This is a genomic window from Intrasporangium flavum (assembly GCF_001956915.1).
Lineage (GTDB): Bacteria > Actinomycetota > Actinomycetes > Actinomycetales > Dermatophilaceae > Monashia > Monashia flava.
The window spans coordinates 57,672-114,022 of record NZ_MLJO01000021.1 but is presented as its reverse complement, the minus strand read 5'-3'; the positions used below and the strand labels follow the sequence as shown (position 1 = coordinate 114,022).

Sequence of the window (56,351 nt, the reverse complement as noted above, 5' to 3'; positions counted from 1 at the left end):
GGGGTCGGTGCGCGGCGGCAGCCCTCCGGTATGTGAAATGACGTATCCGGCGCCGACGCGCGCGGCGACGTGGACGAGGTCGGGGTCGTGGCCGGCCCACGTGTCGTTGACGAGGTCGACCGCACCCGCGGCCTCCCGCGCCACCTCCGAGCGCCACGTGTCGAGGCTGAGGACGGCCGACGGGTGGGCCTCGCGGACCCACTGGAGGAAGGGCACGACGCGTCGGATCTCCTCGTCGGCGTCGACGACCTCGCCCTCCTGGCCGGCCCGCACGCCGCCGACGTCGACGATGTCGGCGCCGAGCTCGAGGGCCGCGTCGACGGCGGCCTTGGCCGAGTCGAGGTCGTCGTGCCGGTTGCCGCTGAAGAAGGAGTCGCGGGTGCGGTTGACGATCGCCATGACGGCCGGGGCGGACGCGTCGAACCGCCTGCCGCGCAGGACGAGCGGGGTCGGTCGGGGCAGGTCGAGGGGGGCCAGCCGGGCGAGGATCTCGGCGGTCTCGGGCGTCGGATCCGGGCTCTGGTGTCGCGTCACACTTGCGTATCTCACGCACATCCTGACCGGTCAACCCTTGGTCGAACCATGGTTGTCGAACTGTTACCATTGTCCTGCAGACGTCGTCCGCCCTCCCGGCACCGCTCCCGTCCGGGCGGGCGGATGGTCTGCCGGTCCCGACCGTCCCGCAACGACGGTCGACCACCCGGGCCCCGGACGAGGGATCGGTCGGGGCTCACCACCCAAGGAAACTGAATACCGAGATGTCGCACTTCGTGTCGTTCTTCGCGGCGCTGAACCGCCCGTCCCGCCGCCAGCCGGTCGGGCAGTACAAGGCACACACCACCTATGAGGAGATGCTCGGTCTCCTCTGAGGGTGCCAGGCATCGATCCGCTCGCGGATCAGCATGAGAACAAAGGGACTCCGGCTCGCCGGAGGCCCTTTTTCCATGTCCGGGCCCGGAGTTGCCGCAGTGGTGCGCGAACGCCTCCGGCCCACCGGGCGGACGGCTGGTGGTGACGGTTGGGAGGGATCGCGCCGGGTGCGGCATGATGGGGGCCCGGCGTCGACTCGGCGCCGCTGGAGGGTTCGCATAGTGGCCGAGTGCAGGCGCCTTGAAAGCGCCCGAGGGAAACCTCCGTGGGTTCAAATCCCACACCCTCCGCCAGCAGCCGCCCGCCGCGCAGCAGCACCTGTCAGCTGCGACGGTGGGCGCCTCAGCCCGGTTCGCCGTCGACCGAGGCGCGCGCCCTCTCGAGGTCCTCGGGGGTGTCGACGTCTCGGGCCGGCCCGGCCGGCACCGGCACGGCGACGTGCGGCACGGTGAGCAGCGTCCGGGCCGGCCGCCCGTGCGGCTCGGGCGGGAGGACCGCCCGCAGCGCGTCCGTCCGGTAGGCGGCGAGGAGGGCGTTGTCCCGGCCGTCGACGCGGGCCACCGCCCCCCCGACGTCGGCGCCCGACGCGTCGAGCGCGGCGACGAGCGTCTCCAGCGCAGGGGCGGCGAACGGCATGTCCCCCGCCACGACGGCGACGAGGTCGCTCTCCGCCGCTGGCACCGCAGCCGCGATGCCCGCGAGCGGCCCTCCGCCGGAAGGCTCCTCGCGGACCCACACCGCATCCGGGCGAGCCGTCGGACGGACCGGCCCGACGAGGACGACGGGCCACCGGGCCGGCAGCTCCGCCAGGAGCCGGTCGAGGACGGTCGAGGCGCCGAGCGGTGCGGCGAGCTTGTCGGCGCCGAAGCGGCGCGAGGTCCCGCCGGCGAGCACGACGACGGTGACGCGTCGGTCGACGCCGACCTCGTCGCGCTCGTCGGGCTGCAGTTCGCTCACCGGGCCAGTGTCGCAGCCGGGCACGGCGGCTCAGGGACGCCGGCTCAGATGTAGATGGCCGGGTCGACCCACTGGTTGGTGGCGTCGCGCTTCGGGAAGCGCAGCACGGCCGGGATGCCGGTGGCGACGGCCCCGGCCGGGACGTCCTTGACGACGACCGAGTTGGCGCCGACCTGAACGTCGTCGCCGACGAGCACCGGGCCGAGCACGCGGGCGCCGGCGCCGATCGTCACGCGGTTGCCGACGGTCGGGTGGCGCTTGACGTGCTCGAGCGAGCGGCCGCCGAGGGTGACCCCGTGGTAGAGCATGACGTCGTCGCCGACCTCGGCGGTCTCGCCGATGACGACGCCCATGCCGTGGTCGATGAAGAAGCGTCGGCCGATGCGCGCGGCCGGGTGGATCTCGACGCCCGTGACCGAGCGGGTCACCGTGGCGAGCACGCGCGCCGGGAGCCGGCCCGCCGGGTGCTTCCACAGCTCGTGCAGGCCGCGGTGCGCCCAGATCGCGTGCAGGCCGGGCGAGGTCAGCACGACCTCGAGGCGGGTCGACGCCGCGGGGTCGCGGGCCAGCGCGCCGTCGACGTCCTCACGGGCGCGCTCGACGACGCGACGCACCCAGCCCAGCGGGCCACCCGGCCGGGCGCCGACGGGTCCCGACACGTCGACGGCGTCGACGGCGTCGGCGCTGTCGACGCGTCCGTCCGCTGCGTGCGGGACGGCAGGGGGCGCATGGCGCACGTCACGGACGATCGACAGCGCGGGCTCGGCCGCGCGACGGGACGAGCCCATCGCGTCGTCCGCGTCCCTGGTGGCTGCGGTGCTCATGTGACCGACTCCTCGAGGACCTGTGGCCCTCAGTCGACGAGGCCCTCGAAGAGGACGGTGGACAGGTAGCGCTCGCCGAACGAGGGGACGATGACGACGATCGTCTTGCCCTCGTTCTCGGGGCGCTGGGCGACCTGCGCGGCGGCGGCGATGGCGGCGCCCGAGCTGATGCCGACGAGCAGGCCCTCCTCGGTGGCGGCCCGACGCGCGTACTTGACCGCGGTGTCGGCGTTGATGTCGATGACCTCGTCGTAGACGGAGGTGTCGAGGATCTCGGGCACGAAGTTGGCACCGATGCCCTGGATCTTGTGGGGGCCGGGCTGGCCGCCGTTGAGGATGGCCGACTCCTCGGGCTCGACGGCGATGATTGTGACGTCCGGCTTGCGCGACTTGAGCACCTGGCCGACGCCGGTGATGGTGCCACCCGTGCCGATGCCTGCCACGACGATGTCGACCTCGCCGTCGGTGTCCTTCCAGATCTCCTCCGCGGTGGTCTTGCGGTGGATCTCGGGGTTGGCCTCGTTGGCGAACTGGCGGGCCAGGACGCCACCGCGCTCGGCGGCGATCTCGTCGGCCTTGGCCACGGCGCCCTTCATCCCGGTGGCGGGGTCGGTGAGGACGAGCTCGGCGCCGAAGGCGCGCAGCAGCGCGCGGCGCTCCTTGCTCATCGACTCGGGCATCGTCAGGACGACCGTGTAGCCGCGAGCGGCACCGACCATGGCCAGGGCGATGCCGGTGTTGCCCGAGGTGGCCTCGACGATGGTGCCGCCGGGCTTCAGCTCACCGCTGGCCTCGGCGGCGTCGACGATGGAGACGCCGATGCGGTCCTTGACGGAGCTGGCCGGGTTGTAGAACTCGAGCTTGGCCGCCACGGTGGCCGGAGCGCCGTCGGTGACCCGGTTGAGCCGGACGAGCGGGGTGTTCCCGATCAGCTTGGTGACGTCGTCGTGGATCGGCATGCGTGTGGCCCCTTCGGCAGTCGGCGTGGTGGTGCGGCTGTTCGGCTCGGTCGTCGGTGACAACCGGACCCTCGTTATGCATATTCCAACATCTCGTTATCGCTTGCCAAGCCGTCCGCTCAGGATCCGGTCGCGACCGGCAGCCAGGACGTGCCACGGACCCGGTCGAAACCGGGACGAGCGTCACGTCGAGGCGACCGTCACATTCACTAAGCGCTTGCTAACTCGTCAGTAGACTCCCCCGCATGAGTCCGCTCCAGATCGTCGCCGCCGTCGTGTGCCTGGGCGTCACCGCCGTCGCGGTGGCCCTGCTCGTCAAGACGGTCAACCGCTTCCTCGCGACGTTCCGGCTCGGCCAGCCCGAGGACCGCGGCGACGCCAAGGGAGCCCGCACCCGCACGCTGTTCCGCGAGTTCCTCGGCCACACGAGGATGTCGCGCCTGCCCGTCGTGGCGGCGGCGCACTGGTTCACGATGGTCAGCTTCGGCGTCCTCTTCTTCACGCTGCTGAACGCCTTCGGCCAGCTCTTCAAGCCGGACTTCGCGCTGCCGCTCATCGGTCACTTCTTCCTCTACGAGTGGGTCACCGAGTTCTTCGCGTGGACCGGGCTCATCGGCATCGTCGTGCTCATGGCGATCCGCCAGAAGAACCACCCCCGCTCGGCCGCCGGCGAGCACGGCCGGCGCAGCCGGTTCTTCGGCTCGACCTTCTGGCAGGCCTACTACGTCGAGCTGACGATCCTCGGCGTCACGCTGTGCATCCTCACGCTGCGCGGCCTCGAGTACGCCCTCGAGTTCAAGGGCGGCACCACCGGCACGACCGCCGTCGGCGACGCCAACGCGCTGCACTACCCGCTGACGGGGTGGCTCGGGAAGCTGTTCACGGGCGCGAGCGTCGACACCCTCGAGAACGCCATCGTCGTCGTTGCCGCGGTCAAGATCCTCATCAGCTTCGCCTGGATGATCACCATCGCGCTCAACCCGACGATGGGCGTCGCCTGGCACCGCTTCCTCGCCTTCTTCAACATCTTCTTCAAGCGGCACGCCGACGGCCGCACCAGCCTCGGCGAGCTCCAGCCGATCAGGGTCGGCGGCGAGGTGCTCGACTTCGAGAAGGTCGAGGACCTCGACGAGGACGCCGCCCTGGGCGTCGGCAAGGTCGAGGACTTCACGTGGAAGGGCCTGCTCGACTTCACGACGTGCACCGAGTGCGGCCGCTGCCAGAGCCAGTGCCCGGCGTGGAACACCGACAAGCCCCTCTCCCCCAAGCTGCTCGTCATGACGCTGCGCGACCACGCGCACGCCAAGGCGCCGTGGCTGCTGGCCTCCGAGGAGGTCCGCTCCGGCGGCATCGAGAAGGCCGTCGAGGACGGCGTCGTGCCGGCGTCCGCCCAGGGCGCGGTCGGCGCTGAGCAGCTCGTCGGCGAGACCGGCTACGACATCACGAACCCGCTCGGGGCCTACAACCCGCACGGGCCCGACGCCGTCATCGACGAGGACGTGCTCTGGTCGTGCACGACGTGCGGCGCGTGCGTCGAGCAGTGCCCCGTCGACATCGAGCACGTCGACGCCATCGTCGACATGCGCCGGTACAAGAACCTCATCGAGTCGGCCTTCCCCGCCGAGCTCAACAACCTCTTCAAGAACCTCGAGAAGAACTCCAACCCGTGGGGCCTCGCCCCGCGGCTGCGGATGGACTGGGCCAAGGACCTCCCCTTCGAGGTCAAGCAGGTCGGCCAGGACGTCGAGGACCTCTCCGAGGTCGAGTACCTCTTCTGGGTCGGCTGCGCCGGCGCCTACGAGGACCGCGCCAAGAAGACGACGCGCGCCGTGGCCGAGCTGCTGCACACCGCCGGCGTCGAGTTCGCGGTGCTCGGTGACGGCGAAGCCTGCACCGGCGACTCCGCCCGCCGCGCCGGCAACGAGTTCCTCTTCCAGATGCTGGCCCAGCAGAACGTCGAGGTGCTCAACGAGGTCGGCGCGACGAAGATCGTCGTCACCTGCGCGCACTGCTTCAACACCATCAAGAACGAGTACCCGCAGCTCGGCGGGCAGTACGAGGTGCTGCACCACACGCAGCTGCTCAACCGCCTCGTCCGCGAGAAGCGCCTGACGCCGGTGGCCCGCCCCGGCGAGACGGAGGAGGCCCAGCAGACAGGTGCCGCGTCGACCGGTGCCAAGGTCACCTACCACGACCCGTGCTACCTCGGCCGGCACAACGGCGTCTACGCCCCGCCGCGCGAGCTCATCGGCGCGCTGCCCGGCGTCGAGTACGCCGAGATGCCCCGCAGCCGCGAGACCTCGTTCTGCTGCGGCGCCGGCGGCGCGCGGATGTGGATGGAGGAGAAGCTCGGCACGCGGATCAACGGCAACCGCACCGAGGAGGCCCTCGCCACCGGCGCCGACCGCATCGCCATCGGCTGCCCGTTCTGCAAGGTCATGCTCAGCGACGGCCTCAACGCCGCCAAGCAGGACGGCAACGCCCGCGAGGAGGTCGAGGTCGTCGACGTCGCCCAGATGCTGCTCGCGGCGGTCCGCCGCGGCGACGGCGGCGGCGAGCCCGAGGCGATCGAGGAGCCGCAGCCCGAGCCCGACCCGGAGCCGGCGCCCACCGCCTGAGCCTTCGGCACCCTGCGAAACGGCCCCCTCCCGCACCGGGAGGGGGCCGTTCTCGTTCAGCGGACCCGACGCGTCGGCGCGCCGGGGACCGGGTGGGGGTCAGAGGATGCCGCGCGCCTGGAAGGCCTTCGTCACGGCGGTCGCAGCCGAGGACCCGTAGAGCCGCTGGGCGGCGGCGACGGTGTCGAGCGCGGCGGCCCGGAAGGTCGTGTCGGGGGCGAAGGCGAACTGCGCCTCGACGATGAGGGTCGAGGCCTTCGTGTCGCCGAGCGCGGTGCGGATGTCCCACAGGGCCCGCGACCAGATCTCGCCGTCGGCGTGCACCTCGCCGACGACGTCGGCCGGGTAGGTCTTCGTGCCGTCGAGGCGGCGCAGGCAGTGCGGGACGGTTCGCGTGTAGGACACGGAGTCCCAGTCGGCGACGCAGGCCTCGGGGGTCTTGGTCGGTGTGCCGGCGCGCCAGCTCGTGACGACGACGGCGAGGTAGTCGCCGAAGGCCTCGCCGATGGCCCCGGACTCGAGCGTCGTGCCGAAGCCGGGCACCTGCCCGTCCTGGACCGAGTGGCCGTACTCGTGCACGACGACCTCGGCGTCCTCGGCGTCGTCGACGCCGCCCTTGCCGACGGTGATGTTCGCCTTGTTGTCGCGGAAGAACGAGTTGTCGCCGCCGTACTGGTCGACGCGCAGCTCGATCTGGCGCTGGTTGACGGGCCGCAGCGCCCCGCCGAAGCCGAGGTGCTGGAGGTACTCCTGGGCGGTGGTCACCCAGTAGTAGCCCATGACCTGCTCGAACTGGTCGGCGTCGCGGTGGTACGCCGGGAAGGCGCCGTTGACCGACCTGGCGGCCGAGCCGGTCGAGCTCTTGACCCGCACGTACTGGCCGGTGAGCGTGCCCGACCCGTCGAGGTGGGTCAGCGTGACCCGGTGGTAGGCCGCGGCCAGGGCCGCGTAGTCGGCGTCCTTGGCGTCGGTGAGGGACTCGTTGCCGAGGTCCTGCACGGGGTTGGGCGAGAAGACCGTGCCGGCGGCCGTGTGGTCCCACGGGCTCGACCCGGCGGCCGGTGCGGCGGTGGCGGCGACGGCCAGCGTGGCCGCGACGGCGACCGCCGCGGCGAGGTTTCGGTGTGCCATTCCGACACTCTCCACCCGCCGGCCCCGGCGGTGGCGGGAACGGAGGTCACGACTTCGACATCCGCGACGTCGACGCACACCCGGGCGACGACATAGGACGACATAGGGTGACGCGGGTGACCACTTCCCAGAGGCCCGATGCCACCGGCCCCGCTGACGTCGCGCGCGACCTCGCACCCACCGGAGTGCTCAGGGCGTCGATCAACCTCGGCAACCCCGTTCTGGCACAGGGCAGCCCAGACGCCCCACGCGGCGTCACCGTCGACCTGGCCCGGGAGGTGGCCGCGCGGCTCGGGGTCCCGCTCGAGCTGCTGTGCTTCGACGCGGCCCGGCTCTCCTTCGAGGCAATGGCCGACGGACGCGCCGACCTCTGCTTCCTCGCCGTCGACCCGGCCCGCGCCACCGAGGTGGCCTTCACGGCGCCGTACGTCGTCATCGAGGGCGTCTACGTCGTCCCCCACGACTCGCCGGTGCGCGTCGCCGACGACGTGGACCGGCCCGGTGTCCGCGTCGGGGTCAAGGCCGGCTCGGCCTACGACCTGCACCTGTCGCGCACCCTCGCCCACGCCGAGGTGGTGCGCGGGGCCGAGGGCGTCGAGGTCTTCGCCGCCGACGGGCTCGAGGCCGGCGCCGGGATCCGCGAGCCGGCGACGGCGTGGGTCGCGAGCCATCCCGGCACCCGCCTCGTCGAGGACGCCTTCATGCAGATCCGTCAGGCGGTCGGCACCCCGGCGGGGCGCAGCGACGCGGCCCGGCGCTTCCTCCACGACCTCGTCGACGAGCTCAAGGCCGACGGGTTCGTCGCCGCGTCGCTCGCCCGGTCGGGCCAGACGGCCGCAGTGGCCCCGCCCGCCTGAGCCACCGGGAGCCTTGTGGCTCAGTCGCGCCCGTCGACGAGCAGCGTCGGTCGGTCGATGCCGAGGGCCACGCTCTCGGCGTCGGTGAACAACCGCGAGCGGATGAGGAACCGCACGCCCTCAGGTGCCTCGACGCTGAAGCCGCTACCGCGTCCGCGCACGACGTCGACCGTCAGGTGGGTGTGCTTCCAGTAGGCGTACTGAGCGGTCGACATCCAGAACGCCACAGGCGCGTCGAGCCCGTCGACGGCCAGGTCGCCCAGGTGGATGTCGGCCTCGCTCGTGATGAAGTCGCCGACGGGGAAGCACATGGGCGAGCTGCCGTCGCAGCAGCCGCCGGACTGGTGGAACATCAACGGACCGTGGATCCCGGTGAGGCGGCGAAGGAGATCCGCCGCCTCACCGGTGAGGTCGACCCGGGTTGGGGAAGCCGAGGGCTCACCGGGTGCGACCGTCTCGGGGGGCATGGGCACGCAGTCCTTCCGGTCGTCGTGCCGGCCCGTCAGAAGAAGCCGAGCGGGTCGGGCGAGTAGGAGACGAGGAGGTTCTTCGTCTGCTGGTAGTGGTCGAGCATCATCTTGTGGTTCTCGCGGCCGATGCCCGACTGCTTGTAGCCACCGAAGGCGGCGTGCGCCGGGTACTGGTGGTAGCAGTTGGTCCACACGCGACCGGCCTTGATGCCGCGGCCCATCCGGTAGGCGCGCGAGCCGTCGCGGGTCCAGACGCCGGCACCGAGCCCGTAGAGGGTGTCGTTGGCGATCGACAGCGCGGCGGCCTCGTCCTCGAAGCTCGTCAGCGAGACCACCGGGCCGAAGATCTCCTCCTGGAAGATCCGCATCGAGTTGTCGCCCTCGAAGACGGTCGGCGCGACGTAGTAGCCCTCGGCGAGGTCGCCGTCGAGCACGTTGCGGCCGCCGCCGGTGAGGACCTTGGCGCCCTCCTGCCGGCCGATGTCGAGGTAGGACAGGATCTTCTCGAGCTGGTCGTTGCTCGCCTGGGCGCCCATCGTCGTCTCGGTGTCGAGCGGGTTGCCCTGCTTGATCTTCTCGACCCGGGCCACGGCGTCGGGCACGAAGTCGCTGTAGATCGAGCGCTGCACGAGCGCGCGCGACGGGCAGGTGCAGACCTCGCCCTGGTTGAGCGCGAACATCGTGAAGCCCTCGAGTGCCTTGTCGTAGAAGGCGTCCCGCTCCTGGGCGACGTCCTCGAAGAAGACGTTCGGGCTCTTGCCGCCCAGCTCGAGGGTGACCGGGATGATGTTCTGCGACGCGTACTGCATGATGAGCCGGCCGGTCGTCGTCTCGCCCGTGAAGGCGATCTTGGCGATGCGGGGGGAGGAGGCGAGCGGCTTGCCGGCCTCGACGCCGAAGCCGTTGACGACGTTGACGACGCCCGGGGGCAGCAGGTCGCCGATGAGCTCGACGACCTTGAGGATCGACCACGGCGTCTGCTCGGCCGGCTTGAGCACGACGGCGTTGCCGGCCGCTAGAGCGGGCGCGAGCTTCCACACGGCCATGAGGATCGGGAAGTTCCACGGGATGATCTGACCGACGACGCCGAGCGGCTCGTGGAAGTGGTAGGCGACGGTGTTCTCGTCGATCTCCGAGCTCGAGCCCTCCTGTCCCCGAAGGACACCCGCGAAGTAGCGGAAGTGGTCGACGGCGAGGGGCAGGTCGGCGGCGAGGGTCTCGCGGACCGCCTTGCCGTTCTCCCACGTCTCGGCCACGGCGAGCATCTCGAGGTTCTCCTCGAGGCGGTCGGCGATCCGGTTGAGGATGAGCGAGCGCTCGCCGAGGCTCGTGCGGCCCCAGGCCGGCGCGGCGGCGTGGGCGGCGTCGAGGGCCGACTCGATGTCCTCCTCGGTGCCGCGGGCGATCTCGCAGAACGGCTTGCCGTTGACCGGCGAGACGTTCTCGAACCAGAGGCCCTTCTTCGGGTCGACCCAGTTGCCACCGATGAAGTGGCCGTACCGGTCCTGGAGCGAGACGAGCGAGTCGGCCGATCCGGGCGGGGCGTAGGTGGTCATGTCGTTCTCCCAACGTCCTTGGTGGTGTCCCCGAAGCGGGGTTGGCAGGACGCTAGGCAACGCAACGTTGCAACCACGTTGCGTCGTGGGAGGGACGACGGGTCAGGGGGCGCCGAGCTCGCGGTCGAGGCGGTTCAGCTGGTTCTGCACGAGCGGCAGCAGCGGTGACGACGGACCGAGCAGGGCCGCTTGGGCCTGCCACATCTCGTAGTCGTCGGCGCCGGTCGCCGACCGGGTCCACGCCGACATGAGGTCGGGCCGCCCGCTCGTGAGGACGGCACGGCGGACGTCACCCCCGACGCTCTCGCGCAGCCGCACGACGCCCGGCGCCGCCGAGCGCGGCAGCAGCGGCCCGCGGTAGGCCCGCATCGCACTGGCGACGTCGCCGGCCGCGAGGTGCGCCTCGACGCCGAGCCAGTCGCCCGAGAGCTCGGCCACGAGCCGGTAGGGCCGCGAGGCGAGCAGGTCCTCCCCCAGCAGCGCCCGGAGCCGACCCATCTCGACCCGGAGCGTCGAGGCGCTGCTGTCCTCCTCGTAGAGCAGCACCGCGAGCTCGTCGCCGGACAGGCCGCGCGGCGCCGAGGCGAGCAGGAGCAGGATCTCGCTGTGCCGCGGGCTGAGCCGGAGCGTCCGGCGGTGGCCGCGTCCGTCGTCGACGGTGAGCAGCGCGTCGTTGCGCCCGAGCGCCTCGAGGAGCACGCCGAGACCACCGTGCGCGGTCGGCTGGGCCGACGCGTGCCGGGCGCTGACGAGCAGCTCGCGGGCCAGCTCGGACTCGGCCATCCGGGCCGCGGCCCGGACCATGGCCATCGTCTGCGGCGCGACGATGTCGTCGCCGCCGGTGATGTCGAGGACCCCGAGGACGCTCTGGTCGCTCGGGTCGTGGATCGTCGTCGCCGCACAGCTCCAGCGCTGGACCGACCGGCGGAAGTGCTCGGCGCCGATGACGTTGACCGGGCGGTCGAGACGCAGAGCCACGCCCGGGGCATTGGTGCCGGCGAGCCGCTCGTCCCAGTTGCTGCCCTCGACGAACCCGATGCTCTCGGTGCGGCGCAACGTGCTCGGTGACCCGCACACCCAGAGCAGCTGGCCCGCGGCGTCGGCCACCGCCATGACGGCGTCGCAGTCACGCGCCGCCTGGCCCAGGACGTCGTCGAGCAGCGGAAAGACGCGGGCCAGCGGGTGAGCCTCGCGGTGGTCGCGCAGCGCGTCGGCCGGCAGCGTGATCGGCGCGTCGACGGTGTCGACGTGCACGCCCGCGGCAGCCGAGCGCACCCAGGAGTCGGCCACGTGGGCGCGGACGCCCGCGCCCTCGGCGTCGTCCCCGTTGCCACCGTCGGCCATGGCCCGATTGTGCACACGGATCGGCCCGCCGGACAGGGCTCGTCCGCAGAACGGGGTGGCGAGGCTTGACGAAAGGGTGGTCAACGCGCCGGATCAGGCGCACCATGAAGAGGTCCGCCCGAAGAATCGTCAGGAGCCAGCCGAGGAGCGACCATGTCACGACGAGCCGCATTCGTGCCCGACGGGGTGCCCGTACTGTCCCGTGGCCGGCACCGGAACCCCCGCAAGGGCGCCTGCTTCATGGAGATGGCCTCGTTCCTGGCCGGCGAGCGGTGGAGCGACCACCCGGCCTGCACCCATCCGGTGCTCGCCACGCTCGCCCGCTGCGTCAACGACATGCTCGACGAGCCCAACCGCCAGCGCCTCGTGACGATGGTGCCCGAGGTCGTCGGCCTCAACCCGAGCGACCCCCGCGCGACGACGGCGATCGTGCTCAGCACGGCGCGCGCCGCCCTGCCCGTGTCGGCCGAGGAGCGCCAGAACGCCATGGCCATCGCGATCCTCAACGCCGAGGGCATCCTGGCCGAGCAGGACGGCCGCGAGCCCGGACGCCTCTCCGCCGCCTCCCGGGCCGCCCTCACCACGGCGCCCGCCGCCGAACGCTGGGCCCGGATCACCCTGGCACGCATGGGCTTCAACTCCGCGGCCCTGCGCCCCTCGAACGCGGCACGCATCGTGGCGCTCGGCGTCGACGGCGTGGCCCGCGCCTGCATCGACGACCCGGAGGACCGCCTCGTGCAGATGCTGCGCAACGGCATCGACGCAGCCAAGGCCTTCGTGCCCGTCCCGACGCCGACGGTCGCCGTCCCGTGGACCCCACCGGCCGCGGCACCACGCCCGGTCACCCGGCCGGCACCGGCCCCGACGCAGGACCGGACGGCCACCCGCTCCTGAGGTCGGACCCGCAGACACGACGCGGCCGCGTCCCCGAGGTGGGGACGCGGCCGCGTCGTGCTGTGCGGGTGCCGCGTGCGTGACCCGGCGGGGTCAGCGGGTCTCGCGGAAGTCGACGTGCTCCCGGGCGACCGGGTCGAACTTGCGGAGCACGAGCCGGTCGGGGTTCGTGCGGCGGTTCTTGCGCGTCACGTAGCTGTACCCGGTGCCCGCCGTCGACCGCAGGGTGACGACGGGGCGAAGGTCGGTGTGCTTGGCCAAGGGGACTGCTCCTCTGCTCTCTCGGGCGGGTGGTCACCCACCGTTGATGAGAACCGTTCTCGCCCCGGCGTCATTCCCGACGGACGCCGGTCAGCCGAGGCCGGCCTGCTTGAGGAAGTCCGCGGCGACCTGGTCGGCGTCCTTCTTGTCGATGACGACCTGCTTGACGAGCCCGGCCAGCGTCGAGGTGTCGAGCTTGGCCGACACCGCGTTGAGGGCCGAGGAGACGGTGTCGTTGACCTTGGACTTCGTGATGAGCGGGACGACGTTCTGGGCCGCGAAGAACGACTTGGGGTCATCGAGCACGACGAACCCGTTCGCCGGGATGTTCGGGTCGGTCGTGAAGAGGTTGGCCGCCTGGACCTGGCCGTTCTTCAGCGCCTGGACCGTGAGGGGGCCACCGGCGTCGAGCGGCTTGAACTCCTTGAAGGTCAGGCCGTAGACCTTCTTGAGGCCGGGCACGCCGGACTCGCGGGTCTTCCACTCCGGCGGGCCGCCGAGCACGAGGTCCTTGGCCACCGGCCCGAGGTCGGCGATCGTCTTGAGGTTGTACTTCGTCGCGGTGTCCTTGGTGACGACGACGGCGTCCTTGTCCTCGGCCGCCGACTTCTCGAGCACCTGCAGCCCGGTCGGGAGCGCGGCCTTGAGCTCGTCGTAGACCGCCTGCGAGTCGGACGCCTTGGCCGACTTGTTGAAGTACTGGTCGAGGACACCGGTGTACTCGGGGACGAGGTCGATCGAGCCGTCCTGCAGGGCCGGGATGTAGGTCTCGCGGCTGCCGATGTTCGGCTTCGTGTCGACGGTGACGCCCTTGGCCTTGAGGGCCCCGGCGTAGATGTCCATGAGCAGCTCGGACTCCGGGAAGTTCGCCGACCCGACGACGATGGTGCCGCTGGGGGCCTTCGAACCCGCGCCGGTGGGCTGGTCGAGGGGGCTGCCTCCACTGCTCGACCCGCAAGCCGCGAGGCCGGCCAGAGCCAGGGCGGAGACCGCCGTGAGGATGGTCTTGCTGTGCGTCATGCTCTTCTCTTTCCTGTGGGCGCTGGGCCTGGGGATCAGCTGACGGTGCCGACCGTCGTGGTCGTGCTGGTGGGTGACTCGGTGGTGGGGTGCGGGCCGGGCTGCGTCGTGGTCTCTGGTTCGGTCCCTGCCGTCGTACCCGCCCCGGGCCGGCCGCGGCTGGTGCGGAACCGTCCGGTGATGCCGCGTGAGACGGCGAAGCGCTGGACGACGGCGGCGACGAGGTCGATGACGAGGGCCAGGGCGGCGACGAGGACGGCACCGGAGGCCATCTGGGGGTAGTCGCGGACCGCCAGACCATCGATGAGGAAACGACCGAGGCCGCCGAGCCCGACCGTCGCCGCGATGGTCGCGGTGGCCACGACCTGGAGCAGTGCCGAGCGCAGTCCCGAGAAGATCAGTGGGAGCGCACACGGCACCTCAACCTTGAACAGCACCTGCCAGCCCCGCATTCCCATGCCACGCGCCGCGTCGCGGGCCGCGGGGTCGACCTCGTCGATGCCGGCGTAGGTGCCCGCGAGGATCGGCGGGATCGCCAGCACGACGAGCACGATGAGGCTCGGCAGCAGGAACGCGAGGTCGCCGGTGAGGTTCGGCCCGAGCCACAGCACGATGAAGAAGAGCAGGCCGAGGGTCGGGATGGCGCGGGCGAACCCCGAGATGTTGACGACGGCGAACTTGCCGCGTCCGGTGTGGCCCACCCACATGCCGGCCGGGATCGCGATGACCGCCGCGATGCCGGTGGCGAGGAACACGTACTGCAGGTGCTCGAGGAGCCGCTGGACGATGTCGTCGCGGTTGGCGGGGTCGGTGAGCCAAGCGAGGATGTCGTTGATCATGACGCGGCCCTCGCTCGGGTCCAGGGCGTGAGCAACCGGGTGACGACGACGATGATGACGTCGAAGAGCAGCGCCAGCACGCCGCACGCGATGATGCCCGTGACGATGGGGGCGAAGAAGGCGCGGTTGAAGCCGTCGGTGAACAGCGACCCCAGCTGCTCGACGCCGATGATGGCCGCGACGCTGACGATGCTGACGTTGCTGACGGCGGCCACGCGCAGGCCCGCCGAGATGACGGGCACGGCCAGCGGCAGCTCGACGCCGAGGAGCCGGCGGACGGGACGGTAGCCCATGGCGTTGGCCGAGAGCCGCACGTCGTCGGGGATCGCGCCGAGGCCGTCGGCGACCGTGCGGACGAGCAGCGCGACGGTGTAGACGGTCATGGCCACGAGGACGTTGACAGGATCGAGGATCCTCGTGTGCAGGATGCCGGGGAGCAGGATGAACACGGCCAGCGAGGGCAGCGTGTAGAGCAGCCCGGTGCCGACGATGAGCGGCGGGTAGGCCCACGAGAACCGACGCGCCAGCCACCCCAGCGGGAGCGCGACGAGCAGGCCGAGCACGAGCGGGACGCCGGCGAGGTAGGCGTGGATGACGAACAGGCGCCACACGTCGTCGAGGTGCGAGGTGAACCAGTCCATCAGCGGGCCTTCGGCTCCGTGGCGATGGGGTCACCGGGTCCCCCGGATTCGGCGGACTCGGCGGGCTGGGCGGGCTCGGCGGACTCGGCGGACTCGGCGGGCTCGCCGGAGGACTCGTGACGCTCGGCGTCGGCGGCGGCCCGCTCGCGAGCCGCGCTCGCCTCGATGGGCGCGATGAGGTCGCGGGCCCGGACCGTGCCGACGAAGACCCCGTCGGGCCCGACGATGACGCCACGCCCCGACGGCGCCGACAGTGCGGCGTCGAGGGCCTGCCGCAGTGGGCCGTCGGTGGAGGCCACGGTGCCGCCCCGGTGGAGCGCGTCGCGCGAGACCGAACCGTCGACGCGGTCCGGCTCGACCCACCCGACAGGGCGGTCGTCGTCGTCGAGGACGAGGACCCAGCGGTCGTCGGTGACCGCTCGCAGCTCGTCGACCGTCGCGCCGAGGCGGACCGTCGGCTCGGCGCTCGTCGGGAAGGGCGCCGTGCGGAAGCCGAGCGTGCGGTAACCACGATCGCGCCCGACGAAGTCGGCCACGAAGTCGTCGACGGGCTGCGACAGCAGCTCCTCGGGCGCGGCGAGCTGGGCGAGCCGGCCACCGACGCGCAGGACCGCCACCTGGTCGCCGAGCTTGATGGCCTCGTCGATGTCGTGGGTGACGAAGACGATCGTCTTGCCGATCTCGCTCTGCAGGCGCAGGAACTCCTCCTGCAGCTGCTCGCGGACGATGGGGTCGACGGCGCTGAACGGCTCGTCCATGAGCATGACCGGCGGGTCGGCCGCGAGGGCGCGGGCGACGCCGACGCGCTGCTGCTGCCCGCCGGACAGCTGCGAGGGGTAGCGCTTGGCGAACGACTGCGGCAGCCCGACACGGTCCATGAGCTCGAGCGCGCGGCTCGTCGCCTTGGCCTTGTCCCACCCGAGCAGCAGCGGGACGGTCGTGATGTTCGCGAGGATCGTGCGGTGCGGGAACAGCCCGGCGTGCTGGATGACGTAGCCGATCCCGCGGCGCAGCTCGGCGGCGTCGATGGTGGAGGTGTCGCGGTCGTCGATGAGGATGCGGCCGCCCGTCGGCTCGATCATCCGGTTGATCATCCGCAGCGAGGTGGTCTTGCCGCACCCGGACGGCCCGACGAGCACCGTGATCTTGCCGGTGGGCGCCGTCAGGCTGAGTGCGTCGACGGCGAGGGTGCCGTCGGGGTACTCCTTGGTCACTGACTCGAACCGGATCATCGGCTCGTCACCTCATTCGTGTGGTGGGTCGGGAACAGGGTTCGCGCGATCGTCCGAGCCTCCGCGGCGACGGCCTCGCCGACGTCACGACTTCGTTTCTGGTCCAGACGATACGAGGGTCCGACGACATTGATGGCTCCGGCGATGCCGCCGAGCCACGCGATGGGGGCCGCGATGGCCGTGACGTCCTCCTCGACCTTCGAGCGGACCACGACATACCCACATTCAGGGGTCCGGCCCTGCAGGGCCGCGCCGATGGCCGTGCGGTCGACCGGGACCGTGCGCCCGACCCAGCCCGCGTGGCGGATCGAGAAGGTGCCCTCGGCCATCGCGATGTAGACGGCCTCGTCGGGCCGGCCCGCGATGCCGAGGTAGGCCGACTCGCCGCACTCGACGCTGAGCCGGCGCAGCGCCGGCTCAGCGACCTTGACCATCTGGTTGCGTCCGAGCGCGACCGCGCCGAACCGGAAGGCCAGGGACCCGGGGTGGAAGTCGCCGCCCTCGTCGCGGCTGACGAAGTCGAGGACCTCGAGGGTGCGCAGGAGGCGCAGGGCCGTCGTCGGGGAGAGCCCGACGGCCTTGGCGCACTCCGACAGGCTCGTCGGAGCCGCCTCGCAGACGTGCGCGAGCAGGCCGAGCGCGCGCTCGACGGAGCGGGTCCCGGCGGCGCCGGGGGCCGAGGCCCCGCGTCCGGCACCGGCCGAGGGGTGGCCTGCCGTGCGGACGGAGGTCCGGACGGCGGTGGGGCGAGTGGGTCGTGTCATGCGTGACACCTCGTCGTGCGATCGGGAGGGGCCGTGCCACATTTCATTTGGTGGCACGCCTTTGCTGCACAGTGGCAGTCTGGCACACTGCGAAGTCAGAGCAACACCCTCTCGAACGAGGAATCTCACGCCGGGACGCGAGACGCCGGACGCCGTGGCACCGCCACACAGCGACCCCGCGACGCCGCGACACCGGACCCGAGACCCCCGAGGACCTGGGAAGCCGAGGACCGCGCATGACCATCACCCTGACGGGACAGCAGCTCACGGTCGCCGACGTCGAGGCCCTCGGCCGCCGCGTCGACTTCGCCGTCGACGCCGACGCGGCCGCGGGCGTCGGCCGTGCCGCACGGGCCGCGCAGGCCGTGGCGGCGGTCCGGCCCGTGTACGGCAGGACCTCCGGCGTGGGCGCCAACCGCGACCGGATCAGCGCCTCACCGCGACCCGGACGCGCCCTGCTGCGCAGCCACAGCGCGGGGTGGGGCGAGCCGTTCCCCGAGGCCACCGTGCGCAGCGCCCTCGCGATCCGCGTCAACCAGCTCCTCGCCGGGGCGTCCGGCGCGAGCAGCACCCTGCTCGACGCGCTCGTCGACACGGTCCGTGCAGACGACGGGCAGCTGCCCGTCGTGCACCGGCGGGGCGCCATCGGCACCGGCGACCTCACCGCCCTGGCCGAGGTCGGCCTGACGCTGCTCGGCGAGCGCCCCCGGGGCGACGGCACGCTCGGCTCCCCGGCGCACCTCGACGACGCCGACGCGCTCCCCCTCATGTCGAGCAGCGCCTTCACCCTCGCCGAGGCCGCCCTCGGCTGCGCCGAGCTCGCGCGGCTCGCCGAGGTGGCCATGGCCGTGTGCGCGCTGTCGTTCGTCGCGCTGCGCGGCAACCCCGAGGCGTTCGGGCCGGCCGTCGCCAGCGTCACCCCGTTCCCCGGTGCCGTCACGGCGGCCGCCACGGTCATGAGGCTGGTGCGTGCCGACATGGTCGAGCCCGCGCAGATCCAGGACTTCTTCGGGCTGCGCACCTTTCCGCAGGTGCACGGGCCCTTCCTCGACCAGCTCGACGACCTGCGCCACGTGGTCGAGGCGCTCGTCAACACCGGCGGCGAGAATCCTGCTGTCCTGCAAGCAGATCCGCCCACCGTCGCCCACCACGGCGGCTTCCACCAGGCCTACCTCGCGCTCGCGGTCGACGCCTCCCTGCTCGCCCTCGTGGGCTCCGCCCACACGATCGCCTCCCGCATCTCCCACCTGCTCACCGACCCGGCGAGCGGGCTCCCCCGGTTCCTCGCCGGGCCTGAGGCGGGGTCCTCCGGGCTGCTCATCCTCGAGTACGGCGCGGCGTCGGCCATGGCCCTGATCCGCGAGGCCGCGTCGGCGGCACGCTCGATCCAGTGGGTGTCGGTCTCGGCCGGCGTCGAGGACGGCGCGAGCCACGCCTCGGTGTCCACGGCGCGCCTCGCCGAGGCCGCCGACGCCTACCGCCAGCTCATCGCGCTGGAGCTCGTCGCCGCGGTCCGCGCGGTCGGGCTGAGCGGGCGCCCGGTGTCCGGCGAGCTGGCCGGGCTGATGGACCGGTGCGCGCACCTCATCGCCGAGGTCGACGACCACGACCTCGCACCGAGCGTCGCGGCCGCCGTCGACGTCGTCGGCCACTGGGTCGCCGCGACGCCGCTGCCCTTCCCCTGAGAACGCGGCGGATCTGGCCCGAGCACCGCGCCAACTCCGCCACGGCGCACGTCGCGCGGCGGATCAGGCCTGAGCACCACGCCAACTCCGCCACGGCGCACGTCCCGCGCCGGACGCGTCGGGGCTCAGATGTCGATGACGACGCCCCCGGAGTGGACGATCTGGGCCACGACGGCCCCCTCGGGTCCGGTCGGCGGCTCCTCGGCGTGGCCGAGCTCGGCGGCGAAGGTGGCCGCCACCACGCCGGTGACGAGACGGGTCCAGAGCGGCCAGCGCACGAGCATCGCGTGGTCGCCGCGCTCGACGCGCACGAGCGAGGCGTCGAGCCCGTCGGCCTGCATCCGCTCGACGAGGGAGCGCGACCGGCTCAGTCCGCAGATGATGTCGCGGTCGCCGTGGATGAGGACAGTGCGCTGCGCGGCTCCCGGCGCCGGGTCACCCGGCTCGATCCACGGCGCGAGGCCGATGACGAGACGGACGTCGGGCTCGCTGCCGACGTGCAGGGCGGTGCGACCACCCATCGAGTGGCCGACGACCCCGATCGGCACGCCGGGGTAGGCCTCGCGCAGCTCGCGCAGGGCCCACTCCGTGTCGAGCACCGGCATCGCGTCGGCGCCGTTCCAGCCCCGCACCCGGAACCGGAGCCGGGCCACGGCCACCGGGCCGGGGACGCGGGTGGCCAGGGCCCGGGCGAACGGCACGAGGCGCGCTACGTTGTGCGACCACGGCCGGTTCGGCTCGAAGCCGTCGATGGCGCCGCCGTGCAGGACGAGCACGACGACCCGCGCGTCCGCCGGACGCGCGTGCCACACGAGCGTCGCGAGCGGGAGGCCGTCCTCGGTGGGCGGGGCGTCGACGCGGGCCGGGCCCTCGAGCGTCGCGCTCACACCTGCGTCCGGTGGAAGTTCTGGAACGACCGGCTCGCGGTGGGGCCGCGCTGGCCCTGGTAGTGCGAGCCGTACTTGCCTGAGCCGTAAGGGTTCTCGCTCGGGCTGCTGAGCCGGAAGAAGCACAGCTGGCCGATCTTCATGCCCGGATAGAGCATGATCGGCAGCGTCGCGACGTTCGACAGCTCGAGCGTGACGTGGCCGGAGAACCCGGGGTCGACGAAGCCGGCCGTCGCGTGGGTCAGCAGGCCGAGCCGGCCGAGGGAGCTCTTGCCCTCGACGCGCGCCGCGAGGTCGTCGGGCAGGGTGACGGTCTCGAGCGTCGAGCCGAGGACGAACTCGCCCGGGTGCAGGACGAAACCCTCCTCCTCGGGGCCCACCTCGACGAGGCGCGTCAGCTCGGGCTGCTCGGCCGCCGGGTCGATGTAGGGGTACTTGTGGTTGTCGAAGAGCCGGAAGAACTTGTCGAGCCGGACGTCGACGCTCGACGGCTGGACCATGTTCTCGTCCCACGGGTCGAGCACGACGCGACCGGCGTCGACCTCGGCCCGGATGTCCTTGTCGGAGAGCAGCACGGGTCGAGGCTACCGTGCGGGCCCCGGTCGGTCCGGGCGCCGCTCACCCCCGCGCGGCGGCATCACCACCTACCGTTGGGTCATGACGGAGCAGTCAGGGGGCGAGGTCGAGCAGACCCGCGAGTTCACGGTCCAGTTCCAGCGGCTCATCCGGCGGATGCTCGAGGACCTGCCCGACGACAGTGGGGGCGACGCGCTCGAACCGGTCCTCACCGAGCACCTCGGCGTCCCGTCCGCCGGGCTGCCGGTCGTCAGCGAGCCGGTCCCGCACCACCGGGCCGTCGACGCCGACCTCGCGCTCGAGGCCGTCGCCGGGGACGACGCGCACGCCAGGGTCATCGGCCTCTCCGGCGACATGCGCCACCACCTGACGCTCGGCGACATCCTCCAGCACGGCCCGCGCGGGCCGGTCCGGGTGGGGCAGGTGGACTACGACCGGCTCGACACCGGCCCGGCCGCCGACCAGGTGCGCCAGGTCATCACGTCGGGCATCTGGCTGCTGCGCTTCGAGGGCCGCCCTGCCGCCGTCCGCGTCCAGGGCAGCGCGCCCCAGTACGGGCGGCAGGAGGGACGCCTCGAGGTGCTCGCGCCCGACCGCGACGCCGCCGACGCCCTCGTGACCCGACTCCGCGAACTCATGGACGAGCTGAGCGTGCTGCGCGGCAAGGTCGTCACCCTCGTCGACGAGCCGTTCGGCCACGGCTTCGCCGGCATCACCTTCGTGCCCAGGCCCGACGTCGACGCGAGCGCCGTGGTGCTCCCGGACGGGTTGCTCGACCGGGTCGTCCACCACGTCGTCGGCATGGGCGAGCACCGCAGCCGGCTGCGCGACGCCGGTCAGCACCTCAAGCGCGGGGTCCTGCTCTACGGCCCGCCCGGCACCGGCAAGACGCACACGATCCGCCACCTGCTCGCCCGCACCCCGGGCACGACCGCCGTGCTCCTCGCGGGTGGCTCGCTGCGCCACATCCACGCCGCCGCCAGCATCGCCCGCGCCCACCAGCCAGCCATCGTCGTCCTCGAGGACTGCGACCTGGTCGCCGAGGACCGGTCCTTCGGCATGGGCCCGTCGCCGCTCCTCTTCGAGGTCCTCGACACCCTGGACGGGCTCGACGCCGACGCGGACGTCGCGTTCCTGCTGACGACCAACCGGGTGGAGGACCTCGAGGTCGCGCTCGCCCAGCGCCCGGGCCGGGTCGACCTCGCGGCCGAGATCCCGCTGCCGGACGCCGAGGGCCGCCTCGCGCTGCTGCGCCTCTACGGCGGGCACCTCTTCAGCGCCGAGGCGATGTCGACCGCCACGGCCCGCACGGAGGGGACGACCGCCTCGTTCACCAAGGAGCTGGTGCGCCGAGCCGTCCTCGCCGCGGCCATCGCCGACGAGCCCCCGGCCGACGACCACCTCGGGATCGCCCTCGACGAGCTGCTGTCGGACGGCGAGCGCCTGACGCGCAGCCTGCTCGGCGTCGACCCGGGCGCCGGTGACGACGCGGAGCCCGGCCCCGCGCCGTTCCCGCCGGCAGGTCGTCCGCGTCGTGGCGGCTTCCACGCCTACGCCCCGGGAGGTGGCGCGGCCTACCGCGGCTGAGGCGTCAGCCCGCGAAGGGCAGCACCGGCCGCCCGGGCACGGCGACGCGCACCCGGAAGACCGAGCCGGCCTCGGGCTCAGGCTCGCTGAGGTTCTCCCGCGACGTCGTGACGTAGAGGTCGCACAGGTCGTCGCCGCCGAACGCGCACGCCGTCGTGAGCCGCGCCGGCACCTCGACCTCGGCGAGCACCTCGCCCGACGGCGCCACGCAGCGGACGCGTCCGGCCCCGTTGAGCGCGACCCACACGTTGCCCGCGGAGTCGACGGCCAGTCCGTCGGGGTGGCCGACGTCGGCGGTGTGGAAGGGCCGGCGGCCCGTCAGCTCGCCGTCGACGACGTCGAAGACGTCGGTGCGCCCGGTCGGGGTGTCGTCGTAGTAGGCGAGGGCGCCGTCGGGCGAGAAGTCGATGCCGTTGGAGATCGTGACGTCGGGCAGGACGGTCGTGACGCGTCCGTCGGGGTCGACGCGGTAGAGGCGGGCGCCGCCCGGGGTGCGGTCGTAGGGCATCGAGCCGCAGAGCAGCCGGCCCTGCGGGTCGCAGCCGCCCTCGTTCATCCGCACCGACGGGTCGTCCCACAGCGTCAGCCACGGCGTCGGCTCGGCGTCGGGGTCGTCGGCGAGGGCGAGGCCGCGCTCGGTGCCGACGACGTAGCCGCCCCTCGTCCGCGGCCGGACGAACGCCGCGACCTCGCCGACGTGGAGGGAGGCCACCGAGCCGTCGGCATGCAGCGTCAGGACGTCGCCGGCGAGCATGTCGACCCAGCGCAGTCCGCCCCACGACGGCGACCAGACGGGGCCCTCGGCGTGGTAGCAGAGGGGCGCCGTGACCTGCTCGGGTCGCGACCGGACGAGGCGCTCGCTCATTCCCACCACACCCCGACGTAGTGGTGGCCGTCGGGCATCGCGGGGGCGTCGACGAGCCAGTCCACCTGGGTGGACGGGCCGCCGCTCGGGCTGGTCTCGGCGTCGATGGTCATGGCGTCGACCTCCTCGGGCATCAGCGTCGTGATGACGGCGACCCCACTGGCGTAGGGCCATTCGTCGTCGGGGTAGGTCTGGAACTCGAGCGCGTCGAGCTCGACGCGCACGTCGTGCACCTCGGGCTGCTCGCGCAGGGCGAAGAGGACGCGTCGGACCGCTTCGAGGGGCATGGACTCGTCGCGGTTGGGCGCGATGCACCACTCGCAGTCGTTGCCGTCGAAGAACTGCTCGAGGGTGACCGCGACCTGCGTGGAGTCACCGCCGCGGGCCCGGGCGTGCTCGACGAGGGCGGTCTGCTTGGCGAGGTCCATGGTGGTGTCGGGCCTTGGGGAGACGGTGCGTGGAGGTGGTGGAGCGTCGGCTACACTGACGCCGCGTGCCGCCTCACGCCCCTCGCGGGGCACCTGCCGGCGGCCCGTGCGAGCGTAGCTCAATGGTAGAGCGCCAGCTTCCCAAGCTGGATACGCGGGTTCGATTCCCGTCGCTCGCTCCACACCAAAGCCGCAGGTCAGGACACGTCTCCCGACCTGCGGCTTTATCTATGGGGCGGAGCCCTTGGTGGCGCGTGCAACGAACGTGCAATTACGTGCCGTCGTCCACGTCCTGCGACGCGGGTCCCCGGTGCGCGGCGACCAGGTCGTTGAGGCGGTCCGCTAGCGCGCGCGACCGGGACTCTGTGGCGTGCTGGTAGATGAGTGCGGCCCGCATCGTCGAGTGCCCCATCCGGTGCATCAGCTCTCGCGTCGAGGCCCCCGACTGGGCGACGAGGTGGTTGCCCGTGTGGCGCAGGTCGTGGAAGTGGAAGCCCTCGGGGAGCCCCGCAGCCGCGAGGGCCTGCGCCCACCCGACGTTGGCTCGCCAGTTGCCACGACGTGGGGTGGCGCCCGCAGCCTGGACCACTGCGGACGACATGCTCGCGCCTAGAGCCCTGGTCTCCTCAGCAAGCCGACCGACGGCCGACAGATGGGCCCAACGGTGACCTGAACCCGCGATCCAATCCCGCGCAAGCTCCTCAGCCGTCGACTCGCTCCACATCCGAGAATCATCCCGGATCTGGCACGCTGCTCACCTGCTGGGCTTCCAGTCCGAAACCTTCGTGCGCAGGACTCCCGGTCTGCCGGCGGGCAGGGCGAGCATCTGGAAGGCATCCTTAAGGCTCGTGGCGTCGATCGGAGGTAGGTGATCGGCAAGTGGTCGGCCGGGCGCGCGGTAAATCACAGCCGGATGGTTAGCCTATGCGGCAGACTGACCCCCGGTACCGTCAGGGAAAGGTCCAAGTTTAATGCGCAGCACCGCGTCGACTTTAATGCGCAGCACCGCGTCGACGGTCGAGGTCGCCTGTGACGAGTCCGGAAACGACGGCGAGAACCTGTTCGGCGGCCACTCAACGGTCTTCGCGCACGGAAGCGTGGCCATTGCGCTCGCGCAAGCCGAGAGCCTCATGGCAGAGCTTCGGCATCGGACGAACGCCCAATCGGCGGAGTTGAAGTCGAAGGACCTTCTCAGGCCCAAGAATCTGCGCTCCGCGCAGTGGCTGCTGCGCCACCCCGCGGTCGCGGGCAATGCGTTGGTCACCCTGACGGAGAAGCGTTACTTCCTGACGTGCAAGCTGTTCGATTCCACCGTCGAGGAGCAGATGCACTCGGCTGGAGTCGACATCTACGCGGACGACCAGGCGCTCCGGCTCGCGATGTTCCTGTACTCCCGGGCAGGGGAGGAGCTCGGGCCGAAGTGGGACGAGACCCTCGACACGTACAACCGTCTGCTCCGCTCGCCCGACGAAGCCGAGATCCGGAGACACCTCGCCACTCTTCGCGCACAGCTCATCGCCGTGGGCCGGGAGTGCTCAGGCCTCCTCAACAACATCATCTGCATGATCTGGGGAGGAACCGATCACCTACTGTCTCTCGCCCGCCAGCAGGCTGGCTTGGACGCGAGTGAGAAGCTCCGAACCCTTGATCCGGTGATCTCCGCGATCGGCCAGACTGCCCGCAACTGGGGCGAGCGTTCTGGTCAGGATGTGATCGTGGTGCACGACCAGGCGAAGGTGCTGACCCCGAAGACCATCGAGTACATCAAGTACCACCTGGCAAGGCCCGACTTTGTTGCCCCCTCACTTGCAGGCGGCGGGGTCGTCGTCAAAGCCATTCATCAGGTCGACTCGAAGACCGACGCCAGAGTGCAGGTAGCGGACGTAGTGGCCGGGGTCGGGCGTGCTGTCGCAGAGCGGGCGCTCCGCGGGGAAAGCCATCCCCTGCGGCAGGACTTGCAGCCCATGATTGATCCGCTGTCCATTTGGGGCGACGTTAGTTCCTGGGTGATCATGCACCCGACCGTCGACGGCTAACCGCTCAAAGCGGTCCGACTAGCTGGACGGCAAGCCCAGCTTGTCGAAGAACGCCCTGTTGCGCTCCGTGGCCGAGTTGACCAGCCCGTCGAAGCTCATGACCTCGATGTACGCCCTCGCCGAGTCGTTGAAGCCGAAGTACCCGAGGCCGTCGTGGGTCGGCCGCAGATTCGAGATCTCGCATCGCTCGATCATCTTGTCCGTGAGATCGGCGACGATATAGCAGAACGCCGGCGGGTCTTGCGTCGGCGGGATGGGCCGCCCCGTCGCGGTGAGCACTCCTCCAGCCCGTATCCGCTTCACGTAGTCGAGGCACTGCTGAATCGGGTTTTTGTCCTCAGTGGCGTCCTTGCGCATCGGGCGTTTGATCTCGACCACGACGATCGACGGCAGCGGCAACTTCCGCCCCTCGGCGGCGAGTACCGGCGAGTCCATGAGCCGCGTTGCGAGGATGTCGGGCTCCCTGGTGGACTCGGACCCCGTTACCGGCATGCTCTTCAGCGTCTTGTCGGAGGCTAGGTAGTCGTGGAACGCGAGCCTCTCGTCGATGATCCACAGGTTCGACGCGTCGGAGGTGAGCTCGTTGGACTCCGTCCGCATCGGCACGATCAGCGAGTGAATCGCGTCCTCCCGGCTGTACTTCCCGTCCTTGTCGGCGCGGATCAGCCGTCCGAGCAGGTCGAGCACGGTCCTGCGGCGCGAGACGTAGGCAGCGAGGTCCGACTGGTTGATCTCACTGACGGTCGCGAGGTAGGCGGCGAGTCGCTCCGCGTAGTCCTCCGCCGGCTCTGCCTCGGCCTCCGCGAAGATCACCTGCCCCTGCACGAACGCCTCGGACTCGATCTTCTGCAGATGCCGATGGAGCTGAAGCTCGAGATCCTGGTCCTTGACGGCCGGATCAACCGTGATGCCGCGCTCCTCGATCTTGGCTAGAACGGGCCGATATCGCGGCGCGCGCTTGGTCACGAATTCATGGACTCGCTGCTTACCCTCCTCACGGGCCGACTCGAGGGGGTCCTTCAGGATTCTCCCGACTTCCTCGAAGACAGCATCGCGGATGTCGTCCAGCGAGAGATCGTCGATCAGTGGCTGACCAGGGACGCGGTCGCTGATGTCGAAGGCCGTGCGGTCGGCGCGGACGCGCTCATCGAGGAAGTCCGAGGTCAGATAGCACGCGTAGACGAACTCACCTGAGACATCGTCTTTGAGTTTGCCGTGCAGTCCCGGCACCTTCCCGCTCAGATTCTCCTCGATGACCACCCGGCTCGCCGCGCACCAATGAAGACGGGGCACGGAGTTCCGCGCTGTGGCCTTGAGCCGGAGGTTGAGCATGTCGAACTTCTGGCCCTTCACCTCGACCGTCGACGACGTCATCGCCGAGTCGACGAACTCCTCCATCAGGGCGGTCAGCGACACTGACTCATCGTCGTCCGCGATGGTCACGACTGGCGCGCCGCCGGGCCGAAGGAAGTACCAGATGCAGTGCTCGAACACCTCGCGCGCGATGGCATCCACGCCCTTGGGTGCGTGCTGCTGGAACGACTTCTTGAAGCCCTCGAGGCTCACGACCGCGCCGGGCCGAGCGAATCCGTCCGCGTCGCCGTCATGCTCGACCTCGTGCTCGACGGAGAACTTGAACTGCCGTCCCCGGAGTTCCCCCTTTTCGTCCTCGTAAGCGCTTCGGACCGACACCTTTTCGAAGGCCTTCAGCCACAGAAGCCGACCGACCCCGCGGCAGCCGAGGTTCGACTTGTAGTCGCTGTCCAAAGTCTCGAAAGAGGACATGTTCTGCGCCGTGAATCCCACGCCGTCGTCCGCGATGGTGAAGCCGACGATCGGCTTCATGGGCGCGCGCCCGGGGTGGGCTGGGCCAAAATCGAGCTCTGCCTGAGAGTCTCGGTGCACCCTCACATCGATCCGACCGGGCTCGTCGGAGCCGTCGGGCCGCGCGTCGATCGCCTGGATGCCGTTGACGATCGCCTCGAGGAGAGGCAGGAGCGCATGGCTCTTCGGGAGGCTCGTGTTTCGAACCCGGCCTGCCAAGGATGTGGTCAGCGCCACGATGCCCCCTTCTCTCGTGCGTCCTCGGCAACCTATCCGAGCGCGACGACATCCGGCGGCCGAACCCAGTGGCAACTAATGCCGCGGATCGGTCGTACCAATGTGCCCGCGGAACCGCCGCGGGTTTTCCGGCCGCAGTTGCAAGCCGACGACCTCCTCATTGCTGGGCAGGGCTCTAAGAGATCAAGGGCGCGGCTCCGCCGCGCCAACCGACTGGCTCAGGCCGGCTCACGGCAGGGACCCCCGCGCTTCGGCGCTGGCGCGCCTACGCGCACCCCCACCGCTCACCGGCCCCGCCACCCGGCGACCAGGAGAAACGCTGTGGTTCCTCACGGGGCAACTAACCTCCGAGTCGCCGACCCGACGCTTGAGCATCCGCCCGACTCCGGACTGCGTCAACGGCGCTTCGCGTCACTACGTGATGACCTCCGGCCACCGTTGACCCAGCCACTCCGTCGGGCTCTTGTGCTCCGCTATGGGTTCGGTGACTCTTCCTGGTCGACTTAAGGCGCCGATCGCGGGGGACGTGTGCCAAATACCCCGCCAACAACCCCGCCCCAGACGATCTTGCGCTGCAGCCCACGCAGCAAGGTGAGCGTGGCCGAGTCGGTGTACCCCGTGGTGGTCTCCCAGTCCCAGCCAGAGCCGACCACGTCGCTCACAAACACGATCTCCGTTGCAAGCAGCGCTCTCGTCCAGTCCGTTCGACTCACGGCCTGTCCGGCGGCAATGGCCGCGCCGATCCTGCGGCCTTCCTCGAACAGGTCGGCCACACCTTGGAAGCCCATGGCCTGCGCCAACTCCTCCGTGCAATTGGCAGGGCCGCCCCACTCGCCCAGCCCTCTACGGAGTAGCTCACGCTCGTCATCGCTGAGACGGAAGGTGATCGGGATATCCGGGTCATCGCGCCAAGGCTCAGCGTCCTCCGGGTGAGCCGCAAGCCAACTTCCGTTGGATCTCACCCGCCACCTAACGTGCTCGTCATCATCCGACCGAAGGTCAGCAAGGAGCTCCAACGGAAGGTCGCGACGCCAAGCGACTTCCGCGCGGCACTCGGGGTGTTGATCCACGATCTCGCGCCAAACCTCCGGCGCGGCAGGCTCGCGAAGCTTCTTCACACGCTCAAGCGACTGAGGCGCATCCCACCAACGCTTGAACTCCTCCGCTGACTCGATCACGGCGCAATCACAGCACACCCGAGCGGCGGCCCACCTCAGGGCACTGCGGATGCCCGAGAGGCGCCGAGAACCTGGGTGACCAAGTGAGTGACAATCGGTCGGCATCCGGCCGCCCAGCACCGGACGCCAACGGACGCGAACCGTGCTCAGGAATAAGGGAACCCAGACCGTCCGGCGCGGTTCGGGACGAAGACGGTGCGCGACGCATCGGGCCCTATGCCCCCCTCGAGCTGGCCACACCACGGTGCTTGCACTGACTGAAGTTGAAGGCCCATGGCCGGCATCGCGTCCCCCACTACGCCTTCGCGGCGCCTCTGCGGGTGAGTGGAGGAGCTGGCTTGCTGGTAGCGACCTCCTCCGCGCCTCCTTCGATACCTAGGTCAGCCCTGGCCGCCGCCCGGAACTCGATCAGTGCGTGGTCCAGGTTTCTGTAGTCATCGGTCTCCCACGACCAAACGAACGCCTCGGTCCTGCCCCCAACACGCTCAGCAGCAGCTCTTGTCTCCTTGGTGCCCAAGAGCAGAACCTCGTTGAGCGCTCGGCGAAGCTCGCTGAAGTGAGTCTCCAGATCTGGGGGGTCGAGGTAATCGCTCGGACGGTCCTTTCCGGCGAACTCCAGCAGCAAGGCTTCCTGTCTCAAAGACGACGCCTGGTCAATGAGGGCGGCATAAGCCGCGCGTCGCTCTTCATATCTCCGTTCGATGCGGGCTTCCTGTGAGGCCGTGTCGGCGAGCACCTTCTGGTGTGCATGCTCGGCCCGCGCCTGACTCCGGTTGTGGCGATTGGACAACCCCAAAGTGAGCAGTCCAACAATGGCAGGCACCACAACGGCCACGACGTACTTGGTTAGTTCCACAGCCTCAGGTGTCACCCTGGCTCCTTCCGCCTCCGAACCCCTTCGGAGGGCGCTCGGCACACTAGTGGGAGCCGGCTTCCCGTGTCCGGGTTCCGCCGAGTCGGGATCTCGAGGGTGCCAGGTTGAGGGCCCTGCGGGACACCTAGAGCCCACAATGGATGCTTGGCCTCGGCTGCAACCTGCGTGCAACATGGGGCTGACCGCAACGGGTCTTCGTGGGCAGTCACGGTCACCGGGTCGGGCGCGACTCGAACGTGGGGCCCATGGTCGACGGACTTCCCAAGCTGGATACGCGGGTTCGATTCCCGTCGCTCGCTCCAGCACCCAGGCCCCCTGCCCGCTCCGGCGGACAGGGGGCCTGTGACTTTCCCCGCATCCTGCCTCCTACGCGACGTAGTAGTGGATGATCGAAGGGTCACGAACAGCGCAGCGCGTGCCGGGGAGGACACCTCCACTGCTCCGAGAACAAGGAGTCGCGCCATGCTGGTGCTCGCAGCTGACGGCGAGGCCGGGACCTACCTCGACTGGGGTGTCGTCCACGTGTCCCTCGCCAACGTCGTCATCATCGGACTGATGGTCGTCGTCTTCGTGGCGGCCCTGCTCCTCCCCTTCCCGAAGCCGCGCCTCGAGCCCGAGCCCGAGTCGAGAGCCGTCCCCGACACACCGACGGGGGCCCGGCCATGAGCGACACGTGGACCGCGCGGCTGCGCACGCGCATCGAGCGCACCGTCCCGCCCGGCGAGGCGCTGCCCGACCGGCAGCCGGCGTACGTGTCGTCGTGGATCTACGTCTTCGGCGTCCTGACCCTCGCCTCGCTGGCGGTCGTCGTCGTCACCGGCTGCATCCTCGCCCTCGGCGGCGTCGACTGGTGGCACACCTCGTCCACGGGCCACTTCGTCAACAGCCTGCACCTGTGGTCGGTCGAGCTCTTCTTCTTCTTCATGGTCATCCACCTGTGGGGCAAGTTCTGGATGGCCGCCTGGCGCGGCGGTCGCGCGCTGACGTGGGTCACCGGCGTCGTCGCCTTCCTCGTGTCGATCGGCACGGCCTTCACCGGCTACCTCGTGCAGGGCAACTTCGACAGCCAGTGGATCAGCACGCAGGCCAAGGACGGTCTCAACTCCGTCGGGGTCGGGGCCTACTTCAACGTCCTGAACACCGGGCAGATGCTCCTGTTCCACGTGACCCTGCTCCCGCTCGCGGTCGGCGCGATCGCCGTCCTCCACATCGTGCTCGTGCGACGCCACGGCGTCGTGCCGCCGATCGGCGAGGAGCTCGGCGACGACGCCGACAGGACGTCCTCGGAGGAGGTGTCGACATCATGACCACCACCCGGACGCGTCCACCGGACGCACGCGCCACCCATCGGGGCCGACGCCGCACCCCCGACGCCCACTCGTTCCCGACCCGCCCCTACGACCTCGTCAAGGAGTTCGTCATCGCGCTCGTCGGCGTCGTCGTCCTGACGCTGGCGCTGGCCATCGCGTTCGGCTCGCCGGACGAGCGGGCGATCTCGCTGCAGGACTGGGCCCGCACGGCCCCGAACGACGTCGTCACGACGGCCGCGGCGGAGCTCTCGGGCGACAGCACGACCGCGAGCTACGGGCCGCCGTACAACACGGCGTCGGACGGGCAGACGCTCCTCGGGCTGCCCCTGCAGAAGCTGGCCGGCGTCACCTACCCGATCGACGCCGCCCAGGACTTCGTCATCACCCCGCTCCAGTCCGTGGCCGGCGACCCGGCGCTCAGCCTCGCCCTGCGGCGGTGGCGGACGGCCAGCGACGAGCAGCGCACGGCCTGGGCCGGCGCCTACGTCACCGCCCTCGGCGCCGCCCCCGACAGCGACCCGGCCCAGGTGGCCTCCGGCGACTACGGACCCGTACCGACGCTGGCGACGAGCTACCAGAAGGTCGCTGCCACCGGCGGCCTGGAGCAGATGGTCAGCAACGGCTCGTTCTACGGCTTCGACCCGACGCGTCGGCTGCTGCTCCTCGCCGACGGCACCTACCTCGAGGACCAGGCCCGCGCCCGCAGCCTCGGCGGCGACCAGTGGGGGATGATGAACGAGACGGGCAACTACCCCGGGCAGCCGTGGCTGTGGCTCTACACGTTCTGGTACCAGATCCCGCCGTTCAGCACGTCCGACAACGCCGACGCGCTCGTCTGGGGCCTGATGATGGTGCTGTCGCTGCTGCTCGTGCTCCTGCCGTTCATCCCCGGGCTGCGCGACATCCCGCGGCTCGTCCCGCTGCACCGCGTCATCTGGCGCGACTGGTACCGGCGTGGGCACGGGCCGGACGCACCCCGGACGTAGCCGGGCCCAGCCGGGCCCAGCCGGACCCGGCAGGCACAGCCGGTCGAGCCCGGCCCCGCGGGCGCGCGACGCGTGTTCTCCGCGGGGCCGGGCAGGTCCGCGCCTACGCTGGACGCGTGGGATGGGCAGGGGCGCTCCGCACCACGACCGCCGTCGCGTTCGTGGCAGCCCTCGCGGCCTGCTCCGGGCAGGGCCCCGCACGCCCGGCCGCTCCCGACGCCACCGCACACGGGACCGTGACCGTCGGACCGTCCCCGGCGACGCCTTCAGGGACGGGGCTGACGCCGCTCGTGCCGCCGGGCGGCACGACACCACCCGGGAGCCTCGCTCCGACGCCCTCGGACACCACCGGCCAGGATGCGGTCCCCACCTCCTTCCCGCTCGCGGTGGTCACCGGCCTGCAGAACCTCAAGGCGACGGTGACGCTCGACGAGCTGCGCGCCCTCGCAGCCCGCGGGTCGCTCGTGGTGCCGTGCGGGGTCTCGATCGAGAACCCGCCGATGACACCGCGCGGCGGGTGCACCGACGCCACCCGGATCGTCGACGTCGTGCGGGCGGCCCCGGGGCGCGTCGCCCTCCTGCCGCCCGGGCTCGTCGAGCCGGCGACGAAGGTGCTCTCGATCGCAGGTCCCGGCCCGTACGGGATGTTCGGCCCGGACCTGTTCGGCGACAAGGCCGCTCGCGCGTTGCCCTATCCCGTCTCGGGCACGGCGACGGGATCTGCGGCGCTCGACCCGCGCTGGACGAGCTACGACGCGTCGACGGTCTGGACGATGACGAACCTCGGCAGCCTGTGCTCCGACCGCGGTGCCGCGACGCAGGCCGTCGCCCGTGGTCGCGGCTGGGACTGGGTCTTCGAGGGGGGCACAGCGCGGTACGCGGGCGGTGCCGTGGTGGACCCGCCGTACGAGCGGCCCTACCGCACGGTCCAGCCCGTCGACACCGGCAACCGTGGCGCCACACCACGGGTCGTGCGCCAGTCCGACGTCGCGATCGCCGACCACGAGTGCCCGATCGTCGCCGACGGCGACTACACGCCGCAGCTCGGCACGACCACGGTCTTCAGCGTGCCGGAGGCTGTCCTGCCCCGGTGGCGCGACACGCTCGGCCTCGACGTCGTGTACCTCGCGGCGAACCACATGAGCGACAAGGGAGTTCGCGGCATCCGGTCGACCCTGCGGCTCATGGACAAGTACCGCATCCCCCGCACCGGGCTCGGGATGGACCTCGACGAGGCGCTCCGCCCGGCGTTCGTCGACGTCGCCGGCATCCGCGTCGGGTTCGTGGCCGTCAACGACGTCGCCGGCGTCGCCCGCGCCGACCGTGACACGCCCGGGGTTCCCTGGATCACCCGCGCGAACATCGTCGAGGGCGTCAAGCGGGCCCGTGCCGGAGGTGCCGACCTCGTCGTCTGCAACCCGCAGTGGTGGGGCGGCGCCGAGTACCACGACGACCTCTGGCCCTTGCAGCAGAAGCAGGTTCGCTGGTTCGCCGAGGCGGGCTGCGACCACGTCATCGGCTCGGGCACGCACGTGGCCGGACCGCTCCTGCTGGGCCGGCGTGCGGCGGGCGGGGTCGGGGTCGTCCTGTCCAGCCCGGGCAACTACCTCTTCGGCCAGGACTGGTGGCAGGAGACCCAGGAGGGGATCATCCTCGACCTCTCCTTCCGCGGCACCACGCTCGTCAACGTCCGGATGCGCCCGACGGTCATGATCCGCCAGGCGCGCCCGGCGCTCCTCGACCCGCAGGGCGACGGGAGGTACGTGCTCCAGCGCGTCCTGAAGTACTCGTCGGTCGACTACCGCCGCTGACGCGTCGGTGAGGGGACGCCGACCGACGAGCGGTCTTCAGCGGACGCGGCCAGCGACCCAGGCCGTCGTCCAGATCCGCACCAGCTTGACGTACTGGCCCGGCCGTGGCGCGTGCCAGATGAGGCCTCGGCCGGCGTAGATGCCGACGTGGTAGGCCCGACCGTAGGACATGAAGAAGACGAGGTCGCCCGGGCGGATCTGCGACTTCGAGATGCGAACCGCCCACAGGCGCTGGTTGTTCGCGGTGCGCGGGATCGAGTGGTGCAGCCGCGTCCGGTAGATGTAGTAGACGAGGCCGGAGCAGTCGTAGTACCAGGGGCCGGCTCCGCCCCAGCGGTACGGCTTGCCGCGTTGGGCCGCCGCGATGCGAACGGCCGTGAGGCCGGTGGCGGCCGAGATGGTGTACGACGCCGGCACGATGTGCGTCGGCGCCACGGTCGTCGCTCTCGAGCGCGCCTCGGTCTGGCCGGGCGGCGCCACCCCCGTCCCGACGAGGAGGGCGCCTGCGAGGAGCACCGTGAGGGCGAGCGAGGACAGGGAGGTGCGACGTGCAGGGGTTGTCGTGGACATGGGGGATCCCTTCCACGCCTACGAGGTGAGCTGTCGGGTTCGGACGGAAGTGGCCCGGCCGCAGGTGCGGCTTCACCCCGAGGACCGGCTGTGCGGCCCGGAAGTGGGTCCCCCGTTCCTGTCCGCGGTCTTGCCCGACTGCCCCACCGGCGGACAGGATTCGGCGCCCGGCGGGCCGTCCGGGGAAGACCCCGGACGATGAACACCCGTCGACGGTGACAGACGCGTGGGGCCGGGTGTGCGGTCGACCCGACCTTGGTCAACAGTTGCCAGCCCAAAGGTCGCGAACTCCGCATAAGGACAGACCGATTCGTCGCCTTTACGGCGTGTCGGCACATGGGCGACACGGCGGTCAGGTCCGGAAACTCGCTGGACTCCGGGCGGCATCCGTCGCACCATGGACGGCGCCTCGCTCTCGGATGCGGGGCATCGTGTCGTCGTGAGCGGGAGAGGCCCGCGGAGAGGTGGGTGGCCGTCATGGCCTGCTCAGCGGACCGGTTCCACCGCTGAACCCTTCCTGACCAACCCGGCCGGCCGGGCCATCCGGTCGTGCCCGCACACCGCACGACGAAGGAACCACCGTGAAACCACTGTCCGAGAACGAGATCCGCGCCTCGCTCGTCAACTGCTCGCGACGAGAGGCGAAGCAGGCGCCGATGCCCAACCGTTTCGAGTCGTTCACCGCCGACGGCTGGGAGGCCCTCGACTACCTGGGCTGGACCGACCGCAGCAACCCGCAGCGCGCGTACGTCGTCGTGCCCGTCGACGACGAGCCGATCGGCTTCATGCTCCGGGCGAGCGAGAAGAAGGGCGGCCGCAGTGCCATGTGCGCCTGGTGCGAGGACGTCTTCGCCACGGGCGACGTGTCGCTGTTCGTCGCCCGCCGCGCCGGCGCCGCCGGGCGCGAGGGCAACAGCCTCGGCACGCTCGTGCACGCCGACTTCAGCTGCTCGGCGCACGTGCGACGGCTGCCCAACGCCCTCGAGGGCGGCCTCGACCCGCACGCGCTCGTCGACCGCCGCGTCGAGGAGCTTCGGACGCGCTCCGCGGCCTTCGCGCGCCGCGTCCGGCACGGCTGAGCACCGTCGCCCCGGGCACGTCCCCGAGCTGTGGGGCGTGCCCGGAGCGCGCCGGAGTGCGGCGCAGCGTGCCAGGGCGTGACGGCGCGTCCGGTTGGACGGTCGGGGCGGGCGTCCGCTACGGTGGGCGACGCCTCGCAGGTGTAGTTCAGTAGCAGAACAGCCTTCTTCCAGAAGGAAGACGCACGTGCAATCCGTGCCGCCTGCTCCAGAAGACGAAGGGCCCGGTCTCGCGACCGGGCCCTTCGTGCGTCCGCCGCCCGACCGCGGCGCGGCGGCTCAGCCCACCGACACCGGGTCGGGACGCGGCGTCGCCCCGGGTCCCGCCGCGCCGGGCTCGCCCTGCGCCCCCGACGCATCACCCTCCTCGCGGATGCCGAACCGGGAGTACACCCGCGCCAGCGGCCCGGGCAGCCACCAGTTCGCGTCACCGAGCAGCCGCATCGTGGCCGGCACGACGACCATGCGCACGAGCAGCGCGTCGAGGACGATCGCGACGATCATCGCCACGCCGATGAGCTTGATGAAGGTGATCGACGACGCCGAGAAGAAGCCGATGACCACGAGGATGAGCAGGGCCGCCGAGGTGATGATCCGGCCCGTGCGCTGCATGCCGGCCGCCACGGCCGCGCGGTTGTCGCCGCTGCGGTCGTACTGCTCGCGGATCCGGGAGAGCAGGAACACCTCGTAGTCCATCGACAGGCCGAAGACGAGCGTCATGACGAGGATCGGCTGGGTGGCCTCGACGAAGCCCGTGGACTCGAAGCCGAGCCACGCGGACAGGTGCCCCTCCTGGAAGACCCAGGTGACGACGCCGAGGGTGGCGGCGAGCGTCGCGACGTTGAGCAGGATCGCCTTGAGCGGCATGAGCAGCGAGCCGAAGGCCAGGAAGAGGAGCAGGAACGTCGCGCCGGCCACGACGAGGCCCATGAGCGGCAGCGTCGCGCCGATCGAGTCGAGCCGGTCGATGAGCTGCGCCGTCGGGCCGGTGACGAGGGCCTGGCGGACACCGTCGGTGTGCAGCCCGCGCACCCCGGCGACGACGTCCTTGGCCTGCTGGTCGAGCGACTCCCCCTGGTAGGTCAGCGAGACGGCGGCGAGGTCACCGTCGGCCCCGACGACCTGCGCACCCGTCACGCCGTCGAGACGGCGCAGGTCGGCCAGGTAGCGGCCGAGCACGGCCTGGCCCTCGGCGGAGGCGACCGGCGCGTCGAGCGTCGCGGCGACCACGACGGGGTCGGTCGTCGTGACGCCGAAGTCCTGGGCGAGCACCTGGCTCACCTGCCGCGTCTCGGCGTCAGCCGGCAGCACCCGCTCGTCGACGCCACCGAAGCGCACGCCGAGGAAGGGGGCGGCGAGCACCGCGAGGACCGCGAGGCCCGAGGCGAGGAAGACGACCGGTCGCCGCATCACGAGCTCAGCCAGGCGCGACCAGAACCCGGTGCCGCGCTCGACGCGGTGCGACCGGCGCAGTGACCACCGGTCGACGCGGTTGCCGAGCATCGCGAGGACGGCGGGCAGCACGACGACCGCGGCCACCGCGGCGATGAGGACGGCCGCCATCCCGCCGATCCCCATGGAGCGCAGGAAGGTCTGCGGGAACAGCAGCAGCCCGGACAGGGCGACGGCGACGGTGGCCGCGGACACGGCGACGGTCCGCCCGGCGGTGGCCACGGTCCGACGCGTCGCGGCGAAGCGGTCGTGCCCGGCGGCGAGCTCCTCGCGGAAGCGCCCGACCATGAGCAGGCCGTAGTCGATGGCGAGCCCGAGACCGAGGATCGTCACGAGGTTGATCGCGAAGATGCTGACGTCGGTGAACGAGGTGACCGCCCGGATGGCGGCGAACGCGCCCACGATCGACAGGCCGCCCACGAGCAGCGGCAGCGAGGCCGCCACGACGCTGCCGAAGATGACGACGAGCAGGACGAGCAGGATCGGCATCGACATGGACTCGGCGCGACCGATGTCGGCGGCGACGCGGTCGGAGATGTCGAGGTTGGCGCCGGCCGGACCGCCGAGACGGACGCCGTAGCCCGCGTCGGTCAGCCGGCTGCGCAGCGTGTCGACGGCGGCGGCGTCCTGCGTGAGCACCTGCGGGTCGCGCAGGGTCACCGCGGCGTAGGTGGTGTGGCCGCCGGGCGCGACGAACGCGTCGCTGCGGGTGCTCCAGTACGTGTGGGTGGCCACGACGTCGGCAGCCGGCAGCGCCGCGAGGGCCGACTCGACGGTGGCTCGGTAGGCCGGGTCGGCGACCGTCCAGTGCGGGCTGTCGACGAGGACGACGAGGTCGGGCGAGGTGCGGGCGACGCGCGACTCGAGCAGGGTCGCGGCGCGGCCGCTCTCGCTGTTCGGGTCGTCGAAGCCGCCGTTGGTCAGGGAGCCGAAGACACCGAGGCCGAACGCGCCGGCGGCGACGGCGACGAGCACGGCGAGGGCGACGACGACGCGTCGGCCGTCGGTGACGACGCGACCCAAGGTCTGGAACATGTTCATCTCCGATGACTCTTGCTCGTGTTGGTGAACAACGTTAACTAGCGCGATCAACTATAGTTCTGACGTGCCGGATCCCGTCAAGACCGAATCCACCCGCCGCGAGCGGCTCTTCGCCGCCACCCAGGCCGAGCTGAGCCACGCTGCCCGCGAGCTGCTCGTGGAGGGCGGCGTCGAGGCGGTCACCGTGCGCGCGGTCGCCGAGCGGGTTGGCATGACGGCCCCGGCGATCTACCGCTACTTCGACTCGCGCGAGGCCCTCCTCGGGCGCGTCTGCGTCGACCTCTACGGCGAGCTCGGCGCCCACCTCTACGCCGCCCGCGACGAGCGGAAGGGTGCGAGCGCCGCCGAGCGGCTGTGCCACACGGCCCGCGCATTCCGGCTCTGGGCCCTGTCGCACGTCCCCGAGTTCTCGCTCCTGTTCGGCGCCCCGATCCCCGGCGTCGTCGTCGACCACGACGACAAGCACGGCTCGGCCGACGGCGGGCAGGGCTTCGCCCTCGTGTGGCTCGAGGTCTTCGCCGAGATCGACCGCGAGGGTCACGGGATGCGGTGGAACCGCCCGATCCCCAAGGGAGTCCGCGCCCAGCTCGACGAGTTTGTCCGGGGCGTGGGGCTGCCCATCGACATCAACGCCGCGATGCTCTACGTGTACTGCTGGCAGAGCCTCTACGGCGCCGTGGCCACCGAGGTGTTCGGCCACCTCAAGTGGGCCATCGACGACGCCGAGGAGCTCTTCGAGGGCCGGCTCGCCGAGCTGCTCGTCATGCTCGGCCTCGCCGACCGCGACGCCGCCGGCGCGCCGTAGCCGGAGCACCACCCCGCGCCCCACCCCGGGAAGGACCCCGCGCGACGAGGCCGTCCGGGACGCCCCTCTTGCGCTCATTACCGGTCGGTAGCATCATGGATGTGACCGGCCAGTAACTTGGTGCGCCCGCTGCCGTGCGCGTGGCGACCGAGCGACCGTCCACAGACAGCTCCAGCGACCGACGACGGTCCCAGCGACAGAACGGTGGAGGACCCCATGGGCCACTACAAGAGCAACGTGCGCGACCTCGAGTTCAACCTCTTCGAGGTCTTCGGCCGGGGCGAGGTGCTCGGCCAGGGCATCTACGGCGACCTCGACGTCGACGCCGCCAAGGACATCCTCCGCGAGGTGTCCCGCCTCGCCGAGCACGAGCTGGCCGACAGCCTCCTCGACTCCGACCGCAACCCGCCGGTGTACGACCCAGCCACCAAGAGCGTCACGATGCCGGACTCGTTCCGGAAGAGCTTCCGCGCGTACGTCGACGGCGACTGGGGCAACCTCGACGTGCCGGCCGAGCTCGGCGGCATGGTCGTGCCCGCCTCGCTGCGCTGGTCGGTGGCCGAGATGGTCTGCGGCGCGAACCCCGCGATCCACATGTACACGGCGAGCTACTCGTTCGCGAACCTCCTGTGGCACCTCGGCACCGACGACCAGAAGAAGCTGGCCAAGCACGTCGTCGACAAGGCCTGGCACACGACGATGGTCCTCACCGAGCCCGACGCCGGCTCCGACGTCGGCGCCGGCCGCACCAAGGCAGTCCAGCAGCCCGACGGCACGTGGCACATCGAGGGCGTCAAGCGCTTCATCACCAGCGCCGAGAGCGACCTCGTCGACAACGTCGTGCACTTCGTCCTCGCCCGCCCCGAGGGCGCCGGCCCCGGCACCAAAGGCCTGTCGCTGTTCATCGTCCCGAAGTTCCACGTCGACCTCGAGACCGGCGAGCTCGGCGAGCGCAACGGCGCCTACGTCACCAACGTCGAGCACAAGATGGGCCTCAAGGTCAGCACGACCTGCGAGGTGACCTTCGGCGAGAACGAGCCGGCCGTCGGCACCCTGCTCGGCGACGTCCACGACGGCATCGCCCAGATGTTCAAGGTCATCGAGAACGCCCGGATGTTCGTGGGCACCAAGGCGATCGCGACCCTCTCGACCGGCTACCTCAACGCGCTCGAGTACGCCAAGGAGCGCGTCCAGGGCGCCGACCTGACGCAGATGACCGACAAGTCGGCCCCGCGCGTCACCATCACCCACCACCCCGACGTGCGCCGCTCGCTCATGCTGCAGAAGGCCTACGCCGAGGGCCTGCGCGCGCTCGTCATCTACACGGCCAGCCAGCAGGACACCGTCAACCAGGCCCAGCAGGGCAACCCCGCCGCGGCGGTCGAGAAGGGCTCCGAGGCCGACCTCGCCAACCGCGTCAGCGACCTGCTCCTGCCGATCGTCAAGGGCCTCGGCTCCGAACGCGCGTGGGTGCTGCTCGGCACGGAGTCGCTGCAGACGCTGGGCGGTTCGGGCTTCCTGCAGGACTACCCGATCGAGCAGTACGTCCGCGACGCCAAGATCGACACCCTCTACGAGGGCACCACGGCGATCCAGGGCCTCGACTTCTTCTTCCGCAAGATCGTCCGCGACAAGGGCCAGGCCCTGCAGCACGTCGCCGGCCAGATCCAGGAGTTCGCCAAGGACCTCGGCGGCTCGCTCGACACCGAGCGTGAGCTGCTCGGCCGGGCCCTCGAGGACGTCCAGGGGATCCTCGGCCACATGATCGACACGCTCATGAAGAGCGACCCGCGCATGGGCGGCGAGGTGTCCAACCTCTACAAGGTCGGCCAGAACACGACGCGCCTGCTGCTGTCGGCGGGCGACCTCGTCGTCGGCTGGCTGTTGCTGCGCCAGGCGGAGGTCGCGCAGAAGGCGCTCGAGGCCGGCGCCTCGGGCAAGGACGCCGACTTCTACACGGGCAAGGTGGCCGCGGCCTCGTTCTACGCCAAGAACGTCCTGCCGAAGATCGCCGCCGAGCGCTCCATCGCCGAGGCCATCGACAACGACCTCATGGACGTCCCCGAGTCCGCCTTCTGACCCTCACGGTCGGGCGCCGTCGGCGTCCGATCCCGTCGAAGGAGCAGCCCGTCACCCGGACGGGCTGCTCCTTCGCTGCGTCAGGGGCGGCGCGTCAGGGGGCAGCGGGTTCCGTCGACGCGTGGCGCTCGGCGTAGGCGCGGGCCTTGGCCCGGTTGCCGCAGACGGCCATGATGCACCACCGACGCCGGCCGCTCGGGTTGAGGAAGACCCAGCCGCACGCGTCGCCGGGGCACGCCGACACGGCGACCGGGGTGTCCGCGGTGAGCAGGTCGGCGGCACTCAGCGCGGCCGCGTACAGCGGTTCGTGCAGGCCCGCGTCACGGGTGAACACCCAGCGGGTGGCGCCTGCCGTGCGTTCGAGCGCCTGGCACTGACGCGCTTCTGCCGCAAGGCTGCCCACGCGTCCGAGCGCCGCGGGGCCGGCCCCGCCCAGGACGAGGTCGTGCACGTCGGTGCGCAGCCGGTGCACCTCGCGCAGGATGGCGCGCGCCCGGCTCGGGTGTGCGGCGGCTGCGCGGCGCAGGCGCACCGTGGCCACCTCGTCGACGAGGCCGACCTCGCGGGCCCAGACGGCCAGGTCGTCGTAGGAGGTGAGGTACTCGCCGCGGCGGGCGGTCGGCAGGTCCCAGCCGGCGCTCGTGTTGCACAGCTCGAGGGCCGGGTGCCCGGCGACCTGCGTCGGCAGCTCCCGGTCGTCGACGACGTACTTGAACACGACGGCAGTGTGACGCGTCGGGGCTCGGTGTGCCAACCAGTCTCACCGGTTCGACCGGTTAAGGCCGTTTCTCCGGTCAGGTGAGCACCTCCACCAGCGGTGCGCGGTTGCTCTGCGCGTGCGCACCGCGTGACGCATCGCTGGCGCAAACCCGTACTCCCGAGGCGGACCCGCACCCGTCACCCGAATTCAGGAGGACGCGATGTGCAAGCGTCCCCATCTACGGCGGGCTCGGGGTGGCCGCCAGTCCGGCTGGGCTGCGACGAGCCGGTCCGCTGCGTCGTGGTCGACCGACAGGAACCGCGTGTCGAGCACCCGCTGCCCACCCCGGTCCTCGAACCCCAGGATCCCGAGCGCCGGGTGCTCGAGGTCGGTGACGACGCTCCGGGCCCCGTGCCACGAGGCGGAGTGGGCGGCGAGCCGGCAGAGGTCGAGCGTCACCGAACCCGGGGTCCCCGGCGTGGTGACGCACTCCTCGAGCAGGGCTGTGTCGGCGTCGAGGCGCACGACGACGGCGTGGCCCACGTACGGCGCTCCGCTGACGTCGTCGACGTGGGCGAGATGCCACGAGAGCAACGTCCCGTCCCGGCGTCGCGACGTGGCCACCGACGCGTCGAGCCCGTCGCGCCGGACGAACGGGACCGCGTTCCACCCGACGTCAGCTCCTGGTCGCACCGTCTGCACGTAGCAGCGCCGGTCGCTCGGCACGTCGGGCGACGTCAGCTCGATGAAGCCGTCCCGCTCGTGACGACGGGCCCGTGCCACGAGACCCGTGCCCAGCTCCTCGTCGAGCAGCAGGACGGCCTGTCCCGCCCAGTCGTCGGCACCGTCGAACGGCGCGTACGCGCTGCCCGGGTCCAGGGCGAAGCCGAGGTCGTACGGGTAGCCCATCCAGCGGAAGCGCACGAGCACGTCGTCGGCCCGGGCGACGACGTCGACGACGAGGGTGTCGTCGTGCTCGACCTCTCGTCGGCGCGAGCCTGGCGGCAGCACCCGACGCATCGCCTCGGCGAGCGCGCCCATCGGCAGGTCAGCCCCGTCCATGTCGCCACTGTGCCAGCAGGGGTTCCCCGGCCGCCCGTGGTTTGTCCGGACTAGAAGGCCTCGCCCCGACGCCAGGCCATCTCCTGCAGCTCGAGGGTGTTGCCGTCGGGGTCGGCGAAGCTCGCGCCCCGGACGCCGCCGCCGAAGTCGTGGACCTCGCTCACCTCGACGCCGCGCCGGACCAGCTCGGCGCGGGCCGCGTCGACGTCCTCGACGACGAGGTGCAGGCCGCGGATGCTGCCGGGCTCGCCCCGGTACACGTCGAGGCCGGTGCCGAAGCCGATCGAGCACGCGGAGCCCTCCGGCGTCGCCTGGACGACCCGGACGCCGTCGGCGGGCTGCACGTCGACGTCCTTGGTGAAGCCGAGCGTGTCGACGTAGAAGGCGATGGCGCGGTCGACGTCCGACACGGGCAGCGGAACCAGCTCGAGCTTGAGCCTCATCGGGGTCGTCCTTCCGTCGGGAGGTCGTCGTCCGTGCGATCGTGCCACACGCGTCGGCGACGCGCGCTTTCCCTGGGCCGGGTGGCGGCCAGCAGGCCTGTGCCGCAGAGCAGCACGCCGAACGCGACGGCCGGCGTGACGTCGCCGACGAGGAAGAAGACCGCACGGTTGCCGAGGATGTCGACGCCGACGATCGAGACCATGAGGATGCCGAAGAACGTGACGAGGGCGGCCACCGCGGCGAGCGGGTCGGGCCACCGGCGCGTCTCGACCGGCCCGGTGGCGGCCGCTCCGGCCGACCGCGGACCGCGGTCGAACCGCACGAAGACGAGGACCAGCACGGAGGTCACGGCGCCCAGCACGACGAAGAGCACCGGACGCGTCAGCCACCAGGACACTGTGGCGACCGCGGGCTGGGTGACGCCGAGGGCCCGGAGCGCGAGGAGCGTGACCATGAGGGCCGTGAGGTGCCAGAGGAACGCCGTCATCGCGAAGGGGCTCGCGAGCACGACCCCCTTCCACACCCGGGGCCGAGCCAGGACCCGGTCGGCGAGCGGGTGGAGCGCGGCCGCGACCCCGCAGATGCCGACGCCCTGCGCGAGGAGGGCGACGGTCGGCGGCGCCATGTTCGACACGGCCTCCCCGGGCAGGCCGACCATCGACACCGGGTAGGGCCCGAGCCCGACGAGCAGGGCCATCGTCGCGTAGCCGCCCACGGCCATCAGGGCACCGATGCGTGGTGTGAGCAGCCCGTCGCGCCAGAGGAACCCGAGCTGGTGCAGGGCCAACCACACGAGGGCGAACTGGAGGTTGCCGACGAGCTCCGGGCCGCCTCCGAAGCGCACGGCGTCGACGACGCACGCCGCCGCGACGAGGGTGAGGACCACCCACACGCCGAACCGCAGGTGCAGCCGCCGCATGAGCGGCGCGAAGGCGCAGGCCCCGAGGTAGATGCCGACGAACCACAGCAGCTGCGGCACGAGGACGAGCGCGTCGCGGGCGAGCCGGGCCCGGTCGGAGGAGCCGGACGTGAGGCCGGAGAGGTGTGCCACGACGCCAAGACCGACCCAGGCGACGAGGAACGCGGCCGTCGGCCGCAGCAGGCGCGTCGCGCGGGACCGCACGAAGGCGGCGTACCGGCCCCGCGGCGAGGGCCATCGGCGGTCGAGCGACTCGAGGGCGTGCGCGTGGGCCACGCCACCGACGAGGAAGAACAGCGGCATGACCTGGAGCACCCACGTGAGCGGTTGCAGGGCCGGCACCGCGACGAGCGCGTTGGAGATGTGGCCGTCGGCCGTGATGTCGACCATGAGCCAGTGCCCGAGGACGACGACGAGGAGCGACCCGGCGCGCAGCATGTCGGCCCAGCGGTCGCGCCCGGGGTGTGTCGCCGCGTCGATCTCCGCGGCGGTGCGCCCGCGCGAGCGTGGCTCCGGGCCGCGCGAAGGCCGCGGCGAGGTCGTCGTCACCTCTTCATGACAGCACGACCGGCGACCCGAGCGGATGGGTTCAGGTGCTCAGGTCGCCGGTCGTGTGCGGTGCCGGACGTGGGAGGGAGGTCCGGCGGGTGGACGCGTCGTCGGGGGGCGGCAACGGCGTCCGTGGGTGGTTCGGGTGGGCCCAGCGAGTGGACCCCAGCGGTCAGTACGCGTCGTCGCGGTGCTCGACCCGGCGCTCGACGACGTCACCGTCGCGGCGCTCGACGACGTCCGGCCCACCTCGTCGCTCCTGGACGACGGTGTGCTGGGTGCGGGTGCGCTGGGCGTTCATGATGAGCCCGAGGATGATCGCGAGGGCCCCAGCCACCATGAGGATGATGCCGATGGTGTTGCCGGTGCTGCTGCTGAGGTTGAGGACGTTCGAGTCGAGGTTGGTGAAGTAGAAGATCGCACCGACCACGAGAAGGAAGATCCCGAGTCCGATACCCATGTGCTCTCCTTGTTCGGGGCGTGCCCTCCTGACGCGCCTCTCCCCACCCCATACCCCGTGGGGCAGGTGCGCGGACGCGTCAGTACGCCGCGCGTCCGCGGCCCACTCGCCCCGACACCCCGGCGACCACGAGCAGCACGACACTGACGCCGAGAGCCACCGCGAGCTCGACGTAGAGTCCTCGCGCCGCGACGCCGTAGGCGGCGTCGGCGACCGTGCGCGCGACGGGAGAGCCGACGCGGTCGACGACGGGGCCGCGGGCCATCATGATCGCGACGATCCCGAGCAGCGACACGACGCCCCAGCCCAGCGCGAGCCAGCCCAGAGCCCGGGCGTGCCGCACCGCGACGAGGACGGCGAGGAGGCCGAGGGCCGCGACGGCGGCCGGCCCCCACGTGCCCCACGCGGACGTCGCGCGGTACACGCGCTGGACCGTCGACATCTGCGACGCGTCGACGAGCGGGACGCGCACGGTCGGCTTGAGGGCCGAGGCGATGTCGGGGACGCCGGCCTGCTGCAGGGCCGCGGAGACGCCGGGCAGCGGCACCTGCAGGACGAGCGAGACGCGTCCGTCGGAGCCCACGCTGGTGTTGCCCCGCCCCCGCATGGCGGCGACGAACTGCTCGTGGGCGCTGCGCACCGACTCCGTCCACGCCTTGCGGACGGCACTGCTCGCGACGATCTTCGTGGCCTCGGTGCGGATGACCGGCTCGAGCGCGCCCTCGACGGCAGGCTGCAGCCGGATGGCGTCGAGGACGCCCGTGGTCACCGAGTCGGCGAGGGCGTCCTGGACCTTCGGCTGGCTGACGACGGGGCCGAGCTCCTGGGCGAAGGCGTCGGTGTCGGTGAGCGTCGTCGAGGCCCAGAAGGCGACGAGACCGACGGGCAGCAGGACGACGGCGAGCAGCCCGAGCAGGGTGGCGAGGAGCGAGCGGAAGAAGCTGCCGGATGAGGATGTGGGCACGGAACCGCCTTGTGTCGTAGGGCAACTCGCCGGTCGCCGGGTCGAACGTGTCTCGGGACCGCGCCGGGCCTCGGCCCGCGGCCGACCCCGTCGGCGGCGCCCGGTCGGCCCGCCTACGCCCCCCGGAGGTCCAGCTGCAGTCTTGCAGGTGCGTCCGCCTCGAGCACCACCGGAATGCCCCAGTCCTGCTGGAAGAGGTGGCAGGCGGCGTGCTCGGGCACCTCGCCCGTGACCGGGTCGCCGTCGCACGCGGCGGCCTGGACGGACACGTGCAGGGTGCCCGACCCGAGGCCGTCGCGGAGCACGAGGGTGCGGGTCAGGCCCTGTGCGCGACCGGCGCCCTCGACCAGGAGGGCCTCGGGCGTCGCCGACACGTCGAGGCGTGTGGGGTCACCCCACCGGTGGTCCAGCTTCTGGCCGGCGGGCGGCACGAACGTCACCTCGAGGCGCACCTCGCCGGCGGGCAGGGCCGTCGGCGGGCGCTGGGTGCGGTGGGCCGGACCGTCGACGCGCTGCGCCTCGGCCGGCAGCGGCACGCGGACGAGACGGTGCGCCGCCGACTCGACGACGACGAGGCGCGTCTCGCCGGTAGCGGGGTCGGTCTCGACGACGGCGTCGCTCGGCTCGGCAAGGCCCTGGGCGAGCGTCGACACCTGGCGCGTGGCCGGGTCGAAGCGGCGGAGGGCGCCGTTGTACGTGTCGCTGACGGCGACCGAGCCGTCGGGCAGCTCGGTGACGCCGAGCGGGTGCTGCAACAGGGCGTCCGTGGCGTCGCCGTCGCGGTGCCCGAAGTCGAACAGGCCGGTGCCGACGTGGGTCTCGACGACGAGCGAGCCGTCGGCCGCGCGGGTCACCGACCGGAGCGCGGAGGTCTCGGAGTCGGCGACCCAGACCCGGGTGCCGTCGGCCGAGGTCGCGAGGCCGGACGGCTGGGCGAACCACGCCTCGCTGGCGGGACCGTCGACGAGCCCCTCGTTCGAGGTGCCACCGACGACCTCGACCGTGCCGCTGTCGACGGTGTCGCCGGGCGTCCACGCCCACAGCTGGTGCGTGCCCGCCATCGCGATGACGACGCGTCCGTCGAGCCACGCGAGGTCCCACGGCGTCGACAGGGCCTGCTCGAGGGCGGGGCCGCCGCCGCTGCGCTCACGCAGCTGCGTGCCGGTGCCGGCGAGCGTCGTGACCGACCCGTCGGACACGCGGATCCCCTTGAGCGCGTGACCGACCGAGTCGGCGACGAGGACGTCGACGCCGAGTCGCTCCGCCACGTCAGGGGTGGCGAGCAGGACGCCCTGCGGCTCGCTGAAGACCATCGGGCCGCCCCAGCGGGCGCGCTCGGTCTCGAGGTCGTCCTCGAGGTGCACGACGGCGTGGTTGGCGGTGTCGGACACGACGAACGACCCGTCGGGCAGGGCGACCGCCTTGCCGGGGAAGCGCAGCGCCGTGTCGGCGGCGGGCGGCGCGACGTAGGGGTCGTCGCCGGGCTGGAGCGTGCCCTTGGCGCGGTGCTCCTCGACGAGCTCACCGACGAGCGCGGCGAGCCCCGGCCCGTGCCCCTCCCCCGACATCGAGGCGACGACGAAGCCCTCCGGGTCGACGACGACGAGCGTCGGCCACGCGCGCGCCGTGTACGCGTTCCACGTCGTCAGCTCGGGGTCGTCGAGCACCGGGTGGTGCACGGCGTACCGCTCGACGGCGGCGGCGAGGGCGTCGGGGTCGGCCTCGTGCTCGAACTTCGGCGAGTGCACCCCGATGATCGTCAGCGCGTCCGGGTACTGCTCCTCCACGGGCCGCAGCTCGTCGAGCACGTGCAGGCAGTTGACGCAGCAGAAGGTCCAGAAGTCGAGGACGACGACGCGCCCGCGGAGGTCGGCGAGCGACAGGCTGCGGCCGCCGGTGTTGAGCCAGCCGCGGCCGACGAGCTCGGGGGCCCGGACCTTGACGCGGGCCCGGGGCGATGCGGAGGAGGTGGGGGCGGTGCTCACCCCAGCGACAATACGTCCGGCGCCCGATGCATTCCCGGGCGGTCCGCCGGGGCTCAGAGCCGGCGGTCGGCGAGCACCGGGAAGTCCTCGCGCCACTGCCGAACGGCGTCGACGTCGACCTCGACGCTGAGCACCGCCTCGCCCGCGCCGGCCTCGGCCAGCACCCGGCCGGTGGCGTCGACGGCCTGCGAGTGGCCGCCCATCTCGTGGCCGGCGTGCGTGCCGGCGGTGTTGCACTGGAGCACGACGCACTGGTCCTCGACGGCGCGGGCCCGCCCGAGCAGCGTCCAGTGCTCGACGCGTCGCATCGGCCAGGCGGCCGGCACGACGAGCGCGAGCGCGCCGGCGTCGACGAGGTGGCGGTAGAGCTCGGGGAAGCGCAGGTCGTAGCACGTGGACAGGCCGACCGGCACGCTGGCGCCGCCCGCGACGGGGACCGCCACGGTCACGACCTCCTCGCCGGCGTCCATGAGCCGGGGCTCCCCGTCGCCGAAGCCGAACCGGTGGATCTTGCGGTAGGTCGCGACGAGCTCGCCCTGCGGCGAGAAGACAAGGCTCGTGTTCCAGACGCCGTGGTCACCCTCGGCTGCGGGCTCGCCACGCTCGACGATCGACCCGCCGTGGAGGGTGACCCCGGCCTCGCGCGCGGCCTCGCCGAGGGCGGCGGCGACCGGCCCGTCGACCGGCTCGGCGCGCTCGTCCCAGTGCCGGTAGTCGAACCCGCCGGCGGCCCACAGCTCGGGCAGCACGACGAGGTCGTGCCCCTCCTGCTCGCGGACGAGCCGGGTGACGCGTGCGGTGCGGTCGGCGACGGACTCGTCGTCGCCGTAGGCGATCTGGATGAGGGCGACCTTCATGGGCCAACTCTCACACGTCGGCCGGCACCGGTGGCGGGCCGACCGGTCTGCGGTCTTGAGCGACTGCGTCCCGAGGCGGTACACCGGTGTCATCGGTCGACCGCCGGAGGGCTGGGGTGAACGCGGACGGACGCGGACGGACGTGGACGGACGCGGATCGCGGACGGACGCGGGCGGCGACCCCTCCGGGAAGGAGGCCCTCGTGGCCGGGATCGAGTACGTGGTGAAGTCGCTGCCGCCGGTGCGGCTCGTGCAGACGACCGGGCGGGTGGCCCACCTGAGCGAGCTCGGGCCGACCATCGGCCCGGCGTTCCAGCGGCTGACGGGTGGGCTCGCCCGGGCGGGCGTCCACGTCGGCCCCGAGTCGCTCGCCTGGTACGACGGCGACGCGGACGGCACGACGTGGGGCGTCGGCTACCCGACGAGCCTGGAGACGGTGGACGTCGAGGGCGCCGAGGTCGGCGACCTGCCCGCCTGCGAGCGCGCGCTGACGGTCGTCCACCGCGGGTCGATGGCCACGATCGGCGACGCGTGGCGCGGTCTCGGCGAGGCCGTCGCCGCCCGTGGGCTCACCGGTTACGGGCCGTGCCGGGAGGTCTACCTCGAGACGCCGATGGACGACCCCGAGGCGTGGGTCACCGAGCTGCAGCAGCCGGTCAGCTGAGGCCGTCCGCCCGTTCGCGGCGCCGGTCCTCGGCGAACGCGGACCGGCGGCGGGCGAGCTCGGCACGCAGCTCCGGGTCGTCCTGGACGAGCCAGACCAGGCCGCAGTCCTGGGGCCCGGTGGCGCCGGGCACGCACAGGGTGCACGGCTCGCCGACGCGGATCGGGCACTGCGGCACCGGGGCCCGGCTCATCGCGACCATCCTCCCATCGACTACTACATATCGTAGTGGATGAGGCGGGGTGGTCAGCGCGGCGTGTGCTCGTCGCGGCGGGAGAGGGCCGCGAGCCGCTCGTTGTAGGCGGCCAGCTCGGCGTCGCCGTCGCGATCGGCCCGGCGGTCGCGACGCGTCGACTCCGCCTTGTCGGTGCGGAACCACTGGGCGGCCACGACGAGGGCGAGCACGAGGCTCGGCAGCTCGCCGATGGCCCAGGCCACCCCGCCGCCGAAGCGCTGGTCGGCGAGCGGGTCGGGCACCCACGGGAGCGCGATCGAGGGGAAGAAGTCGCCGCCGAGCAGGGTCGTGCCGGTGATCATCGCGACGCCGAAGAACGCGTGCGCCGCGATCGTCGCGAACAGCACGATGAGCCGGAACGCCGGGCTCCAGCGCTTCGGGCCCGGGTCGACGCCGATGAGGACCCACGCGAAGAGGTAGCCGGCCAGGACGAAGTGGGCCGTCATGAGCAGGTGGCCGGTGTGGGTGGTCAGGGCCAGCTCGAACAGGCCGGTCCAGTAGAAGACGACGAGGCTGAAGAAGAAGAACGCCGCGGCGAAGACCGGGTTGCCGACGACCTTGAGGACCGGCGAGTGGACGAGCCCGAGGACCAGCTCGCGCGGGCCGAGCGTGCCGTCGCGTCGCGGGCGGAGGGTGCGCAGCGCGAGGGTGACCGGCGCGCCGAGCACGAGGAAGATCGGCACGACCATCGCCTCGAGCATGTGCAGCGTCATGTGCCACGAGAACGCGACCCGGCCGTAGATCCCGAGGACGCCGTTGGTCGCGTAGGCGAACAACACCCAGCCGGCGACCCACGACACGGCGCGCAGCACCGGCCAGGCGTCGCCGCGACGGCGCAGGCGCACGACGCCCGCGACGTACAGGCCGACGGCGAGCAGCGCGGTGGCGAGGAAGAGCCACTCGACGCGCCACGCCGTGACCCACGACAGCGCGGTGGGTGCCGGCGGCGGCGGGTAGCCGGTCAGGGCCATGGTCAGGCTCGGGTTCGGCTCGGTCTCGGGCACCGGCGGCTGGCTGCGGGCCAACGCCGTGGCGACGCCGAACGCGAGCCCCATGACGAGCGTCTCCCCCACCGCGAGGCGCACGAAGAGCCGGCCGCGCGGGACCCCGGCGTCGGCGTCGGCACCCCGCGACGCGACGTCCGCGTCGAGGCGGTCGAGGGTGACGCGCCGGTGCCAGGCGCCGGCGAGGCCGAGGACCACGAACGCGAGCGTCTTGACGACGAGGAGCACGCCGTAGGGCGTCGTGAGGTCGGCGAGCGAGCCCAGCCGGACCGAGGCGTTCATGACGCCGGAGACCCCGAGGGCCACGAAGCACCACAGGGCGACGCTCGAGTAGCGCCGTGCCACGACGCCGACGGCGTCGCCGAGCGAGCGCCACAGGACGAGGAGAGCGAGCAGGCCGCCCACCCACAGGGCGGCGCTGAGCAGGTGCGTGGCGATGGAGTTGACGGCCGTCTCGTGGTCGGCCGACCCGCCCGCGTGGCCGGCGAGGCCGAGGACGAGCACACCGACGGTCGCGACGACGAGCAGCGACAGCGCGGCGGCCCGCGACCGGGCGACGGCCGCCACGGACGCGACGACGAAGGCACACCCGGCGCTGATGACGCCGACGCGCAGCGTCTCGATCGTCCACAGCTCGGGCAGCAGGCCGCCGAAGGCGGGGTCGGACAGCGGCATGCCCGCGGCGTCGGCGAGGCCGAGCACGGCGCCCGTGACACCCGCCGCGGCCCAGACGAAGGCGGCCGGGACGACGACCCGCAGCGCCGCGGCCCGCCGCGGCTCGTCGAGGGCGGCGCTGGCCTTCCGGGTGCGGCCGGGCACCATCGTCGCGGCGAGCAGGAGGCACCCGACGGTCAGCGCGGCGGCGACGTCGTGGACGACACGGACGAGCGGGAGCGCCCAGCGCACGCCGGGGCCGGCGTCGACGAGCCCACCCGGCAGGGGGGCCGCGGCCCCGGTGGAGCGGGCCGCGAGCACCGACGCGACGAGGCCCACGACGACGGTCGCGGCGACGGCCCACGCCGGGCGGGAGAGGCGGTCCACCGGTGCGGTCGACGAGCGCTCTCTTTGGAGGGTGGGCATGTTCCAAGGGTAAGTAGTGTGGAGCCATGCCCATGCACCCGGCCGCTCCCGTCGACCGCGACGGCCTGCTCGACGCGTTCGACCAGACCGTCCGCTCGATCATCGACCTCGGGTACGCCTGCCGCGACGAGGACTTCGACCGCGACACCGAGTGCCCGGGCTGGACCGTCAAGGACCAGTTCTCGCACGTCGTCGGGGCCGAGAAGTCCTTCGCCGGGGTGCGGCGCTCGCAGGTCGACGTTCCCGACTACCCGCACGTCCGCAACGACCTCGGCCGGCTGACCGAGCAGGACGTGGAGAGCCGCCGGGCCGTCTCCGGCCGCGAGGTCGTGGCCGAGCTCGCCGAGTTCCACCCCGAGCGGATGGCGGCGCTGCGGGCCGCCGACACGGACCTCGACACCGTCATCGGTGGGTTCTTCGGGCCGGAGGCCACCTTCGGCCTCCAGCTGCGGCGGCGGATCATCGACCTCTGGTGCCACGAGCAGGACATCCGCGGCGCCCTCGACCGCCCCGGCGACCTCGACTCCCCCTCGGCCGCGGTCTTCACCCAGGAGATCCTCGAGGCGCTCCCGCGCGTCGCGGCCCGGGTGGCCGACGTCGAGGCGGGGCACGCGGTCGTCCTCGACGTCACCGGCCCCGTCCAGGCACGCGGCGGCGTCCGGGTGTGCACGGGCGAGGACGGTCGCCCGTTCGGCGAGGCCCTCTTCAGCGGCCAGGACCGCCCGGACGGTGACGAGCAGCTCGACGTCACGACGATCCAGCTGACGACCGACGCCCTGACCCGGCGCGCGGCCGGTCGCCGCGAGGTCGACGACCTCCACTTCACGGTGCACGGCGACGACGCCATCGCCCGACGCGTCCTCACCGCGCTCGTCCTGACGCACTGACGCACTGACGCACTGACGCTGCCGGGGTGCCCCCCGGTCCCTCCAACCCTCGACGCCCAACCCTCGACGTCCGACGACCGAGGCCGCCCAACCTTGTACACGTCCCGCGCGCCGGGGGTGAACAGCCCGAGAACTGACGCAGAACCTGCGCAAACTCTCGACAATCCTTGGACGTGCGGCGCCGTCGCCGCCTGTTGCCGAATCCTCCTGTCGCGTGGACGAATTCGGCCGGAATGAGCACGAACCAGGCCATCCGGCCGGGCCCCAAGGCCGCCCGAACAGGCCGAACCCGGCCTTGCCAAACGTTGGACAAGGGTTTAACGTCAAGGCAGTCGGTCAAGCCAGCGCCGCATCGGGGACATCCCATGGAGGATTGCCATGACCGACGCCAAGGTTGGTCCGCGCAAGGACGCACGCACGCGAGAGCTGATCATCACCTTCCGCACCTCGGACTCCGCGTCCGAGCGGAACGAGGCTCTCGAGGCCGTCACGAGACTGCACATGCCGCTCGCCCGGTCGCTCGCCCACCGCTACTCGGGCAAGGGCCTGGACCGCGAGGACCTCGAGCAGGTGGCCTTCCTGGCCCTGCTCAAGGCCGTGCAGCGCTTCGACCTCGACAAGCCCACGGAGTTCGGCGCCTACGCGACGCCGACCATCACCGGCGAGCTGCGCCGGTACTTCCGCGACTACGGTTGGCTCGTCCGGCCGCCGCGCGAGCTGCAGGAGCGCCGGCAGCTCGTCACCGACACCCGCTCGCGCCTCGAGCAGGTCCTCGGCCACGACCCGGACGTCGACGAGCTCGCCGAGGAGCTCGCCATCCCCGTCGAGTCGGTCAAGGAGGCCCAGGTCGCCGCGTCGAACCTGCGCCCGGCCTCCCTCGACGTCACGACGAACGAGGGCGGCCGGCCCGTCCTCGACCTCATCGACGCCCGCGGCGACCGGGGCACCGACCCCGCGCTCGACGACTCCATCGTCGTGCGCACCGCCATCGAGCGCCTGCCCGCCCGCGACCAGGAGATCATCGAGCGTCGCTTCGTCGACGACATGACCCAGGCCGAGATCGCCGAGTCGATGGGCCTGTCGGCCATGCAGGTCAGCCGCCTGCTGCGCCGCATCCTCGAGTCCCTGCGTCGCCAGCTCGACGCCGAGGGCGTCGCGAGCGCCTGAGGAGGCCGGGCACGGAATTCGTGCCCTGACACCTCTGCGACTTCGCGGCTCCCTGCGCACGGGGGCGGGCCCTTGCCCCACCCCCTGCCACCACGGTCGACGCGTCCGGTTCGTGCGGACGCGTCGACCGATGCGTGTCGTGGACCGACCGCTGCGGCACTCCCCCGACGCGTCGGGCCGGTGCGGGCTCAGCCGCTGGGCGGCGTCGGGAACTGCGACTCCTGACCGCGGATGACCTGCGTCGCGACGTGGGCGAGCTTCATGTTGAGCTCCTGCGACGTGCGCCGCAGCAGCGCGAAGGCGTCCTCGCCGCTGATGTGGTGGGCGGCCATGAGCAGGCCGACGGCCTTGCCGATCTCGCGGTTGCTCTGCAGGCCCTGACGAAGCGTCGCCGCCTCCTCGCGGGCCCGGATCGCCATGAGGGCGACCGTCGCGAACGAGGCGATGACGGCGCCGACGTCGGCCGAGGCGCCGGTCAGGCCGCCCGGGGTGTCGGAGAAGAGGTTGAGCGCGCCCACCTTGTCGCCCTCGAGGAGCAGCCGGTAGCCGACCGCCGAGCGCACCGGGGTCTCGGCGACGATCCGTTCGGTGAAGCGCGGCCACGGGGTGACGGCGTCGGTGAGGTCGGGGTCGTGCTGGTAGGCCTCGTCGACGATGGCGTCGACGCAGGGGCCCTCGCCGACCTCGAGCTCGATCTGGTCGATGCGTCGGGCGATGTCGTCGGTGGAGGCTGCCGTGAGGTACCGGTCGTGCGAGCGCATGAGCAGCGAGGCCCGGTCGCAGCCGTCGACGAGGCGCACCGCGGCGTCGACGAGCGCGTGGTGGATCGACCCGGCGTCGGCGCCCGAGTAGATGAGCGCGGACAGCTGGCGGAACGCGTCCTGGACGGTGGCGTCCTGCCGGGTCGCCGCGGCGACGGCAGGGTCCGGCTCGGGCACGTCCGGGGTGGACGCGTCCGGCGTCGGTGGGTCGACGGGGACGTCGGCGGTCTCGTCGGCGGTCTCGTCGGCGGCCATGGTTCTCCCTGAGGGGTCGGACGGCGTCGCGGCATGCTCCCTTCCGAACACTGCGACGGCGCAGACATTTTGGCACCTCCCCCGAGGCGCGTGCGCACAGACAACCACATGGTGCCCACGATGTGTCCCACTCGTACCCGGCCGGGCCCGTCGAGCGGCCGTTTGACAGCGGTGGCACCTCGGCGAATACTTGCTTGGTGCAAACAAGCAATTGGGGACGGTCGCGGTGACCGTCGGCAAGGACGAGGCGAACCAGGTGTTCGTCGCGCTGCTGCGGGTGCAGAAGCTGCTCCTCGCAGCGCGCAACGCCGCACCGCGCGTCCACGAGGCCGTCGACACCACCGCCTACCCCGTCCTCTTCGTCGTGGCCGGCTCCGCGGAGCCGGTGCGGATCTCCGACCTCGCCACGACGCTGCACAACGACGTGTCGACGGTGAGCCGCCAGGTGAGCGCGCTCGTCGCCGGCGGTCTGCTCGCCAAGACGGCCGACCCGCACGACGGGCGCGCCCTCGTCGTGTCCCTCACCGACGAGGGTCACGCCGTGCTCGACCACATCCAGTCCACGCGCTCGACGTGGTTCCAGGGGCTCCTCGAGGCCTGGGACGGACGCCGGGCGGACTCGTTCGTCACCGACCTGCACGAGCTCGCCGACGCGCTCGACGCCAACCTCCGCGCGCGGGGAGCCTCCCTGCCGCCGATGCCCTACGCCGCCGCCCCGAGGGCGGCCGGCGCCACCGACCAGATGTCCAGGAAGGACTGACATGTCCGACACCACCGCCGAGCCGGGACGCGCGGCGAGCACCCCGGCGAGCACGTCGGCGGGGACCGCCGACCACCCGCCGCTGTCACACCGGGAGATCATCACGATCCTCATCGGTCTGATGCTGGGGATGTTCCTCGCGGCCCTCGACCAGACGATCGTCGCGAGCGCCATGCGCGTCATCGCCGACGACCTCAACGACCTCGCCGGCCAGGCCTGGGTCACCACCGCGTACCTCATCACGGCCACCATCGCGACGCCGCTCTACGGCAAGCTCGGCGACATCTACGGGCGCAAGAAGCTCTTCCTCTTCGCCATCTCGATCTTCACGATCGGCTCGATGCTCTGCACGCTCGCCTGGTCGATCCCGGCCCTCGCGGCGTTCCGCGCCGTCCAGGGCATCGGCGCCGGCGGCCTCTTCTCGCTGGCCCTCGCGATCATCGGCGACATCGTGCCTCCGCGCGAGCGGGCCCGCTACCAGGGCTACTTCCTCGCCGTCTTCGGCACCTCGAGCGTCATCGGCCCCGTCGTCGGCGGCCTCCTCGCCGGCCAGGCGACGATCCTCGGCATCACCGGCTGGCGCTGGGTCTTCCTCGTCAACGTGCCGATCGCCATCATCGCGCTCGTCGTGGTCAGCCGCACGCTGCACCTGCGCCACCACCGCCTCGACCACCGCATCGACTACTGGGGCGCGGCCACGCTGTCGATCGCGCTCGTGCCGCTGCTCATCGTCGCCGAGCAGGGTCGCGGCTGGGGCTGGGGATCGGCCACCTCGATCCTCTGCTACGCCGTCGGCCTCGTCGGCGCGGTCGCGTTCTTCCTCGTCGAGCGGAACATGGGCGACGAGGCGCTGATCCCGCTGCGACTCTTCAGCAACCGCACCATCGCCGCCGCGTCGGTCAGCTCGGTCTTCATCGGCATGGGCATGTTCGGTGGTCTCGCCGCCCTCCCGCTCTACCTCCAGATCGTCAAGGGCGCGACGCCGACCGAGGCCGGCCTCATGCTGCTGCCGATGACCGGCGGCATCATGTTCGGCTCGATCTTCTCCGGC

At 71.8% G+C, this 56,351-nt stretch carries 53 protein-coding genes, 2 tRNA genes and 1 riboswitch (2 of these 56 cut by a window edge); of the genes, 20 read left to right on the top strand and 35 right to left on the bottom strand.

From position 1 onward, the window contains the following. A protein-coding gene (gene folP, locus BIV28_RS15675) for a dihydropteroate synthase (protein WP_076263386.1) crosses the window boundary here: on the bottom strand, positions 1–477 show its 5' portion. Its footprint begins 450 nt before the window's first position; 477 of the gene's 927 nt are visible here — the first part of the coding sequence; its start codon is at positions 475–477; the stop codon falls past the left edge of the window. A gap of 600 nt (positions 478–1,077) precedes the next feature. On the opposite strand from folP, the gene BIV28_RS15670 reads away from it, so the two are divergent. Further along, positions 1,078–1,163, top strand: a tRNA-Ser gene (locus BIV28_RS15670). Between the two features lie 49 nt (positions 1,164–1,212). Here BIV28_RS15670 and mobA read toward each other — a convergent pair. The 3 genes from mobA to cysK form a co-directional block, all read right to left on the bottom strand. Beyond that, positions 1,213–1,827: a molybdenum cofactor guanylyltransferase gene (gene mobA / locus BIV28_RS15665; RefSeq protein ID WP_207556028.1), complete on the bottom strand. Its 615-nt coding sequence runs from the start codon at positions 1,825–1,827 to the stop codon at positions 1,213–1,215. A gap of 44 nt (positions 1,828–1,871) precedes the next feature. Further along, positions 1,872–2,450: a serine O-acetyltransferase gene (cysE, locus tag BIV28_RS15660; RefSeq protein ID WP_076263383.1), complete on the bottom strand. Its 579-nt coding sequence runs from the start codon at positions 2,448–2,450 to the stop codon at positions 1,872–1,874. 230 nt (positions 2,451–2,680) lie between these two features. Beyond that, on the bottom strand, positions 2,681–3,610 hold the full coding sequence (cysK, locus tag BIV28_RS15655) for a cysteine synthase A (protein WP_076263382.1): 930 nt from the start codon (positions 3,608–3,610) through the stop codon (positions 2,681–2,683). A gap of 245 nt (positions 3,611–3,855) precedes the next feature. Here cysK and BIV28_RS15650 point away from each other — a divergent pair, with 245 nt between their 5' ends. Continuing rightward, positions 3,856–6,228, top strand: coding sequence for a (Fe-S)-binding protein (locus tag BIV28_RS15650; protein ID WP_076263350.1), 2,373 nt, complete (start codon positions 3,856–3,858; stop codon positions 6,226–6,228). A 99-nt stretch (positions 6,229–6,327) separates the two neighbouring features. Here BIV28_RS15650 and BIV28_RS15645 read toward each other — a convergent pair whose 3' ends face one another. Next, positions 6,328–7,359: a M4 family metallopeptidase gene (locus BIV28_RS15645; protein ID WP_076263348.1), complete on the bottom strand. Its 1,032-nt coding sequence runs from the start codon at positions 7,357–7,359 to the stop codon at positions 6,328–6,330. A 116-nt stretch (positions 7,360–7,475) separates the two neighbouring features. Here BIV28_RS15645 and BIV28_RS15640 point away from each other — a divergent pair, with 116 nt between their 5' ends. Next, positions 7,476–8,216, top strand: a complete 741-nt coding sequence (locus BIV28_RS15640) for a transporter substrate-binding domain-containing protein (RefSeq protein ID WP_076263380.1) — start codon at positions 7,476–7,478, stop codon at positions 8,214–8,216. 20 nt (positions 8,217–8,236) lie between these two features. On the opposite strand, the gene BIV28_RS15635 is transcribed toward BIV28_RS15640, so the two are convergent. From BIV28_RS15635 to BIV28_RS15625, 3 genes are all read right to left on the bottom strand, one after another. Further along, positions 8,237–8,683 carry a DUF779 domain-containing protein gene (locus BIV28_RS15635; RefSeq protein WP_076263346.1) on the bottom strand — a complete coding sequence of 149 codons (447 nt, stop codon included), beginning with the start codon at positions 8,681–8,683 and terminating at the stop codon, positions 8,237–8,239. A gap of 35 nt (positions 8,684–8,718) precedes the next feature. Beyond that, a complete protein-coding gene (gene exaC, locus BIV28_RS15630) occupies positions 8,719–10,242 on the bottom strand; it encodes an acetaldehyde dehydrogenase ExaC (RefSeq protein WP_076263344.1) in 1,524 nt (507 codons plus the stop codon). Positions 10,243–10,344: 102 nt separating this feature from the next. Then, entirely contained in the window at positions 10,345–11,586 is a 1,242-nt protein-coding gene (locus BIV28_RS15625) for a helix-turn-helix domain-containing protein (protein ID WP_076263342.1), read from the bottom strand. Between the two features lie 153 nt (positions 11,587–11,739). On the opposite strand from BIV28_RS15625, the gene BIV28_RS15620 reads away from it, so the two are divergent. Beyond that, positions 11,740–12,480, top strand: coding sequence for a hypothetical protein (locus BIV28_RS15620; RefSeq protein ID WP_076263340.1), 741 nt, complete (start codon positions 11,740–11,742; stop codon positions 12,478–12,480). A 93-nt stretch (positions 12,481–12,573) separates the two neighbouring features. On the opposite strand, the gene rpmG is transcribed toward BIV28_RS15620, so the two are convergent. The 6 genes from rpmG to BIV28_RS15590 form a co-directional block, all read right to left on the bottom strand. After that, positions 12,574–12,741 carry a 50S ribosomal protein L33 gene (gene rpmG, locus BIV28_RS15615; RefSeq protein WP_076263338.1) on the bottom strand — a complete coding sequence of 56 codons (168 nt, stop codon included), beginning with the start codon at positions 12,739–12,741 and terminating at the stop codon, positions 12,574–12,576. Positions 12,742–12,831: 90 nt separating this feature from the next. Next, positions 12,832–13,761, bottom strand: coding sequence for an ABC transporter substrate-binding protein (locus tag BIV28_RS15610; RefSeq protein ID WP_076263336.1), 930 nt, complete (start codon positions 13,759–13,761; stop codon positions 12,832–12,834). A gap of 35 nt (positions 13,762–13,796) precedes the next feature. After that, entirely contained in the window at positions 13,797–14,600 is an 804-nt protein-coding gene (locus BIV28_RS15605; protein WP_083707401.1) for an ABC transporter permease, read from the bottom strand. Continuing rightward, on the bottom strand, positions 14,597–15,241 hold the full coding sequence (locus tag BIV28_RS15600; RefSeq protein ID WP_076263334.1) for an ABC transporter permease: 645 nt from the start codon (positions 15,239–15,241) through the stop codon (positions 14,597–14,599). The genes BIV28_RS15605 and BIV28_RS15600 overlap by 4 nt, the downstream gene beginning before the upstream one ends. Continuing rightward, on the bottom strand, positions 15,241–16,473 hold the full coding sequence (locus BIV28_RS15595; protein ID WP_083707400.1) for an ABC transporter ATP-binding protein: 1,233 nt from the start codon (positions 16,471–16,473) through the stop codon (positions 15,241–15,243). Before BIV28_RS15595 ends, BIV28_RS15600 begins: the two co-directional genes overlap by 1 nt. Further along, entirely contained in the window at positions 16,470–17,237 is a 768-nt protein-coding gene (locus BIV28_RS15590) for an IclR family transcriptional regulator (protein ID WP_083707399.1), read from the bottom strand. Before BIV28_RS15590 ends, BIV28_RS15595 begins: the two co-directional genes overlap by 4 nt. Before the next feature lie 236 nt (positions 17,238–17,473). On the opposite strand from BIV28_RS15590, the gene BIV28_RS15585 reads away from it, so the two are divergent. Further along, complete coding sequence (locus tag BIV28_RS15585) at positions 17,474–18,922, top strand: aromatic amino acid ammonia-lyase (RefSeq protein WP_076263332.1); 1,449 nt, start codon at positions 17,474–17,476, stop codon at positions 18,920–18,922. Positions 18,923–19,047: 125 nt separating this feature from the next. Here the strand turns inward: BIV28_RS15585 and BIV28_RS15580 are convergent, their stop codons facing one another. Both BIV28_RS15580 and dcd read right to left on the bottom strand, forming a co-directional pair. After that, the gene (locus BIV28_RS15580) at positions 19,048–19,809 is read right to left on the bottom strand and encodes an alpha/beta hydrolase (RefSeq protein ID WP_076263330.1); all 762 of its coding nucleotides are present in this window, start codon (positions 19,807–19,809) and stop codon (positions 19,048–19,050) included. Continuing rightward, positions 19,806–20,384 (bottom strand): dCTP deaminase, encoded by a 579-nt coding sequence (gene dcd, locus BIV28_RS15575; RefSeq protein WP_076263329.1) that lies wholly within the window; start codon positions 20,382–20,384, stop codon positions 19,806–19,808. Before dcd ends, BIV28_RS15580 begins: the two co-directional genes overlap by 4 nt. A gap of 82 nt (positions 20,385–20,466) precedes the next feature. On the opposite strand from dcd, the gene BIV28_RS15570 reads away from it, so the two are divergent. After that, positions 20,467–21,972 (top strand): AAA family ATPase, encoded by a 1,506-nt coding sequence (locus BIV28_RS15570; protein WP_083707398.1) that lies wholly within the window; start codon positions 20,467–20,469, stop codon positions 21,970–21,972. Between the two features lie 4 nt (positions 21,973–21,976). Here BIV28_RS15570 and BIV28_RS15565 read toward each other — a convergent pair whose 3' ends face one another. Further along, a complete protein-coding gene (locus tag BIV28_RS15565; RefSeq protein WP_076263327.1) occupies positions 21,977–22,837 on the bottom strand; it encodes an SMP-30/gluconolactonase/LRE family protein in 861 nt (286 codons plus the stop codon). After that, positions 22,834–23,265, bottom strand: coding sequence for a hypothetical protein (locus BIV28_RS15560; protein WP_076263325.1), 432 nt, complete (start codon positions 23,263–23,265; stop codon positions 22,834–22,836). Before BIV28_RS15560 ends, BIV28_RS15565 begins: the two co-directional genes overlap by 4 nt. 108 nt (positions 23,266–23,373) lie before the next feature. Between BIV28_RS15560 and BIV28_RS15555 the strand changes: the two genes are divergently transcribed. Further along, positions 23,374–23,447: transfer RNA gene (locus tag BIV28_RS15555), tRNA-Gly, on the top strand. Positions 23,448–23,536: 89 nt separating this feature from the next. Here BIV28_RS15555 and BIV28_RS19785 read toward each other — a convergent pair. Continuing rightward, entirely contained in the window at positions 23,537–23,866 is a 330-nt protein-coding gene (locus BIV28_RS19785) for a tyrosine-type recombinase/integrase (protein ID WP_242653078.1), read from the bottom strand. Positions 23,867–24,236: 370 nt separating this feature from the next. On the opposite strand from BIV28_RS19785, the gene BIV28_RS15545 reads away from it, so the two are divergent. Beyond that, complete coding sequence (locus BIV28_RS15545) at positions 24,237–25,301, top strand: DUF3800 domain-containing protein (RefSeq protein WP_076263324.1); 1,065 nt, start codon at positions 24,237–24,239, stop codon at positions 25,299–25,301. Positions 25,302–25,319: 18 nt separating this feature from the next. On the opposite strand, the gene BIV28_RS15540 is transcribed toward BIV28_RS15545, so the two are convergent. The 3 genes from BIV28_RS15540 to BIV28_RS15530 form a co-directional block, all read right to left on the bottom strand. Then, complete coding sequence (locus BIV28_RS15540; RefSeq protein WP_076263322.1) at positions 25,320–27,362, bottom strand: ATP-binding protein; 2,043 nt, start codon at positions 27,360–27,362, stop codon at positions 25,320–25,322. A 503-nt stretch (positions 27,363–27,865) separates the two neighbouring features. Further along, entirely contained in the window at positions 27,866–28,540 is a 675-nt protein-coding gene (locus BIV28_RS20075) for a hypothetical protein (protein ID WP_207556026.1), read from the bottom strand. Between the two features lie 295 nt (positions 28,541–28,835). Continuing rightward, on the bottom strand, positions 28,836–29,411 hold the full coding sequence (locus BIV28_RS15530; RefSeq protein WP_207556025.1) for a hypothetical protein: 576 nt from the start codon (positions 29,409–29,411) through the stop codon (positions 28,836–28,838). A gap of 465 nt (positions 29,412–29,876) precedes the next feature. Between BIV28_RS15530 and BIV28_RS15525 the strand changes: the two genes are divergently transcribed. From BIV28_RS15525 to BIV28_RS15510, 4 genes are all read left to right on the top strand, one after another. Beyond that, positions 29,877–30,080, top strand: a complete 204-nt coding sequence (locus tag BIV28_RS15525) for a hypothetical protein (protein ID WP_076263319.1) — start codon at positions 29,877–29,879, stop codon at positions 30,078–30,080. Next, positions 30,077–30,721: a cytochrome b N-terminal domain-containing protein gene (locus tag BIV28_RS15520; protein WP_076263317.1), complete on the top strand. Its 645-nt coding sequence runs from the start codon at positions 30,077–30,079 to the stop codon at positions 30,719–30,721. Before BIV28_RS15525 ends, BIV28_RS15520 begins: the two co-directional genes overlap by 4 nt. Continuing rightward, entirely contained in the window at positions 30,718–31,710 is a 993-nt protein-coding gene (locus BIV28_RS15515) for a hypothetical protein (RefSeq protein ID WP_076263316.1), read from the top strand. Before BIV28_RS15520 ends, BIV28_RS15515 begins: the two co-directional genes overlap by 4 nt. Before the next feature lie 116 nt (positions 31,711–31,826). Beyond that, the gene (locus BIV28_RS15510) at positions 31,827–33,521 is read left to right on the top strand and encodes a CapA family protein (RefSeq protein WP_076263314.1); all 1,695 of its coding nucleotides are present in this window, start codon (positions 31,827–31,829) and stop codon (positions 33,519–33,521) included. Between the two features lie 36 nt (positions 33,522–33,557). Here the strand turns inward: BIV28_RS15510 and BIV28_RS15505 are convergent, their stop codons facing one another. After that, positions 33,558–34,091 carry a C40 family peptidase gene (locus BIV28_RS15505; RefSeq protein WP_083707396.1) on the bottom strand — a complete coding sequence of 178 codons (534 nt, stop codon included), beginning with the start codon at positions 34,089–34,091 and terminating at the stop codon, positions 33,558–33,560. Positions 34,092–34,094: 3 nt separating this feature from the next. After that, positions 34,095–34,231: riboswitch (cyclic di-AMP (ydaO/yuaA leader) on the bottom strand. Between the two features lie 441 nt (positions 34,232–34,672). Here BIV28_RS15505 and BIV28_RS15500 point away from each other — a divergent pair. Beyond that, positions 34,673–35,170, top strand: a complete 498-nt coding sequence (locus BIV28_RS15500; RefSeq protein WP_076263312.1) for an FBP domain-containing protein — start codon at positions 34,673–34,675, stop codon at positions 35,168–35,170. A 279-nt stretch (positions 35,171–35,449) separates the two neighbouring features. On the opposite strand, the gene BIV28_RS15495 is transcribed toward BIV28_RS15500, so the two are convergent. Then, positions 35,450–37,657 (bottom strand): MMPL family transporter, encoded by a 2,208-nt coding sequence (locus tag BIV28_RS15495; protein ID WP_083707408.1) that lies wholly within the window; start codon positions 37,655–37,657, stop codon positions 35,450–35,452. 70 nt (positions 37,658–37,727) lie between these two features. Here BIV28_RS15495 and BIV28_RS15490 point away from each other — a divergent pair, with 70 nt between their 5' ends. Together BIV28_RS15490 and BIV28_RS15485 are read left to right on the top strand one after the other, a co-directional pair. Then, positions 37,728–38,468 (top strand): TetR/AcrR family transcriptional regulator, encoded by a 741-nt coding sequence (locus tag BIV28_RS15490; RefSeq protein ID WP_076263308.1) that lies wholly within the window; start codon positions 37,728–37,730, stop codon positions 38,466–38,468. 216 nt (positions 38,469–38,684) lie between these two features. Continuing rightward, positions 38,685–40,547 (top strand): acyl-CoA dehydrogenase, encoded by a 1,863-nt coding sequence (locus BIV28_RS15485; protein WP_076263307.1) that lies wholly within the window; start codon positions 38,685–38,687, stop codon positions 40,545–40,547. A 94-nt stretch (positions 40,548–40,641) separates the two neighbouring features. Here the strand turns inward: BIV28_RS15485 and BIV28_RS15480 are convergent, their stop codons facing one another. The 8 genes from BIV28_RS15480 to BIV28_RS15445 all read right to left on the bottom strand — a co-directional run bounded on the left by BIV28_RS15480 (position 40,642) and on the right by BIV28_RS15445 (position 48,487). Then, a complete protein-coding gene (locus BIV28_RS15480; protein WP_076263305.1) occupies positions 40,642–41,265 on the bottom strand; it encodes a CGNR zinc finger domain-containing protein in 624 nt (207 codons plus the stop codon). A gap of 189 nt (positions 41,266–41,454) precedes the next feature. Beyond that, positions 41,455–42,309: a hypothetical protein gene (locus BIV28_RS15475; RefSeq protein ID WP_207556024.1), complete on the bottom strand. Its 855-nt coding sequence runs from the start codon at positions 42,307–42,309 to the stop codon at positions 41,455–41,457. Positions 42,310–42,359: 50 nt separating this feature from the next. Continuing rightward, a complete protein-coding gene (locus BIV28_RS15470; protein WP_076263302.1) occupies positions 42,360–42,752 on the bottom strand; it encodes a VOC family protein in 393 nt (130 codons plus the stop codon). Next, positions 42,749–44,221 (bottom strand): acyltransferase family protein, encoded by a 1,473-nt coding sequence (locus BIV28_RS15465; RefSeq protein ID WP_207556023.1) that lies wholly within the window; start codon positions 44,219–44,221, stop codon positions 42,749–42,751. Before BIV28_RS15465 ends, BIV28_RS15470 begins: the two co-directional genes overlap by 4 nt. Positions 44,222–44,393: 172 nt before the next feature. After that, a complete protein-coding gene (locus BIV28_RS15460) occupies positions 44,394–44,681 on the bottom strand; it encodes a DUF6458 family protein (RefSeq protein WP_076263300.1) in 288 nt (95 codons plus the stop codon). Positions 44,682–44,760: 79 nt separating this feature from the next. Then, positions 44,761–45,645, bottom strand: a complete 885-nt coding sequence (locus BIV28_RS15455) for a hypothetical protein (RefSeq protein WP_076263298.1) — start codon at positions 45,643–45,645, stop codon at positions 44,761–44,763. A 113-nt stretch (positions 45,646–45,758) separates the two neighbouring features. Then, positions 45,759–47,630, bottom strand: coding sequence for an NHL domain-containing thioredoxin family protein (locus tag BIV28_RS15450; protein ID WP_076263296.1), 1,872 nt, complete (start codon positions 47,628–47,630; stop codon positions 45,759–45,761). 53 nt (positions 47,631–47,683) lie between these two features. Beyond that, the gene (locus tag BIV28_RS15445; protein WP_076263295.1) at positions 47,684–48,487 is read right to left on the bottom strand and encodes a carbon-nitrogen family hydrolase; all 804 of its coding nucleotides are present in this window, start codon (positions 48,485–48,487) and stop codon (positions 47,684–47,686) included. Between the two features lie 202 nt (positions 48,488–48,689). Between BIV28_RS15445 and BIV28_RS15440 the strand changes: the two genes are divergently transcribed. Continuing rightward, the gene (locus BIV28_RS15440; RefSeq protein ID WP_207556022.1) at positions 48,690–49,151 is read left to right on the top strand and encodes a GyrI-like domain-containing protein; all 462 of its coding nucleotides are present in this window, start codon (positions 48,690–48,692) and stop codon (positions 49,149–49,151) included. Here the strand turns inward: BIV28_RS15440 and BIV28_RS15435 are convergent. Together BIV28_RS15435 and BIV28_RS15430 are read right to left on the bottom strand one after the other, a co-directional pair. Beyond that, entirely contained in the window at positions 49,144–49,344 is a 201-nt protein-coding gene (locus BIV28_RS15435; protein WP_083707407.1) for a DUF6767 domain-containing protein, read from the bottom strand. The genes BIV28_RS15440 and BIV28_RS15435 overlap by 8 nt on opposite strands. A 53-nt stretch (positions 49,345–49,397) precedes the next feature. Then, the gene (locus BIV28_RS15430; RefSeq protein WP_076263290.1) at positions 49,398–51,470 is read right to left on the bottom strand and encodes a bifunctional copper resistance protein CopD/cytochrome c oxidase assembly protein; all 2,073 of its coding nucleotides are present in this window, start codon (positions 51,468–51,470) and stop codon (positions 49,398–49,400) included. Between the two features lie 26 nt (positions 51,471–51,496). Between BIV28_RS15430 and BIV28_RS15425 the strand changes: the two genes are divergently transcribed. Both BIV28_RS15425 and BIV28_RS15420 read left to right on the top strand, forming a co-directional pair. Beyond that, entirely contained in the window at positions 51,497–52,357 is an 861-nt protein-coding gene (locus BIV28_RS15425; RefSeq protein ID WP_076263288.1) for a maleylpyruvate isomerase family mycothiol-dependent enzyme, read from the top strand. 378 nt (positions 52,358–52,735) lie between these two features. Continuing rightward, the gene (locus BIV28_RS15420; RefSeq protein WP_076263286.1) at positions 52,736–53,524 is read left to right on the top strand and encodes a sigma-70 family RNA polymerase sigma factor; all 789 of its coding nucleotides are present in this window, start codon (positions 52,736–52,738) and stop codon (positions 53,522–53,524) included. A 188-nt stretch (positions 53,525–53,712) separates the two neighbouring features. On the opposite strand, the gene BIV28_RS15415 is transcribed toward BIV28_RS15420, so the two are convergent. Then, on the bottom strand, positions 53,713–54,540 hold the full coding sequence (locus tag BIV28_RS15415) for a GAF and ANTAR domain-containing protein (RefSeq protein WP_083707392.1): 828 nt from the start codon (positions 54,538–54,540) through the stop codon (positions 53,713–53,715). A gap of 226 nt (positions 54,541–54,766) precedes the next feature. Here BIV28_RS15415 and BIV28_RS15410 point away from each other — a divergent pair, with 226 nt between their 5' ends. Next, on the top strand, positions 54,767–55,300 hold the full coding sequence (locus BIV28_RS15410; RefSeq protein WP_076263284.1) for a MarR family winged helix-turn-helix transcriptional regulator: 534 nt from the start codon (positions 54,767–54,769) through the stop codon (positions 55,298–55,300). A 1-nt stretch (position 55,301) separates the two neighbouring features. Continuing rightward, positions 55,302–56,351, top strand: the 5' portion of a protein-coding gene (locus BIV28_RS15405; protein WP_076263283.1) for an MDR family MFS transporter. It continues 684 nt past the right edge of the window; the window shows 1,050 of its 1,734 coding nt (coding positions 1–1,050); the start codon lies at positions 55,302–55,304; the stop codon falls past the right edge of the window.

Bases quoted from the DNA above. Each gene is read 5' to 3' on its own strand.
- BIV28_RS15425 (WP_076263288.1), top strand. From the start codon at position 51,497: ATGCCCATGCACCCGGCCGCTCCCGTCGACCGCGACGGCCTGCTCGAC.
- BIV28_RS15620 (WP_076263340.1), top strand. From the start codon at position 11,740: ATGTCACGACGAGCCGCATTCGTGCCCGACGGGGTGCCCGTACTGTCC.
- BIV28_RS15420 (WP_076263286.1), top strand. From the start codon at position 52,736: ATGACCGACGCCAAGGTTGGTCCGCGCAAGGACGCACGCACGCGAGAG.
- BIV28_RS15520 (WP_076263317.1), top strand. From the start codon at position 30,077: ATGAGCGACACGTGGACCGCGCGGCTGCGCACGCGCATCGAGCGCACC.
- BIV28_RS15565 (WP_076263327.1), bottom strand. From the start codon at position 22,837: ATGAGCGAGCGCCTCGTCCGGTCGCGACCCGAGCAGGTCACGGCGCCC.
- BIV28_RS15470 (WP_076263302.1), bottom strand. From the start codon at position 42,752: ATGAGGCTCAAGCTCGAGCTGGTTCCGCTGCCCGTGTCGGACGTCGAC.
- BIV28_RS19785 (WP_242653078.1), bottom strand. From the start codon at position 23,866: ATGTCGTCCGCAGTGGTCCAGGCTGCGGGCGCCACCCCACGTCGTGGC.
- BIV28_RS15475 (WP_207556024.1), bottom strand. From the start codon at position 42,309: ATGGACGGGGCTGACCTGCCGATGGGCGCGCTCGCCGAGGCGATGCGT.
- BIV28_RS15485 (WP_076263307.1), top strand. From the start codon at position 38,685: ATGGGCCACTACAAGAGCAACGTGCGCGACCTCGAGTTCAACCTCTTC.
- BIV28_RS15415 (WP_083707392.1), bottom strand. From the start codon at position 54,540: ATGGCCGCCGACGAGACCGCCGACGAGACCGCCGACGTCCCCGTCGAC.
- BIV28_RS15645 (WP_076263348.1), bottom strand. From the start codon at position 7,359: ATGGCACACCGAAACCTCGCCGCGGCGGTCGCCGTCGCGGCCACGCTG.
- BIV28_RS15610 (WP_076263336.1), bottom strand. From the start codon at position 13,761: ATGACGCACAGCAAGACCATCCTCACGGCGGTCTCCGCCCTGGCTCTG.
- BIV28_RS15625 (WP_076263342.1), bottom strand. From the start codon at position 11,586: ATGGCCGACGGTGGCAACGGGGACGACGCCGAGGGCGCGGGCGTCCGC.
- BIV28_RS15445 (WP_076263295.1), bottom strand. From the start codon at position 48,487: ATGAAGGTCGCCCTCATCCAGATCGCCTACGGCGACGACGAGTCCGTC.
- BIV28_RS15430 (WP_076263290.1), bottom strand. From the start codon at position 51,470: ATGCCCACCCTCCAAAGAGAGCGCTCGTCGACCGCACCGGTGGACCGC.
- cysK (WP_076263382.1), bottom strand. From the start codon at position 3,610: ATGCCGATCCACGACGACGTCACCAAGCTGATCGGGAACACCCCGCTC.
- BIV28_RS15650 (WP_076263350.1), top strand. From the start codon at position 3,856: ATGAGTCCGCTCCAGATCGTCGCCGCCGTCGTGTGCCTGGGCGTCACC.
- BIV28_RS15605 (WP_083707401.1), bottom strand. From the start codon at position 14,600: ATGATCAACGACATCCTCGCTTGGCTCACCGACCCCGCCAACCGCGAC.
- BIV28_RS15570 (WP_083707398.1), top strand. From the start codon at position 20,467: ATGACGGAGCAGTCAGGGGGCGAGGTCGAGCAGACCCGCGAGTTCACG.
- BIV28_RS15545 (WP_076263324.1), top strand. From the start codon at position 24,237: ATGCGCAGCACCGCGTCGACTTTAATGCGCAGCACCGCGTCGACGGTC.
- BIV28_RS15590 (WP_083707399.1), bottom strand. From the start codon at position 17,237: ATGACACGACCCACTCGCCCCACCGCCGTCCGGACCTCCGTCCGCACG.
- BIV28_RS15495 (WP_083707408.1), bottom strand. From the start codon at position 37,657: ATGTTCCAGACCTTGGGTCGCGTCGTCACCGACGGCCGACGCGTCGTC.
- BIV28_RS15585 (WP_076263332.1), top strand. From the start codon at position 17,474: ATGACCATCACCCTGACGGGACAGCAGCTCACGGTCGCCGACGTCGAG.
- exaC (WP_076263344.1), bottom strand. From the start codon at position 10,242: ATGACCACCTACGCCCCGCCCGGATCGGCCGACTCGCTCGTCTCGCTC.
- BIV28_RS15525 (WP_076263319.1), top strand. From the start codon at position 29,877: ATGCTGGTGCTCGCAGCTGACGGCGAGGCCGGGACCTACCTCGACTGG.
- BIV28_RS15505 (WP_083707396.1), bottom strand. From the start codon at position 34,091: ATGTCCACGACAACCCCTGCACGTCGCACCTCCCTGTCCTCGCTCGCC.
- BIV28_RS15595 (WP_083707400.1), bottom strand. From the start codon at position 16,473: ATGATCCGGTTCGAGTCAGTGACCAAGGAGTACCCCGACGGCACCCTC.
- BIV28_RS15435 (WP_083707407.1), bottom strand. From the start codon at position 49,344: ATGAGCCGGGCCCCGGTGCCGCAGTGCCCGATCCGCGTCGGCGAGCCG.
- BIV28_RS15635 (WP_076263346.1), bottom strand. From the start codon at position 8,683: ATGCCCCCCGAGACGGTCGCACCCGGTGAGCCCTCGGCTTCCCCAACC.
- BIV28_RS15515 (WP_076263316.1), top strand. From the start codon at position 30,718: ATGACCACCACCCGGACGCGTCCACCGGACGCACGCGCCACCCATCGG.
- BIV28_RS15460 (WP_076263300.1), bottom strand. From the start codon at position 44,681: ATGGGTATCGGACTCGGGATCTTCCTTCTCGTGGTCGGTGCGATCTTC.
- BIV28_RS15600 (WP_076263334.1), bottom strand. From the start codon at position 15,241: ATGGACTGGTTCACCTCGCACCTCGACGACGTGTGGCGCCTGTTCGTC.
- BIV28_RS15560 (WP_076263325.1), bottom strand. From the start codon at position 23,265: ATGGACCTCGCCAAGCAGACCGCCCTCGTCGAGCACGCCCGGGCCCGC.